The 57549-nt window shown below is 60.5% G+C and carries 51 protein-coding genes; 40 read left to right on the plus strand and 11 right to left on the minus strand.

Annotated elements, in window-relative coordinates:
• Nucleotides 1-204: 204 nt before the first annotated feature.
• The 8 genes from AC3ZVB_RS24865 (at nt 205) to AC3ZVB_RS24900 (ending at nt 12179) form a co-directional block, all read left to right on the plus strand.
• Nucleotides 205-1371: a CaiB/BaiF CoA transferase family protein gene (locus AC3ZVB_RS24865; protein WP_162440730.1), complete on the plus strand. Its 1167-nt coding sequence runs from the start codon at nt 205-207 to the stop codon at nt 1369-1371.
• On the plus strand, nt 1361-2503 hold the full coding sequence (locus AC3ZVB_RS24870; RefSeq protein WP_490147991.1) for an acyl-CoA dehydrogenase family protein: 1143 nt from the start codon (nt 1361-1363) through the stop codon (nt 2501-2503). The genes AC3ZVB_RS24865 and AC3ZVB_RS24870 overlap by 11 nt, the downstream gene beginning before the upstream one ends.
• Nucleotides 2504-2599: 96 nt before the next feature.
• Nucleotides 2600-4021, plus strand: coding sequence for a purine-cytosine permease family protein (locus AC3ZVB_RS24875; RefSeq protein WP_162440728.1), 1422 nt, complete (start codon nt 2600-2602; stop codon nt 4019-4021).
• A 78-nt stretch (nt 4022-4099) separates the two neighbouring features.
• A complete protein-coding gene (locus AC3ZVB_RS24880; RefSeq protein ID WP_162440727.1) occupies nt 4100-4708 on the plus strand; it encodes a TetR/AcrR family transcriptional regulator in 609 nt (202 codons plus the stop codon).
• A gap of 132 nt (nt 4709-4840) precedes the next feature.
• Nucleotides 4841-6586, plus strand: coding sequence for a caprolactamase subunit beta (gene capB, locus AC3ZVB_RS24885; RefSeq protein ID WP_162440726.1), 1746 nt, complete (start codon nt 4841-4843; stop codon nt 6584-6586).
• 37 nt (nt 6587-6623) lie between these two features.
• The gene (capA, locus tag AC3ZVB_RS24890) at nt 6624-8714 is read left to right on the plus strand and encodes a caprolactamase subunit alpha (RefSeq protein ID WP_490147992.1); all 2091 of its coding nucleotides are present in this window, start codon (nt 6624-6626) and stop codon (nt 8712-8714) included.
• Nucleotides 8715-8810: 96 nt separating this feature from the next.
• Nucleotides 8811-9767, plus strand: coding sequence for an AraC-like ligand-binding domain-containing protein (locus AC3ZVB_RS24895; protein ID WP_490147993.1), 957 nt, complete (start codon nt 8811-8813; stop codon nt 9765-9767).
• Between the two features lie 285 nt (nt 9768-10052).
• Nucleotides 10053-12179, plus strand: a complete 2127-nt coding sequence (locus AC3ZVB_RS24900) for a TonB-dependent receptor family protein (RefSeq protein ID WP_490147994.1) — start codon at nt 10053-10055, stop codon at nt 12177-12179.
• On the opposite strand, the gene AC3ZVB_RS24905 is transcribed toward AC3ZVB_RS24900, so the two are convergent.
• The 7 genes from AC3ZVB_RS24905 to ppk2 all read right to left on the minus strand — a co-directional run bounded on the left by AC3ZVB_RS24905 (nt 12176) and on the right by ppk2 (nt 19148).
• Nucleotides 12176-12442, minus strand: a complete 267-nt coding sequence (locus tag AC3ZVB_RS24905; protein WP_194691883.1) for a helix-hairpin-helix domain-containing protein — start codon at nt 12440-12442, stop codon at nt 12176-12178. The two genes, AC3ZVB_RS24900 and AC3ZVB_RS24905, sit on opposite strands and share 4 nt — an antisense overlap.
• Before the next feature lie 83 nt (nt 12443-12525).
• Nucleotides 12526-12687 (minus strand): DUF2986 domain-containing protein, encoded by a 162-nt coding sequence (locus AC3ZVB_RS24910; RefSeq protein ID WP_162440721.1) that lies wholly within the window; start codon nt 12685-12687, stop codon nt 12526-12528.
• A 52-nt stretch (nt 12688-12739) separates the two neighbouring features.
• Nucleotides 12740-12952 carry a hypothetical protein gene (locus AC3ZVB_RS24915; RefSeq protein ID WP_162440720.1) on the minus strand — a complete coding sequence of 71 codons (213 nt, stop codon included), beginning with the start codon at nt 12950-12952 and terminating at the stop codon, nt 12740-12742.
• A complete protein-coding gene (locus AC3ZVB_RS24920) occupies nt 12949-14100 on the minus strand; it encodes a PepSY-associated TM helix domain-containing protein (RefSeq protein ID WP_490147995.1) in 1152 nt (383 codons plus the stop codon). Before AC3ZVB_RS24920 ends, AC3ZVB_RS24915 begins: the two co-directional genes overlap by 4 nt.
• A gap of 69 nt (nt 14101-14169) precedes the next feature.
• The gene (locus AC3ZVB_RS24925) at nt 14170-16272 is read right to left on the minus strand and encodes a TonB-dependent siderophore receptor (RefSeq protein ID WP_490147996.1); all 2103 of its coding nucleotides are present in this window, start codon (nt 16270-16272) and stop codon (nt 14170-14172) included.
• A gap of 217 nt (nt 16273-16489) precedes the next feature.
• On the minus strand, nt 16490-18277 hold the full coding sequence (locus tag AC3ZVB_RS24930; protein ID WP_490147997.1) for a SulP family inorganic anion transporter: 1788 nt from the start codon (nt 18275-18277) through the stop codon (nt 16490-16492).
• Nucleotides 18278-18326: 49 nt separating this feature from the next.
• On the minus strand, nt 18327-19148 hold the full coding sequence (gene ppk2 / locus AC3ZVB_RS24935; protein ID WP_490148033.1) for a polyphosphate kinase 2: 822 nt from the start codon (nt 19146-19148) through the stop codon (nt 18327-18329).
• A gap of 225 nt (nt 19149-19373) precedes the next feature.
• Here ppk2 and AC3ZVB_RS24940 point away from each other — a divergent pair, with 225 nt between their 5' ends.
• The gene (locus tag AC3ZVB_RS24940; protein ID WP_490147998.1) at nt 19374-20648 is read left to right on the plus strand and encodes a peptidase MATCAP family protein; all 1275 of its coding nucleotides are present in this window, start codon (nt 19374-19376) and stop codon (nt 20646-20648) included.
• Nucleotides 20649-20830: 182 nt separating this feature from the next.
• On the opposite strand, the gene AC3ZVB_RS24945 is transcribed toward AC3ZVB_RS24940, so the two are convergent.
• Entirely contained in the window at nt 20831-21259 is a 429-nt protein-coding gene (locus AC3ZVB_RS24945; protein WP_490147999.1) for an Rrf2 family transcriptional regulator, read from the minus strand.
• A 141-nt stretch (nt 21260-21400) separates the two neighbouring features.
• On the opposite strand from AC3ZVB_RS24945, the gene AC3ZVB_RS24950 reads away from it, so the two are divergent.
• A complete protein-coding gene (locus AC3ZVB_RS24950) occupies nt 21401-22288 on the plus strand; it encodes an NAD(P)/FAD-dependent oxidoreductase (RefSeq protein ID WP_490148000.1) in 888 nt (295 codons plus the stop codon).
• Nucleotides 22289-22916: 628 nt separating this feature from the next.
• Here AC3ZVB_RS24950 and AC3ZVB_RS24955 read toward each other — a convergent pair.
• Nucleotides 22917-23153, minus strand: coding sequence for a hypothetical protein (locus tag AC3ZVB_RS24955; protein ID WP_490148001.1), 237 nt, complete (start codon nt 23151-23153; stop codon nt 22917-22919).
• A 212-nt stretch (nt 23154-23365) separates the two neighbouring features.
• On the opposite strand from AC3ZVB_RS24955, the gene AC3ZVB_RS24960 reads away from it, so the two are divergent.
• From AC3ZVB_RS24960 to AC3ZVB_RS25055, 20 genes are all read left to right on the plus strand, one after another.
• Nucleotides 23366-23926: a hypothetical protein gene (locus tag AC3ZVB_RS24960; protein ID WP_490148034.1), complete on the plus strand. Its 561-nt coding sequence runs from the start codon at nt 23366-23368 to the stop codon at nt 23924-23926.
• A gap of 324 nt (nt 23927-24250) precedes the next feature.
• Nucleotides 24251-25087 carry an ABC transporter ATP-binding protein gene (locus AC3ZVB_RS24965; protein WP_235992975.1) on the plus strand — a complete coding sequence of 279 codons (837 nt, stop codon included), beginning with the start codon at nt 24251-24253 and terminating at the stop codon, nt 25085-25087.
• A gap of 39 nt (nt 25088-25126) precedes the next feature.
• Nucleotides 25127-26128 carry an ABC transporter substrate-binding protein gene (locus tag AC3ZVB_RS24970; protein WP_162441115.1) on the plus strand — a complete coding sequence of 334 codons (1002 nt, stop codon included), beginning with the start codon at nt 25127-25129 and terminating at the stop codon, nt 26126-26128.
• Between the two features lie 28 nt (nt 26129-26156).
• Entirely contained in the window at nt 26157-26933 is a 777-nt protein-coding gene (locus AC3ZVB_RS24975) for an ABC transporter permease (protein ID WP_162441116.1), read from the plus strand.
• Nucleotides 26930-27697, plus strand: a complete 768-nt coding sequence (locus AC3ZVB_RS24980) for an SDR family oxidoreductase (RefSeq protein ID WP_490148002.1) — start codon at nt 26930-26932, stop codon at nt 27695-27697. Before AC3ZVB_RS24975 ends, AC3ZVB_RS24980 begins: the two co-directional genes overlap by 4 nt.
• 18 nt (nt 27698-27715) lie before the next feature.
• Nucleotides 27716-28258 (plus strand): cupin domain-containing protein, encoded by a 543-nt coding sequence (locus tag AC3ZVB_RS24985; RefSeq protein WP_490148003.1) that lies wholly within the window; start codon nt 27716-27718, stop codon nt 28256-28258.
• 4 nt (nt 28259-28262) lie between these two features.
• On the plus strand, nt 28263-29147 hold the full coding sequence (locus AC3ZVB_RS24990; RefSeq protein ID WP_490148004.1) for an alpha/beta fold hydrolase: 885 nt from the start codon (nt 28263-28265) through the stop codon (nt 29145-29147).
• Complete coding sequence (locus AC3ZVB_RS24995; protein WP_162441206.1) at nt 29144-29980, plus strand: IclR family transcriptional regulator; 837 nt, start codon at nt 29144-29146, stop codon at nt 29978-29980. The genes AC3ZVB_RS24990 and AC3ZVB_RS24995 overlap by 4 nt, the downstream gene beginning before the upstream one ends.
• Before the next feature lies 1 nt (nt 29981).
• Nucleotides 29982-30779 (plus strand): SDR family oxidoreductase, encoded by a 798-nt coding sequence (locus AC3ZVB_RS25000; RefSeq protein ID WP_490148005.1) that lies wholly within the window; start codon nt 29982-29984, stop codon nt 30777-30779.
• Nucleotides 30772-32454, plus strand: coding sequence for a thiamine pyrophosphate-binding protein (locus AC3ZVB_RS25005; RefSeq protein ID WP_194693559.1), 1683 nt, complete (start codon nt 30772-30774; stop codon nt 32452-32454). The genes AC3ZVB_RS25000 and AC3ZVB_RS25005 overlap by 8 nt, the downstream gene beginning before the upstream one ends.
• A 10-nt stretch (nt 32455-32464) precedes the next feature.
• Complete coding sequence (locus AC3ZVB_RS25010) at nt 32465-33268, plus strand: aspartate dehydrogenase (protein WP_194693560.1); 804 nt, start codon at nt 32465-32467, stop codon at nt 33266-33268.
• A gap of 9 nt (nt 33269-33277) precedes the next feature.
• A complete protein-coding gene (locus AC3ZVB_RS25015) occupies nt 33278-34774 on the plus strand; it encodes an aldehyde dehydrogenase (RefSeq protein ID WP_490148006.1) in 1497 nt (498 codons plus the stop codon).
• Nucleotides 34771-35736, plus strand: coding sequence for a VOC family protein (locus AC3ZVB_RS25020; protein WP_162438833.1), 966 nt, complete (start codon nt 34771-34773; stop codon nt 35734-35736). The genes AC3ZVB_RS25015 and AC3ZVB_RS25020 overlap by 4 nt, the downstream gene beginning before the upstream one ends.
• A 13-nt stretch (nt 35737-35749) precedes the next feature.
• Nucleotides 35750-36892: an FAD-dependent monooxygenase gene (locus AC3ZVB_RS25025; RefSeq protein WP_490148007.1), complete on the plus strand. Its 1143-nt coding sequence runs from the start codon at nt 35750-35752 to the stop codon at nt 36890-36892.
• A gap of 2 nt (nt 36893-36894) precedes the next feature.
• Nucleotides 36895-37212 carry a hypothetical protein gene (locus tag AC3ZVB_RS25030; RefSeq protein ID WP_162438831.1) on the plus strand — a complete coding sequence of 106 codons (318 nt, stop codon included), beginning with the start codon at nt 36895-36897 and terminating at the stop codon, nt 37210-37212.
• 1 nt (nt 37213) lies between these two features.
• On the plus strand, nt 37214-37441 hold the full coding sequence (locus AC3ZVB_RS25035) for a recombinase-like helix-turn-helix domain-containing protein (protein WP_162438830.1): 228 nt from the start codon (nt 37214-37216) through the stop codon (nt 37439-37441).
• A gap of 21 nt (nt 37442-37462) precedes the next feature.
• Nucleotides 37463-38497: a Rieske 2Fe-2S domain-containing protein gene (locus AC3ZVB_RS25040; RefSeq protein WP_490148008.1), complete on the plus strand. Its 1035-nt coding sequence runs from the start codon at nt 37463-37465 to the stop codon at nt 38495-38497.
• A complete protein-coding gene (locus AC3ZVB_RS25045; RefSeq protein WP_490148009.1) occupies nt 38494-38931 on the plus strand; it encodes a Rid family hydrolase in 438 nt (145 codons plus the stop codon). The genes AC3ZVB_RS25040 and AC3ZVB_RS25045 overlap by 4 nt, the downstream gene beginning before the upstream one ends.
• A gap of 3 nt (nt 38932-38934) precedes the next feature.
• The gene (locus tag AC3ZVB_RS25050; RefSeq protein WP_490148010.1) at nt 38935-39894 is read left to right on the plus strand and encodes a PDR/VanB family oxidoreductase; all 960 of its coding nucleotides are present in this window, start codon (nt 38935-38937) and stop codon (nt 39892-39894) included.
• Nucleotides 39895-40263: 369 nt separating this feature from the next.
• Complete coding sequence (locus AC3ZVB_RS25055; RefSeq protein ID WP_490148011.1) at nt 40264-41493, plus strand: hypothetical protein; 1230 nt, start codon at nt 40264-40266, stop codon at nt 41491-41493.
• A 241-nt stretch (nt 41494-41734) separates the two neighbouring features.
• Here AC3ZVB_RS25055 and AC3ZVB_RS25060 read toward each other — a convergent pair whose 3' ends face one another.
• The gene (locus tag AC3ZVB_RS25060; RefSeq protein ID WP_162438825.1) at nt 41735-42100 is read right to left on the minus strand and encodes a histone-like nucleoid-structuring protein, MvaT/MvaU family; all 366 of its coding nucleotides are present in this window, start codon (nt 42098-42100) and stop codon (nt 41735-41737) included.
• Nucleotides 42101-42376: 276 nt separating this feature from the next.
• Between AC3ZVB_RS25060 and AC3ZVB_RS25065 the strand changes: the two genes are divergently transcribed.
• The 3 genes from AC3ZVB_RS25065 to aac(6') all read left to right on the plus strand — a co-directional run bounded on the left by AC3ZVB_RS25065 (nt 42377) and on the right by aac(6') (nt 46890).
• Entirely contained in the window at nt 42377-43966 is a 1590-nt protein-coding gene (locus AC3ZVB_RS25065) for a sensor domain-containing diguanylate cyclase (protein ID WP_490148012.1), read from the plus strand.
• Nucleotides 43967-44054: 88 nt separating this feature from the next.
• Entirely contained in the window at nt 44055-46310 is a 2256-nt protein-coding gene (locus tag AC3ZVB_RS25070; protein WP_490148013.1) for a TonB-dependent siderophore receptor, read from the plus strand.
• Nucleotides 46311-46437: 127 nt separating this feature from the next.
• Nucleotides 46438-46890 carry an aminoglycoside 6'-N-acetyltransferase gene (gene aac(6') / locus AC3ZVB_RS25075; RefSeq protein WP_490148014.1) on the plus strand — a complete coding sequence of 151 codons (453 nt, stop codon included), beginning with the start codon at nt 46438-46440 and terminating at the stop codon, nt 46888-46890.
• Nucleotides 46891-46918: 28 nt separating this feature from the next.
• Here the strand turns inward: aac(6') and AC3ZVB_RS25080 are convergent, their stop codons facing one another.
• Nucleotides 46919-47407 carry an Lrp/AsnC family transcriptional regulator gene (locus tag AC3ZVB_RS25080; protein WP_162438821.1) on the minus strand — a complete coding sequence of 163 codons (489 nt, stop codon included), beginning with the start codon at nt 47405-47407 and terminating at the stop codon, nt 46919-46921.
• A 132-nt stretch (nt 47408-47539) separates the two neighbouring features.
• Between AC3ZVB_RS25080 and AC3ZVB_RS25085 the strand changes: the two genes are divergently transcribed.
• From AC3ZVB_RS25085 to AC3ZVB_RS25115, 7 genes are all read left to right on the plus strand, one after another.
• Nucleotides 47540-48979, plus strand: a complete 1440-nt coding sequence (locus AC3ZVB_RS25085) for an L-lactate permease (RefSeq protein ID WP_490148015.1) — start codon at nt 47540-47542, stop codon at nt 48977-48979.
• 226 nt (nt 48980-49205) lie between these two features.
• On the plus strand, nt 49206-49742 hold the full coding sequence (locus AC3ZVB_RS25090) for an AAA family ATPase (RefSeq protein WP_490148016.1): 537 nt from the start codon (nt 49206-49208) through the stop codon (nt 49740-49742).
• 271 nt (nt 49743-50013) lie between these two features.
• Nucleotides 50014-50574 (plus strand): lipid-binding SYLF domain-containing protein, encoded by a 561-nt coding sequence (locus AC3ZVB_RS25095; RefSeq protein WP_490148017.1) that lies wholly within the window; start codon nt 50014-50016, stop codon nt 50572-50574.
• Nucleotides 50575-50705: 131 nt separating this feature from the next.
• Nucleotides 50706-51482 (plus strand): nucleotidyltransferase domain-containing protein, encoded by a 777-nt coding sequence (locus AC3ZVB_RS25100; RefSeq protein WP_490148018.1) that lies wholly within the window; start codon nt 50706-50708, stop codon nt 51480-51482.
• Nucleotides 51483-51803: 321 nt separating this feature from the next.
• Nucleotides 51804-55655, plus strand: coding sequence for a bifunctional nitrate reductase/sulfite reductase flavoprotein subunit alpha (locus AC3ZVB_RS25105; protein ID WP_490148019.1), 3852 nt, complete (start codon nt 51804-51806; stop codon nt 55653-55655).
• Nucleotides 55656-55865: 210 nt separating this feature from the next.
• Nucleotides 55866-56669, plus strand: coding sequence for a glycosyltransferase (locus AC3ZVB_RS25110; RefSeq protein WP_490148020.1), 804 nt, complete (start codon nt 55866-55868; stop codon nt 56667-56669).
• Between the two features lie 200 nt (nt 56670-56869).
• The gene (locus tag AC3ZVB_RS25115; protein ID WP_162438814.1) at nt 56870-57541 is read left to right on the plus strand and encodes a DUF3313 domain-containing protein; all 672 of its coding nucleotides are present in this window, start codon (nt 56870-56872) and stop codon (nt 57539-57541) included.
• Nucleotides 57542-57549 lie beyond the last annotated feature (8 nt).

The raw sequence follows: 57549 nt of genomic DNA on the forward strand, positions 1-57549 counted from the left end.
GATCGACTGCGCCAAGGAACAAGGCCTGAACCTGCCGATGATCACCGGTAAATAACGCATTACCTGTAGGAGCGAGCTTGCTCGCGATGGAGTGTCAGTCGACACAGCGTTGATTGACACTCCATCGGGAGCAAGCTCGGCTCCTACAGAAAAGCAAACCTGAAAAAACAGAATCACCCGCCGCTTTTCCGAGGAGTCTGCAACATGACCAGCAGCCCGTTTACCCAACAGTTACAGGGCGTTCGCGTCCTGGACCTGAGCCGCGTGTTGGCCGGTCCGCATTGCACGGCAATGCTCGCGGACCTGGGTGCCGATGTCATCAAATTCGAAGTGCCGGGGCACGGTGACGACAGCCGTCACCTGGGCCCCTTCAAGGACGGCGAAAGTGTTTATTTCGGCCTGATCAATCGCGGCAAACGCAGTGTCGAAATGGACTTCAAGTCCACCGATGACCTGGCCCGGCTCTATGAACTGGTCCGTGATGCCGACGTTGTCGTGGAAAACTTTCGCCCCGGCGTGACCCAGCGCCTGGGCATCGACTTCGACACGCTCAAGCACTACAACCCCAAGCTGATCTACGCGAGCATTTCCGGCTTCGGCCAACACGGCCCACTGTCGGCCAACCCCGCCTACGACATCGTTGCCCAGGCGATGTCCGGGCTGATGAGCGTCACCGGTTTTGCCGAGACGGGACCGACACGCTGCGGCGAAGCCATCGGCGATCTATGCGCTGGCGTGTATGCGGCCTGGGCGATCAGCTCGGCGCTGTTTGCGCGCGAACGCCATGCACCGGGCGCGCAATACATCGACGTCGCCATGTTCGATGTGCTGTTCAGCCTGCAGATGACCGGCCTGTCCAACCTGTTCGCCAACGATGTCGCCCCCGGCCTGGTCGGCAACCGCCATCCGGTGTCGACGCCCTTCGACACCTACCGCGCAGCCGATGGCCAGGTGGTCATTGCCGTGGCCAGCAACAAATTGTTCCTGCGCCTTTGCCAGTGCCTGGGCAAACCCGAACTGGCGAGTGACCCGCGCTATGCCGACGACCCGCAAAGAACGCAGAACGAGCCTGCGCTGCGAGCTGAAATCGAAGCATGGACGCGCCAACTGAGCGTCGAACAGGTCTGCGACATCCTGCTGGATGCCGGCGTGCCCTCCTCTCCCGTGTGGAACCTCGCCCAGGCCGCCGACAGCGAACAGGCACAAGTCCGTCAACTGCTGGTTCGACCAGAAGGCGCAACGCAGCCGCTGGTGCCACAACCGGTTTTCTTCAATGGCCACAAACCCCATGCCCTCACCCTCGCCCCACGCCTGGGCGCAGACAACGCGGCATTCGGACTGCAAAAACAGGAGCTTTCCCATGAACTTTGAATTGGATCAGGTCGAACTGGCCGTCGTTGAAACCGTCGAAAAACTGGCCCGGGAGGTGATCCAGCCCCGTGCCCAGCATTACGACGAAACCGAAACCTTTTGCGCCGAAAGCCTGCAGGCACTGGCCGAGTTGGGCGGCCTGAGTATCAACCTGCCTGAGGCCTACGGCGGATTGGGCATCGGCAGCCTGGCCATGAGCCGCGTGGTGGAAGCCGTGGCCGGCGCGTGCGCCTCGACCGCCTCGGCACTCACCGCGCATTTTCTGGCCACCGATTCGATTCTGATCGGCGGCACCGAAGCGCAGAAACAGGAATGGCTACCCCGTGCCGCCAGCGGTGAATTGCTCGGCGCCTTTGCCCTGACCGAACCCGCCGCCGGCTCCAACCCCGCCGACATGCGTTGCCGTGCGCAACGCGAAGACGGCGGCTGGAGAATACGCGGCAGCAAGCATTACATCACCAACGCCCGCGAGGCCGGTTTCATCGTGTTGTACGCCAAGACCGACGCAGACGCTGGGCACAAGGGCATCAGCGCCTTCATGATTCCCCAGGGCACCACCGGCATCAGCTTCTCCAGCCCGGAGAAAACCATGGGGCTGCGCGGCAGTACGATCTATGAACTGGCCCTGGACTGCTGGTTGCCTGAGTCGGCCTTGCTCGGCAGCGAAGGCGCCGGTTTCAACACCGCGATGGCCGTGCTCGATCGCGGCCGGGTCGAAGTCGCCGCCATGTCCTTGGGTATCGCCAACGCCGCACTGCAAGCCAGTTTGAACTGGGTTCGCGAACGGCAGATAGGGCCCAAGCCGCTGGCCGCCTATCAGGGCACGCAATGGCGCCTGGCGGACATGTACGCGCAGCTGGAAGCCGCCCGCATGCTCACCTGGAAAGCCGCCGCGCGCCGCGACAGCGGTGAACGCTTCAGCCTGGATTCGGCGACCGCCAAACTGGTGGCCGCCGAGTGTGCCGGCTTCGTCACGGACGCCGCGCTCCAGCTGCATGGCGGCTATGGCTACATCCGCGATCTGCCGCTGGAGCGCTATGTGCGCGATGCGCGGATTCTGCGGATTTTCGAAGGGACCTCGGAAGTACAAAAAATCATCATTTCGCGAAGTCTGCTCGACGCCCAGCGCTAACCGAGCGAAAAACCGGGGCCTGTCCTACAGGCCCCCTCCTTAACGCCTCAATCACGAGAAGGCTGTCGTATCCGACGACGCCCGAGAGGAACCGCCATGTCCGCCTCCAAAGAAAGTGCGCAGCGCAAGACGTATATAGAACGGCGATCCATTGATTACATACCCGAATCCGAGCGTCATGGTCGACTGCTCAGTCAGTTCACACTGTGGTTCGGTGCCAACCTGCAGGTCACTGCTGTCGTCACCGGGGCGCTGGCCGTGGTGTTGGGCGGCGACGTGTTCTGGTCGCTGATCGGCCTGTTGATCGGGCAACTGCTGGGCGGCGCGATCATGGCGCTGCACGCCGCGCAGGGCCCTCAATTGGGCCTGCCACAGATGATCTCCAGTCGGGTGCAGTTCGGGGTCTATGGCGCGGTCATTCCCATCGTCCTCGCGTGCCTGATGTACGTGGGGTTTTCGGCCAGCGGTTCGGTGCTCGCGGGCCAGGCGATCAGCCAGCTGGCCGACGTCAGTGATGCCACCGGCATTCTGATTTTCGCGGCAATGATCGTTGTGCTGACCGTGCTCGGCTACCGGACCATCCATTTGATCGGACGGCTGTCGAGCCTGATTGGCGTGGTGTCTTTTCTCTATCTGTTCTACCGGTTGCTGTCGGTCCATGACATCGGCGAACTGCTGGGTAATCGGCATTTTTCGCTGAGCAGCTTTCTGCTGGCGATTTCGCTGTCGGCCTCCTGGCAGATCGCATTCGGCCCCTACGTGGCGGACTATTCGCGCTACCTGCCGAGGAAGACTTCAGCCCTGAAAACCTTTCTGGCCGTGGGACTGGGGTCCGTCATCGGCACACAAATCTCGATGGTTTTTGGCGTGTTCGTCGCGGCCCTGGCGGGTGATCAGTTTGCCGGGCATGAGGTCTCGTACATTGTCGGAATGGGAGCAAGTGGGGTGGTGGCTTCGCTGCTGTTCTGCAGCATTGTGCTCGGCAAGGTCACCATCACCACCCTCAACGCCTATGGCAGCTTCATGTCCCTTGCGACGATTGTCAGTGGTTTTCGCGGGAACCAGGAAATCTCCACCACCCTGCGAATGGTCTACATCCTGTTCATGGTCGGACTCGCGACCGCGCTGGCACTGCTGGGCAGGCATACGTTCCTGCATGATTTCTCCGCCTTCATCCTTTTCCTGCTGGCCTTTTTCACCCCGTGGAGCGCGATCAACCTGGTCGACTTCTACCTGGTAACCAAAGAACGCTACGACATCCCCGCGCTGTCCGACCCGAATGGCCGTTATGGGCGCTGGAACATGCCCGGTATTGCGGTCTACACCCTCGGGGTGCTGATTCAGATGCCGTTCATTGCAACCAGTTTCTACACCGGCCCCTTGGTCGAAACCCTCGGCGGCACCGATATTTCATGGGTCATCGGCCTGACTGTCCCCGCCCTGGTGTACTACTGGGTGGCACGCGGTTCGCGGCAACGGATTCCCGCTCGACTGATCCTTCCGCAGGAAACCCTCTGATCCTTTTCACCACAGGGCGGCTCCGCGCCGACCCTGTTCCTGCCACGCCTTGATCGCCTTTTACTTGACGGGTTCACCATGCTTGCAGTCAACGCCTCAGCCCATTCGCAACCCACGGCTCGTGACCGGCTCAATGAGGCCGCGATCGAGCTGTTCGCCACACGCGGTTTTCAGGCCATCGGCTTGCGCGATCTGGCTGGCCACATGGGGATGCAGGCCGGCTCTCTGTATCACCACATCGACAATAAGCAGGGCTTGTTGTTCGAGCTCATCGAGTCGGCCTTATCGGACTTGCTCGTCCTGACGAAGCGCCGCATGAAAGGCGCCAGGACGCCGTGCGAACGCCTGCGTCGTTTTGTTCAGGCGTTTGTCGCGTTCAACCTGAAGGAAAAGCACCGCCTGGTCCTGGTCACCCGTGAGTTCGTGAACCTCAACGACGAGCACAAACAGCAGGCTGACGCATTGAAACAGGCGTACCGCAGGCTGTTGAGCGACATCATCGCCGATGAATATGCGGTGACGGACACCCGCGACGGTGAGGTCTGCCTGATCACCCATGCAGTGATCGGCCTGCTGTACGGCCATTTGCAGTGGTACGAGGGGCAGGCGACCGAACGGCAACTGATGGAAGTCCTCGAAAACTGCGCCCTGTGCATCATTGCCAGCGGCAAGCAGACGACTCGCTAAGGGGTGCACTGAGAATCAACAATCAGTGCACTTTGCGCCAAGCCATTCACCCGTTCGAACGCGTAGTTTTGTGCCGTGGGTTAGACGTTCGTCCTGACCTTCACCTGATAACAACAAGATTTCTGGTGACCCATGAGCACAGTAGATCCGATCACCCTGGCCGTCGTGCGAGGCGCGCTCGAAACCGCGCAGCGCGAAATGACCATCACCCTTGAAAAAACCGGTCGTTCGAGCGTTTTCAATCTCGCTCACGACTATTCGAATGCGCTCTTCGACCACTTTCCGGAAATGATCCTGCAAGGTCAGGACATCCCTATTCATCTCGGATCACTGATTCCGGCGATGAAATGCGTCGCCGGTTTCTTCGGTGATGACGTCCAGGAAGGCGATGTGATTTATCACAATGACCCCGCCTACATGGGCAGCCATATCCTCGACTGCTGCATGTACAAACCGGTGTTCTACCAGGGTGAACTGGTGTTCTGGGCCGTCTGTAAAGGCCATCTGACGGACATCGGCGGCCCTGTGCCGGCGGGCTACAACCCCGACGCCAAGGAAATTTACGCGGAAGGTCTGCGCATTCCGCCTGTGAAGCTGTGGTCCCAGGGCAAGCGCCGTGAGGACGTGATCAATCTGCTGCTGACCAACATGCGCGCCCGCGCCTACCAGGAAGGCGACCTCAACGCTCAGTACGGCGCCTGCAACGTCGGTGAACGGCACTTGCTCGAGCTGCTTGATCGCTATGGCGTGGAACAGGTGCGCGCGTGCATCGCCGAGTTGAAAGACATGGCCGACCGTCACATGCGCGCCTTGTTGCGTGATGTCCCGGATGGCGTCTACACCGGCACTGCAGTGCTTGAAGACTCGGGCCACGGCCTGGGTGAATTATCGATCACGGCCCAGGTGGAAATCCGCGGTGACGAGGCGCACATCCTGATCGAAAGTCCGCCGCAGGTGCCCTACTTCATCAACTCGTACGCGGGCAATTCGGTGTCCGGGGTGTACCTGGGGTTGATGATGTTTGCCCAGGTGCCGCCGCCCTACAACGAAGGCCTGTACCGTTGCGTGTCGGTCGATCTCGGCCCGCCGGGCACGTTGTGCAATGCCCAGGAACCCGCGCCGCACGTCAACAGCACCACCACACCGATGGAAACCCTGGCCGATGCCGTGCGTCAGGCGCTGGAACAGGCGGCACCGGATCGCGTCACGGCCTCCTGGGGACACGCCAGCGGCATCAACATTGCCGGCCATGATCCGCGCAATGGCAACGACGAGTACGTGACCATGGTGCTCGCATCGATCATCTCCGGTGCCGGCGCGAACAAGGCCATGGACGGATGGCCGGCCTGCGGTCCGCTGTGTTGTTTCGGTGCGCTGATGTCTGGCGATATCGAGTTGCTGGAGTACGCCTATCCGATCCTCATTCACCGCTACAGCCTGATGACCGACAGCGGTGGCGCCGGTGAATTTCGCGGCGGTTCGGGGACTCGTCTCGAGATCGAACCCTTGAACCATCCGATGACCGTGGTGGGTTTTGGTGAGGGTCGGCAACTGCCGACGTCGGGGGCCGCGGGCGCGACCAATGTCATGCTCGAGCCCAAGCTGGGCCGGCTGATTCACCGCAAACACGACGGCGAAGAACAGCACTTTATCTACAACGCGCAACTCACGGCGCAACCGGGGGAACGGGTCATCAACGTCAACCCGGGGGGCGGGGGCTATGGCAACCCATTGCTGCGCCCGATTGCCAGTGTGCTGGACGACGTGCGCAACGGCCTGGTGTCCCTTGAAGGCGCCCGCCTGGAGTACGGCGTGGTGATCGACAGCAATGGCCAGGTCGACGACGTGGCGACGCGCGCCTGCCGTACCACGCACTGATCGACCCCGCCCCTTTGAGCCATTTGGAACCTTCATCATGACCAAGCAACAATATCGTCTGGGCATCGACGCCGGCGGCACCTTCACCGATTTCATCCTGGCGGATCGCAGCGGCAACGTGCAGCTATTCAAGGCGCCCTCGACACCTCAGGACGGCACGATCGCGATCCGTAACGGCCTGGCGCAAATCGCCGACGCCATCGGGCGCACGCCTGCCGAAATCATTGGCGACTGCGACCTGTGCATCAACGGCACCACCGTGGCCCTCAACGCGCTGATCGAAAAAACCGGTGTAAAGGTGGGCCTGCTGTGTACCGATGGGCACGAAGACAGCCTGGAAATCCGCCTGGGCCACAAGGAAGACGGGCATCGCTACGACGCCAGTTACCCACCCGCCTACATGCTGGTGCCGCGACACCTGCGACGGCCCATTCGCGGCCGGATCATCAGCGACGGCAGTGAATACTCGCCGCTCGATGAACGGGCTATTCGCGACGCGATCGAATATTTCCGCGAGCAGGACGTCAAGGCCGTGGCCATTTCGTTCGTGTGGTCGGTGCGCAACCCGAGTCACGAACAACGCGCCGCCGAGATGGTACGAGCGGCGCTGCCGGGTGTGTTCGTCTGTACCGGCAACGAAGTGTTCCCGCAAATCCGCGAGTACACCCGCACCTCGACCACTGTGGTCAACGCTTACCTGAGCCCGGTCATGGGCCGCTACATCGAACGGATCGACGCCTTGTTCGAAGAGCTCGGCGCGCAGCAACCGACCCGCTACTTTCAATCCAACGGAGGACTGGCTCCTGGCGTAGTGATGCGCGAACGGGCGGTCAATGCCATCAATTCCGGCCCGGCTTCCGCACCGCAAGCCGGGTTGTGTGTCGCGCAGCCGTTCGGCATCGACAACGTGATCACCGTGGACATGGGTGGCACCTCGTTCGACATCACCCTCAGCAAGTCGGGACGCACCAACTTCAGCAAGGACACTGACTTCCTGCGCTATCGCATCGGCGTGCCGATGATTCAGGTCGAAACCCTCGGTGCCGGCGGCGGCTCGATTGCCTTCATCGATGACTTCGGCATGCTCCAGGTCGGTCCGCGCAGTGCCGGTGCCAACCCCGGGCCGGTGTGCTACGGCAAGGGGGGCACCGAGCCCACCGTCACCGACGCCAACCTCGCCCTCGGCTACCTGGCCGACGGCGCGCTGCTGGGCGGGAGCATCCGGCTTGATCGCAAGGCGGCCATCGAGGCGATCCAGCGCAAAATCGCCGAGCCTTTGGGTATCAGCGTAGAGCGCGCAGCCATTGGCATCATCACCCTGGTGAACCTGAACATGGTCAGCGGTATCCGGCGGGTGTCTGTCGAACGCGGCTACGACCCTCGGGATTTCGCCCTGATCGGCGCGGGTGGCGCCGCGGGCATGCATGTCATGCGTCTGGCCGAGGAGATCGGCAGCCAGGTGGTGCTGATCCCGAAAGTGGCGTCGGGACTGTGCGCCTACGGGCAGATTCTGTCGGACATTCGTTACGACCAGTTGACCACCCTGCCGATGCGCCTTGACGACGAACTGGTCGACCTGCCCCTGCTCAATCAGACGTTGCATGACCTGCGCGAACGCGGCATGGGCAACTTGCGAGAAGACGGTTTCGGCGCTGAAAACAATGTCGAGTGCCTCTACAACCTTGAGATTCGCTACCTCGGCCAGATTCACGAATGCAGCGTCGAACTGACCTGCGCCCCACTGGATCAGGCCGGCCTGCTCACTCTGCGCGAGGCATTCCATACGCGGCACAAAGCGCTGTTTTCCTACAGTGAGCCCGACAGCCCGGTGGAACTGGTCAACCTCGAGTGTTCGGTGATTGCTCGCCTGCAACGCCCGCCCATGCCTGAACTGCCGCCACCTGACGAGGACGTTGTACCCCGCGCTAGCGGTTATCGGTCGATGCTGTTCAGCGCTCAATCGGACTGGCAGCAGACTCCGGTGTACGACGGTGATCGGTTGCAATCCGGGCAGACGGTCAAGGGCCCTTGCGTGATCGAAGAATCGACGACCAACATCGTCGTGCCACCCGGCTGGCAGGCAATGCTGGCGCCGTCGGCCACGTACCGGCTGACGCCTGGTGATTGACCGTCCGTAAGCATTGGCAAATGATGGCAACCCCACGGTGCCGACGGTGGTTTACGTCGGCACCGTCCTCATAATAAAAATCATACGAGGGCAGCCATGGCGTACAAACTTTCCACACGTTCCTGGTCCGACAGTCAACGCCAGCCCCTATGGGCAGACGCCATCGCCTGCGCCTATTTTCCGCTGTCCCTGGAATTCGCCCCCAGTGCCTCCTTCAGTGGCAGCCTGCAAATCTGGGAAACCGGCAGCACCCCGCTGACCCTGTCCCGCCTGCGCTCCAGTCAGCTCGGCTATTCGCGCAGCAAAGCGCAGGTCAGTGAAGATAACGAAGCCTGCTACCTCGTGACCGTGCCCCGTCGCAGTGAAGTGCATTTCGAACAGGATGGCCGGGCACTGCATTGTCAGCCCGGAGGCTTCATCGTCGAACGTGGCGATGCCCCATACCGCTTTCACTACGCCAGCGACAACGATCTGTGGGTCTTCAAACTCCCGGAGCGCGCGCTGCACGGGCAACTGCGCGGTGCCGAGCGCTATACCCGCTTCTGCTTCGATGCCAGGCGCGGGCTCGGTCGAATCTTCGTCGATCAGTTGGCCATGTGCGCCGCACGTTTCGATGAATGCAACGAAGCCGCCCGCCACATGCTGCTGGAGCAGGCACTTTCAACCTTATTGATGGCGCTGCGCGAAGATGAGCGCGTGCTCGGCAGCGAGAACTCGAACCTTGCCGCGCTGCATTTGCAACGCATCGAACACTACGTCGAGAAGCATTTGGGCAACCCCGACCTGGCGCCGCCATTGATCGCTGACGCGTGCGGCCTGTCGGTGCGCTACCTGCACAAACTCTTCAACAGCACGCCTTACAGCCTTGGGGAATGGATTCGCCTGAGACGTCTGGAGGCCGTCCATAGAGGCCTGCTCGACCCTAACTGTCATCTGTCGATCGGCGAATTAGCCATGCGCTGGGGATTCAGTGATCAAGCCCAATTCACCCGCAGCTTCCGCCAGCACTTCGGCTGCACCGCGACCGAAGTGCGCAACGGCGCGAAGGCATAGCGCGGCAAGCTTCCTGTGGCGAGGGAGTTTACTCCCGCTGGGGCGCGAAGCGGCCCCGCTCTTTTTCATCTGAATAGCAGAGGACTGCTGCGCAGCCCAGCGGGACGGTGCGACGATTCGATAAACTCCCTCGCCACAGGGTCGGTGTCGTGCTTGAGTGAATAGCAGGACCTGAAGGCTACCGCCGCGCCCGGCCTAAAAAAACAAAATTGCCATGTGTTTCCTTCGTCCTTCCCTACGTCGCAGTTCTTCACTGCCTGTTCCCATACGTCTGGAGTTCTCCCCATGCCCTCGCCAAAATCCCTGCCCGCTGCGCTGCTGGGCCTGGCCCTTGTCTGTCCGGCCATGGCTGGGGCTGAGGGCATGGAACTGGGCCAGGTGCTGATTGGCGCTGAGGATCGCAGCGGCGAAGACGCGTCGATCGAGGATGCCGAGGTCCGGCTTGAACAGGTGCCCGGCGGCACCAATGTGGTCGACATGCGCCGCAACCTGCAGGGCCGCGTGGCGAGCAATCAGGATGTGCTGGCTTATCAGCCGGGGATTTATGCGCAGTCTGCGGGCAATGAAGGGGTCAAGATTTCGATCCGTGGCTCAGGGATCAACCGTGCACCCGGCGCCCATGCCTCGGGGTTGTACGCCATGCTCGACGGTCTGCCGCTGACCGGCCCGGGCGGCACGCCCTATGAATTGCTGGAGCCCTTGTGGCTCGACCACGTGGAAGTGCTGCGCGGTGCCAACGGCTTCGACAGGGGCGCCCTCGCCCTGGGTGGGGCCATCGATTACATCAGCCACACCGGCTACAACGCGCCGAAACTGCAAGTACGCTACTCGATGGGCAGCCACGGTTACCTGCAGCGCCAGGTCAGTTCGGGTCAGGTGCTGGGTAACGCCGACTACTACGTGGCCCTGACCGACGCCCGCTCCGACGGTTATCAGGACCACACCGACAGCGAGAGCCAGGGCATCATCGCCAATGTCGGCTATCGCTTTAACCCGAACCTGGAAACACGCTTTTACCTGCGCTACCGCCAGACCGACAACGACCTCGCCGGACGGGTGACCAAGCACTCCATCGAGCACGACCCACGCGCGGCCAACCCCGCCTACGTCTCGCGGGACGACCGTCGCGAGCAGCCGGGCAGCACCTTTTTCGGCAACAAAACCACCTGGTACATCGATGACGATTCGAGCCTCCAGACGGGACTCGTCTACCACGACTATCCCATGGACCTGCGTGAAGGCCCCAACCGTTTGAAGGTGGCGTACACCGACGTCAGCGGCACGGTCGACTACAAGCGTCGCGACACGCTCTGGGGTCTGGAAAGCCAAAGCACGCTGGGCTTGCGCGTGACCAAACACCTGCCCAATGCCGGCGCCAGCGAGCTGGTGCGTATCCCCACCGGCAACACCGCCGGTTACGCGCCCGGCACGCACATGCGCAACTTCACCTACCAGGGTTCGGACAGCGTCTTGCACATCGGCAACGATCTGGAAATCGCCGACGACCTGTGGCTGACCACCGGCCTGGCCGCCATCTACACCCGCCGCGAAAGCGCCGTGACCTACCCGGAAGGTGGCGGCAAGACCAGTCTGAACGACTGGGACTACGCCCCCCGCCTCGGCTTGCGCTACCAGGTGACGCCTGACCTGCAACTGTTCGGCAACCTGAGCCGTTCGGTCGAAGCGCCGCACCCGTGGTCGCTGATCTACAGCTCGAATGTTCGATTCCCGGCAGGCAGCGGCGCCGCCACGGGTGCCCAGCGCGATCCGGTCAAGCTGCAAAACCAGACGGCGACCACGCTGGAAATCGGCGGCCGTGGCGACAGCACCATGGGGCAATGGAGCCTGGCCTGGTACTACGCGCAAGTGCACAACGAGTTGCTCTCGGTGCTGCCGGACGCCAACGCCACCACGCCCTACGAACTCAACGCCAGCCCCACCATCCACCAAGGCGTGGAAGCCAGCCTGCAAAGCAACCTGTGGTCGCCGCACGACGGTGGTCAACTGAGCCTGCGCCAGAGCTATACCTTCAGTGACTTCCATTACCAGGACGACGACCGCTTCGGCGACAATCGCCTGCCCGGCTTGCCGATGCACTACTACCAGGGCGAACTGCGCTACGACTGGCCCCTGGGTTTCTTCGCGGCCCTCAACACGCAGCTGGTTTCCAAAGTGGAGGTCGACTACGCCAACAGCTACGAAGCCGATCCCTACGCGCTGTTCGGCGCAACCCTGGGCTACAACGCGCCCAAGGGTGACTGGCAGACCTGGCTGGACATGCGCAACCTGACCAACAAGCACTACGCCGCCACCGTCACACCGGGCTACGACGACAAAGGTCTGGACGCCGCACGGTCTACGCCGGGTGAGGGTTTGGGGGTTTACGTCGGGGTGTCGTGGAGCTTGCTCTAAGCGCTGGGTGGACTTGCCTGTCTGTTCAACTGAGCATCTTTTGCAAGGCCGATGGCCGCGCTAATGGCGGCCCGAGCCTGGGGGCTGTTCTTCCAGCAAGTCGATCCCGTTGCGGCGGATGCCTGAGCCAGGATGTCTCCCACATTCGCTGTGCTGAGCTCAGCGAGGGAGTCGATGCCCATCTGCTCAAGACGAGCAATAACGGCGGGACCTACGCCCTTCAGGGCTAACAAGGCATTGTATTCCGTCAGTGGAAATGGCATCCGTAAACTCCTTTTATCGGCCAGTGAAGCGGCAGGAGTTTGCCCGACGGGTGAACGCATCTCAATAGACGCAGCTCAATGGATCAGCTCTCGGCGGAACTGATGGCCTCGCGCTCGGCTTCCTCAGCCAGCTTCGCCCGGTCCGCTTTGCTGATGTATTTATCCTTGCTGACCGGGGCCAGTTTGGCACTGGCTTTTTTGGCCTTCGCCTTGAATAACTGCTGTAATTTCTTCTGACGATTCATGGTGTCCACCCAGCGTGTAAGTTGCTGAATGATATCAGCTTCATTGCGGGGTTCACTTCCCTTCGGTTTCGCGAGTTGAGTTCAACCGGTTTGCACGCCGTAAACGTAGCCACACCACCCCGAGCAGCCCTAGCGGCACACCCAGGCCAAGCCACGACAACACGTCAAAGACGCCATCGCCGATCAGTGCCGACAGCAGGCCGAACAGGCTTACAACAGCGAGTACCACAGGCCAGCGAAAGATCATCCACAGTCCGCGTCTCATGCCCTGCCCTCCACGCTCGAACGGTTGGCGTTCAACTCAACCAGATGCTTGGGCATCGGCCGATTGCGTCGGCGGATCCAGAGGTACAAACCGCTGCCCAGGACGACGATGCTGATGACGTCGAGCAGCGTCCAGATAATCTTCAACGGCAAGCCACCGTAGTCTCCAAAGTGGAGCGGCTGAGAGATCAGCAACGTCTTCACGTACAACGGCATCTCCCGTATATCGGTCAGCTCGCCCGTCACCGCATCCACGAGTGCCGGTTTCAGCAGTCGTGCGGTGAGGGGCGTGGTTCCGCGCATGAACACCGCGTAGTGATGCTGGCTGCTGAACTGAGTACCGGGAAAGGCGACGAAACTCGGCTCCATGTCTGGCGCGGCCTGGCGGGCGGCTTCCAGCGCTTTGTGCAATGACCCGAGGCGCTCAAGCGGCGGCGCATCCTTGTAAGGTGCCGTCATGTCTGCCAACTGATCACTCTGCCACAGGCCAAAGATGGGCAGCGCGAGGGTATTGATCACCCCTGTCACGCCAACGACCAGCACCCAGGTCAGGGTGACCATGCCGAGCACGTTATGCAGGTCCAGCCATTTCAAGCGTGCGCTACGCCCTGTTCGCACGGTGGCGAAGTCCAGCTTGCGCATGAACGGGGTGTACACCACGACGCCGGACACCAGCGAAGCCACCAGCAGTAACCCCATGAAACCGAGGAACAGATAGCCCGGCAGCCCCATGAACAGATCAGTGTGCAGACGCAACATCAGGTTCATGAACCCATCGTCCGGCTCCGCCGGCGGGAACAGCTCGCCGGTGCGGGTATCGAACGGCTGAGAGTGACCTTCGATCGGCGGTGGCGTCAGGCTGGTTGCCGTGAACACCACACCGAGCGGGCTATCCGGGTCGAATCCGACGAAACGCACGACCTCACCCGGCCAGGTCGCCAATACACCGGCGACGACCTTGTCGTAATCGATTCGCGGCGAATCAGCGGTCAGCGCACGCAGCTCCGGGTGAGGTTCGAAGTAGTGTTCGATCTCTTCATGAAAAATCAGTGGCAACCCCGTCAGGCACAGCAACAACAGAAAGACGGTAGAGACCAGGCTGGTCCATTTGTGAACCAGGTACCAGATACGCAGTTTTCGGGCAGTCATGCTGGATTGATTCCGCGACGGGTGCTTGAAAGGTGCGAGGGCTCAGTCACACCGAGCCCTCAGAAGACATCAGTATTTCCAGGTCACGGAAGCCACCACGTTGCGAGGTGCACCGTAGCTGGCGGTCGTGGCGCTGTTGTAAAGCGAGAGCAGGTATTTGCGATCGGTGACGTTGTTCAGGTTCACCGACGTGCTCCAGTTGCTGTCGATGTCATAGCTGGCCATGAAGTCGAGCAAGGCGTAGGCGTTTTGGCGGATAGCGCTGTTGGTGTCGTTTTCCACTGCGCTCTGCCAGCTGACCCGCGTACCGATCTTCGCTTGCGGCAAGCTTGGCAGGCGATAGGTGAGCATGCCGCGCACGCTATGGGTCGGCACATATTTACGCGCCTTGTCGCCGTCATCGTTGTCGATGGTGACGTAGGTGTAACCGCCGAGCAGGTCCAGGCCAGGCAGTGCTTCGCCGGAGGCTTGCAGTTCGACGCCGTGGCTCTTGTAGTCCATGGGGTCGTAGACAAATCGGCCATCGACGAAGCCGGCGGACTCTGCCACGTTTTGCTGTTCGGTCTTGAAGGCAGCGGCCGTCACGTTGAGGCGGTGATCCAGCAAACTGCCCTTCACACCGGCTTCCATGCTCTTGCCTTCGAGGGGTGCGAGCAATTTGCCGTCGGTGCCCAGGTTGTACTGCGCACTGTAGATTTTGGTCCAGCTGCCATACACGCTCCACTGCTCGTCCAGGTCGTAAACCAGGCCTGTGTAAGGCGTGACCTTGCCGTGTGCGCGCGTGTAGTAATCGGACCCATAGTTATCGCCGGAACCGTCCAGGCTGATCATCCGCGCACCGGCGATCCAGTGCAGGTCATCCGCCAGGCTGAATCGGGCACCTGCGTAAAGGCTCTTCTGGGTGTCGCTGAAATTCTGGGTGTTGGTGTCGCTGGTAAACAGGAACGACGGACGCGGCAGGTTCCCCGCCAGCACGTCCGAGAATGACGCGTCGTAGTAGCCCCCTTCAACCGCATCGTATTCCCGGGCTTTCTGATGGGTACGACCATAAGCAGCACCCAACGTCAGCTCATGCTCGCGGCCAAACAGGCTGAACGGACCGGAGACCTTGGCATCACCCAGCAACTGATGAGCTTCGCTTTTGGTGTTGGCAGCAAAAACCGACGTGTCATCACCGGAGACCCCGGCGACATACAGCATGTTGGTGTCTTGCTTCTCGATAATGCCCGTCGCAGTGACCGTAGCGTTCCAGCCATTGCCAAAGTCATGTTTGAGTTCGGTGAAGGCGCGCTGGGTGTGCAGGTTCCAGTAGGTCCAGTCCTGACCGATGCTGGAACTGCGGCTGCCGTAGTGGATGGCGTTGCCGTCGTTATCCACCAGCGGCAGGTTGCCCCAGGTGCTGCCGTTGGAATCGCTGTTGTGCTGAGAGAAACCCACCGTCACGGTGTCGGCATCCGACAGATCAAAGGCCAACAGTCCGGCGGCGACGTTGCGCTCATGGCTGTAGCGATCCATCCAGGAATTGCCTTTGTCGTGGGAGTAGATGAAACGGCCACGGACATTGCCCGTGGGGGTCATCGGGCCCGCAACGTCCACGTCCACCCGACGCCCGTCCCAGGAACTGACGCTGGTGTCGACTTGCGCCTGGAAAGTCTCGGTCGGACGTTTGCGCACGAAATTGACCGTGGCTGACGGATTGCCCGCACCACTCATCAAGCCGTTGGCGCCATGCAAGACATCGATCTGTTCGAACTCCGCCAGATCCTGGTCGCCCACCAGCACCGTGCCCACGAACGGCATGCCCACACCGTCGTATTGAAACGTATTGATGTCAAAACCGCGCGAGGTGAATTCGGTCCGGTCGGTTTCGGTTTGCTCCACGGTCACCGACGGCGCTGAACGCAGGGCGTCCTTGATCCCGGTGATCTTGAAATCATCAAGCGCCTGCCGGGTAATCGTCGTCACCGCCTGCGGCGTTTCCCTGTCTGTCAGCCCCAACCGGGTCGTGCTCGAAGCCGGATTGCTCTGATAACCCACGCTCGGAGCGTCGACAAGATCAGTGCTGCCGTCGATCTGCGTAGCCGGCAACGTCAAATCATCAGCGGCATGAACGAAGGACACGGCGCTGCAAGCACCGGCGAGTAGAAGACTGGCGGAGAAGCGAAGTTTCAAGGAGCAAATTCCTACGGCAAGGGGGTCAAGCGCGACCACTTTTGAGAACGCTAATAGGAATCTAACTCAATCACTCTCTTCATTTCGACATTTTTTTCACATTTTGAAACATTCAGTCGTGCGCGGATGGCTTGAGCTAGAGCCCCCGCCGTCGATCAAGGCGATACCGCCCTCTGAGAATGCTGAGAACGACCGCCACTGAGGGACTTCAGTACACTCAGCGAACCTCGTCCAGCCGACTTGCCCCCTCCACGGGGTGAGTCAGCAGATAGCTGCTGACGGCATCATCTATGGTGGGAAAAAACGACGTTTCGCCAAGCCTTGCGAAAAGCCCGAATCGCTTCAGTTTGTCCTTGACCGGGTCCTTCATCTCGGCCACGCACAATTTGATTCCCGCTGCGTGCAGGGTTTCGTCCAGTTCATCCAGCATGTCGGCCGAGGTCACGTCCACACTGGTGACGGGTTCTGCCGCAACAACTAACCAGCGCACCGGCGTAGGTGATGCAGCCACTGCGTCGAGCACTCGCTCATTGAACAGTTCGGCGTTGGCGAAGAACAAGGGTGCATCCCAGCGAAACAGGACCAGGCCAGGTATAAGGCTCGCGTCGGGATAACGCTGGATGTCGTGGTAACCCTTGACGCCCTTGGCTTGCCCCAGCACTGCGGAATACGGCCGCCAGGCATCCCACAGAAATTCGATGACGGCGATCAGGATGGCCAGGCCGATGCCCTCGATCGCGCCAAACACAGCCACGCCGACGGTGCAAACGATCGACAGCCAGAACTCCCAGCGCTGGATGCGATAAATTCGCCGCAGGTCGGCCACTTCAATCAAGCCAATGGCTGACGCAATCACCACGGCTGCTAATGCACTGCCGGGCAAATTCTCCAACAGGTTCGGCGCCACCATCAGCAGGAGGGCCACGGTCAACGCACCCACCACGCCGGTCAACTGACTTTTGGCGCCCGCGGCTTCAGCCACGGGGGTACGCGACGAACTGCTACTGATTGGAAACCCCTGAAAAAATCCAGCCGCCAGATTGGCAAGACCGAGCCCCGTCATTTCCCGATTCGGGTCCACGTAGGTGCGGGTCCGCGCCGCATAGACACGAGAAAGTACGCTGGTGTCGGCGAACGACACCAGGGCGACGGCGCAACCGCCAATGAGCACGGGAACAATATCGGCACGGGTGATCCAGGGGATGGCAAACGCAGGCAAACCTTGTGGAAGAGCACCGAGCACCGACACCCCGGCACGCGTGCCAAGGTCCAGCACCCCGACGGTGATCGTCGCACCGACCACTGCAATCAGGATACCTGGCACCCGTTTGTAGGGCTTGAGCAGAAGGATCACGACCAGGGTGGCTGCGCCGATCATAAACGCGGTCCAGTTGGTCTTGCCTTCCAGCACTCCCGTGGCGATGGCCCACAGGTTTCTCCCCGGGCCGTCGGACTGTATTGAAAAACCGAATACCTTGGGTAACTGGCTGATCAATACGGTCAGGGCGATGCCGTTCATGTACCCGTAACGGATAGGTTTGGACAGCAACTCCGTGATGAAGCCCAGCCGCATGATGCCTGCCAGTATGCACACGGCCCCTGACACGATCGCCATCATGCCCGCCAGGGCGACTGCGCGATGCGGGTCGCCACCGGACAGGGGCAAAATCACCGCCAGGATCACGGCGGCCAATGACGAATCCGGGCCGAGCACCAGAATCCGGCTAGGCCCGAACAAGGCGTACGCGAGCAGCGGAACGATGGTTGCGTAGAGGCCATAGATGCCGGGTACGCCCGATGCAACGGCGTAGGCGATGCCAACGGGCACCAACATCGTGGTGAGCACCAGGCCGGCAACGATGTCGTGACGCAACCAGGCAAGCTGGTACCCGCGCAACGTTTGAAGCCCCGGAAACCAACGGCCCCAGCCGGTCGCACCGCTGGCATCGCGACGTAATATTCGGCCCGGTTCCGGAACGGGAGACGAAGAATCCGGCTGGCTCATAGGACGTTGCCCTTTTTGTGTACAGCGCCGATTCGCTTGAACGTGTCCGTCAGAACTTTTCGGGAACTCGCCGGTGCGGATAATCCGGATCGCGATAGCCGCCTGGTTTCTGCCGCTTGGGCAATATCACCTCCTCGCGCGGTACATCCTTGTACGGAATGCGGCTGAGCAAATCGGTGATGATGTTAAGGCGCGCCCGGCGCTTGTCGTTCGAGTTGGCCACCAGCCATGGGGCATGGTCGGTGTCAGTGGCCTTGAACATCTCGTCACGTGCGCGTGAATAGTCGTACCAACGGCTGTATGACTTGAGATCCATCGGGGTCAGCTTCCAGATTTTGCGTCCGTCCTTGATGCGAGCCTGGAGCCGGCGGGTCTGCTCGTCTTCGCTGACTTCCAGCCAGTACTTGAGCAAGATCACGCCTGAGTCGACGATTGCACGCTCCACGAGAGGCGTTGTCTTCAGGAAACTGACAACCTGCTCTTTGGTGCAGAATCCCATCACCCGCTCGACGCCCGCCCGGTTGTACCAACTGCGATCGAAAATCACCACTTCGCCAGCCGCAGGAAGGTACGGCAGGTAACGCTGGACGTACATCTGGCTTTTTTCGCGCTCACTCGGCGCCGTCAGCGCCACCACCCGAAAGACACGGGGGCTCACGCGTTCGGTGAGCGCTTTTATCGTCCCTCCTTTGCCCGCGCCATCTCGACCTTCGAAGACGATACAGATCTTGATGCCCTTGGCTTTTACCCACTCCTGCAATTTGACCAGTTCGACATGCAGGCTGCGCAGCTGCTCAAGATAATCCTTGTTCTTCAGTTTCAGGTTTTCAGCAGCGTGACGCTTGGGGGCTTTTTTCTTGTCTTTTGCCATGCTCGAGACCTCACCAATATAAAAAGCACGGTTCTTTTCCAGGGCGTTCTCAACCCAGTTGAGTGTAGGTTGAAAAGATTTTTTCGCTCCTGTGATCACATGGATCAATCCAGGTGCCTCGTTCCTCTGGTCTTTCAACGTCTGCGCAGCCTTGCCTGTCACAACGCAATGCATCGACAACGACTAAGCTTTTTCGGTTGAACCTTGTTTCCCAGGGAGATCTCTATGAGCGCCGCGCCCCTGTCCGAACTCGATGCCGCCCTGCCCGGTCTGGCCCGCAAGATCCGTGTGCTGGATGCCCTGGCCTGGCCTCAAGGGGTTGAGGAAGTCTTCCTGGCGCGTTGGCGCGCCGGGCAGGCAGAACTGCCCAGGGTTGAGCTGCGCGCCCGCGACCACAACGCCGACATCGCCGCCCTCGAAGCGTTTATCGGCCGCTGCGATGAGGGCCATCCGGCCGGGCGTCACCTCGCCATGACGGCGCGCAGCTATGCCACCGCCGGGCGCATGCTCGGTGCCATCGGCACTCCCGCCTTTACTCAGTATTCGTCAGCGCTGTACCGGCGCCCGGACTTCTACTATTCGAGCCAGAATTTAAGCATGCTGGACGCGGCCCGATTCTTCCTCAAAACCACCGACGCCCTTCTGGGCAGCGCCCGGATTCCACCGAGCCCGGCCGACATCCCGGCCGAAGTCTTCGCCGGGTGGATGCAGCCGGAACTCGACCGTTTCTTCGGACCGGGACGGATCACAGTCGTGCTCGACCCGACCCTGGCCGCCAAAGCCATCGCCGGGGCGAGTCGCATCCGGCTGCGGGCCAGCGCCCTGTTCTCCGAGCTGGACAAGAATCAGCTATTGCAGCACGAAGCTTTCGTGCATGTGGCCACGGCACAAAACGGTGCGCTGCAACCTAACCTGAAGAGCCTGGGGCTGGGGGCGCCACGCACGACCCAGACCCAGGAAGGCATCGCCACGCTGGCCGAGCTGTTCACCGGCAGCATGGACATCAATCGCTTGCGCCGCCTCGCTCTGCGCGTGCTCGCGGTCCAGCAGGCGCTGGATGGCGCCGATTTCATCCAGGTGTTCGAAAGCTTTCTCGCGGCCGGTCAGTCGCAAGAGGAATCCTTCCGCTCGACCCAACGGGTTTTCCGTGGCGCCGACCTGCGCGGCGGTTCGGCGTTCACCAAGGATGCCGCCTACCTGACGGGTTTGCTCGGCGTCCACACCCTGCTGCGTATCGCGATCCGCGACAACCGGCCGGAACTGGTAGGCCATTTGTTCGCCGGGCGCCTCAATCTGGGGGATACCGTACGCCTGGCCCCGCTCTTCGAGTCCGGCTGGCTCCAGGGACCGGTCCATGTCCCGGCCTGGGCGTCCGATCTGCGTCTGCTCGCCGCCAACCTGGCGTTCTCCGCTTTTATTTCCCGGATCAAACTGGAGGTACTCGATCTGGAGGTGCTCATGGCGTTTGCAGACGAGCATGAAACTGACGCTAGCGCCTAGCCTGCCTGGATCACAAGGACTCGGTGTTCAACTCAAAGTTGAACGCTCTACAGCACTTCCCCGGCTGGGGAGACCAGGTCAGCACGTTGGGGCTTGATGCTGAGGTAGCGATCCTTGTCCTCATGTTCGACGCTTTTCAGGTAGCCATGGATGACCACGCGGATTACGGTGCGAACAGTGACTCACACACTCCGATACCGGCGCTCGAAATCACTGGCCAGCTCTTCAAGGGTCACGCTCCCCAAGCGATCGATCAGCAACGCCTGCGCCGCATCAAATGCCTCGGTCAGCGCAGCATTCACTGCCTGTTCAACCAGGCATTCCGGGTGATCAGTCGACAAGCCGATGGCAAAGAGCGAGGACGAGCCCAAGGCCTGATGGATGTCCAGCAACGTCATTTCCGCCAGCGGTTTCGCCAGCGTCCACCCGCCGCGGTGGCCCTTTTCTGAACGCACGTATCCCTGCTCCTTGAGCAATGCCATGGTCCGCCGGACCACTACCGGATTGGTTCCGAGCATCTGCGCGATGGTATCGGACGTGGCGGGTTGTTCGTGACGAGCCATGTGGATCAGTACGTGCAGCATGCGGGACAGGCGAGTGTCGTTTCTCACGGTTGGCGGCTTCCTGAAGGGCGTGGCGTGAGTATCCCTCGATACAGCAAAAGTTACGAGACCATTGACACTCCGACATCATGTAACTTACGTTGTTTCTAGAGTTCTTCGAGCAGGTCGGAGATCCGGGGAGACTTGACCATGATTTATGACGTGATCATCGTTGGCGGCAGCTATTCAGGCATTTCCGCAGGTTTGCAATTGGCACGAGCACGCCGAAAGGTGTTGGTGATCGACGCAGGCCAGCGCCGAAATCGGTTTGCTCAAAGCTCACATGGCTTTTTAGGACAGGACGGCCGCGATCCCGGCAAGATTGCCAGCGAGGCACGCGCTCAGCTGCTGTGTTACCCAACCGTGGAATGGCTGTCGCAACCCGCCGTCCAGGCCACGACGGACAATGATGGATTTGTCATATCCACTGCGAACGGGGAACACTTCACGGCACGGCGCTTGATCCTGGCCACAGGGGTGGTGGATGAGTTGCCTGATGTTCCCGGACTGTCAGAACGCTGGGGGCAGCGCGTTTTTCATTGCCCGTATTGTCACGGATATGAACTCGACGGCGGGCCGATTGGCGTATTGGCGGCATCGCCGATGGCCATCCACCAGGCGTCAATGCTGCCCGACTGGGGACCTACAACCCTCTTCCTCAACCAGTTACTTGAGCCTGATGTCGACCAGTTGGCCATGCTGACCAGGCGTGGAGTGGTAGTGGAGCACGAGCCCGTCTTGGCGATCAGCGGGGAGCACGCCGATGTGAGGCTCGCCAGCGGCCGCGTGATCACACTTACAGGACTGTTCACTCAGCCACGCACGCGCATGGGCAGCCCGTTGGCAGCGCAATTGGGTTGCGAATTCGAAGCCGGTCCAACGGGTGAGTTCATCAAGGTCGATTCGATGCGGGAAACCAATGTATCTGGCGTATTCGCTTGCGGGGATGCGGCAGTAGCCGCTGGCAATGTGGCCATTGCAGTGGGCGACGGCGCACGCACGGGCGGCGCGGCCCATCAATCGCTGATGTTTCGTTGAGCATCGTTCCCATGATGCCCGCGGCGGGATCTGCCGCTTTCCGGCATCAGTCGCATCAAGCGAAGGCTCACAAGGGATGGGCAGTTAGCAGCTGCCCCGATACCCGCTTCAAATCACGGCTTGAGCTTCAAATGCGCGTTGACTCTTGCGCTTTTAGGGTCAACCAGCCAGAACTCATTGTTAGCCACTTTCACCTGGCTGCACTCCGTTGGATAGCCCTTCGGGATGACGCAAACAACGCCCTCTTTTCAGGGTCCAGCTTTCTTTCTCGGGCGGGTTGGGCGCCATTTGGAGAAAGCCATGTCGCACCTTCCTTGTAGTTGCCGGACAAATTTCCGGTAAATCAAAGCGTAGACAAGCCAGATTGACAGCTCCTGTGCAGGCGCCCAACGGACGAGCAAAAAAACCGTGGCGAGGGGATTTATCCCCGTTCGGCTGCGCAGCAGTCGTAAAACCAGAGAACGCGATTTGCCTGATTCGCCTCGGTTGTAGCATCTGGGGCTGCTTCGCAGCCCAACGGGGATAAATCCCCTCGCCACAGGAATCCCCTCACTACAGCAATCCCCTCACCACAGAATCCCTTTCCCACACCTTTATGTGTATCGATTAGTGGCCAATACTGCCGGTATTAACCCGCCCGACCGCCAACCTTTATCTGCGTCAGCCCAACCAACCCAGCCTGCTTCAGAATCTCCTCCGGCGTCGCATCCGCCGTGGGCATGATCAGGCTGTTTTCGCCATCCCCAAAGTGCAGTTGAAGCAGGTGCATCGCCGCTTCATGGGCCTGCAGTTCTGACTGCTTGAGTTCGAACACGTGGGTGCGGGACTCGCCGTTGAACAGGTAACTCACGGTGTAGTTGTGCATGGAAGGATCCTCGTCATGGAAGTAGTGCAACTGATTATCCTGACTGAACAGTCAGTTTTTAGTTCAACTGCACCGCTTTGCGCTGTTCATTGAGGATCGATAGCAGCCTTTCACGGCAGGCTACAATCGGTCGAAGCGGATTGATTTTTTGTCGTTGACGCGCTTGTCAGCAATTAAGCGCTCGTAAAGCAGCCGATGTGCAGGAGGCGTTTCTGACTAACTTCCCTATCGTTGCCACGGTCCTTTCAATAATATTGGGGCTTTCCGTCACCCGCCTACTTCTCGGTGCGTTGACGGTGTTCCGCATTCGAAGATCGGTTGCGCCCGACTGGGTCGCTCTTGTCTGGGCCGTTACGCTTTTTACGACACAGCTGCAATTCTGGTGGGCGGTCAATTCACTGCCTGCGGTGAAGGTGGTGTACTCATTTCCGGAATTTTTACTGCTCGTGCTATTGGCGTTATCGCTATTCGTATCTGCCGCCCTGTTGCTACCCAGTCGTAGTGAGGACGAGCAAAACGGACTTCGCCTCTACTTTGAACAAGATGGTCGTTACGCACTGCTATTCCTGTCCACGTATCTGGTTCTAGGCCTCATCGTGAACGTGTTCTTTTTCCAGGCTTCCCCGCTAGCGCTGTGGGGCGTCTTGGACGTCATCATGATCCTGCTGCCACTGTGCACATTCGTGGCCAAATCCCGCAAAGCGTATTCAATACTGACGTTGATGTATGTGCCGGTTAACGTTATCGACACTGTGATTTCTCTGACGAATTAGGCGCAGTGCCTGCCGTTACTTCCCCGCCCAAACCCCCCCTTGTTTCACATGTAAAACAAACGAGTCTCTTGGCGTTACCTAAAAAAGCACCGTCCTCTCGCACTTCCCTGAACTTCGCACAAGCAATGTGCAATTTCGTGCCATATAAGAAACCTCGTTTCGTATATGAAACACACAAGTATTTATAAAAAACGCCTAACTGTTTATTTATAAACGACTTTTAAACAAAAAAGCGACTTGGCAACGCTCTGGCATTGTTCATGCACTAAACACCGTATCACCTATAAAACAGACCAGAGACCCTTCCCAATGGCTGTGAATGAGATGTACGCCGTCGCCCCGCAATGGATTAAGCCCGCTCCCAAGGAAGACCAGGAGCCCACCGAAATCGAATTCCGCAACGTCGGTAAATGTTTCCCGGCCAAAGGTAAATCCGAAGCGCCGTTCGCCATTCGCGAAGTGAACTTCAAGATTCGTCGCGGTGAAGTGGTGTCGATCATCGGCCCTTCCGGTTGCGGCAAAAGCACCATCCTGAACATGGGCTCAGGCCTTTATCGACCTTCCGAAGGCGAGGTGTTCGTCGGCGGTGAAGCCGTGACCGGACCGGTTCGCCAGGTCGCGTTCATGCTGCAGAAAGATCTGTTGATGCCGTGGCGCAGCATTCGTCGCAACGTCGAACTGGGCCTGGAGATTCAAGGTGTCGCAGCCGCCAAGCGTCAGGCCGTTGCCAAAGATCTGCTCGATCGTTGCCACCTGCAAGGCTTTGCCGACCACTACCCCTTCCAGCTGTCGGGCGGCATGCGTCAGCGCGCGGCACTGGCTCGCACCCTGGCCATTGACCCGCAAGTGCTGTTCCTCGACGAGCCGTTCTCGGCACTGGATGCGCAAACCAAGATGATCCTGCAACAGGACATGGCGCGGATGCTGTTCGATGAAAAGAAAACCGCGCTGTTCATTACCCATGACCTGATTGAAGCCATCGCCATGTCCGACCGGCTGCTGGTCATGAGCGCCCGCCCCGGCACCATCATCGAAGAAATCAGCATTGACCTGCCGTTTCGCGACAACCCGCTGGAGCGCCGCAAGCTGCCGGAAATCGGCCCGCTGGTCGGTCGCCTGATGGAGTTGCTGCAGGTCGGTGAAGACACCGAACTGCATTGATCAACGCCCGTGTGGCCATCACCTGACTCAGGAGTACGCATGTTCAAGTCTCTGTTTCAACGCTTCAACCAGCTCTCCGGCCTCGCCCTCGGCCTGGGCCTGGCGTTCGCCGCCCAGGCACAGTCGACCGACGTGACTTACCTGTTGCCGGCACCGCCGAACTCGCCGGCCTTCGCGCCGTGGATCATCGCCCAGCAGAAGGGTTACTACGCCGCGCAGAACCTGAACATGACGTTCATTGCAGCCAAGGGTGGCGTGGACGTGGCGAAGCAGATCGGTGCCGGTAACGCGATGCTCGGCGGCGCCATCGGCGACACCCCTATCGTGGTGCGCGCCAACGGTATTCCGGTGCGCGCCGTAGCGGTGCTGGGTGCAGGCGGGGTCACCATGATCGCCACCAATGCCGCCGAAAACATCAACTCGATCACCGACCTCAAGGGCAAGACCATGACGGTGATGTCCTACTCGGACACCACCTACTACGCCCTGCTCGCTTCATTGCGCAAAGCCGGTCTCGGCAAAACCGACGTGAACATCCAGGCCGCCGGCCCATCGGGCGTATGGCAGTTGTTCTCGGCGGACAAGGCCCAGGCGATGGCGGGCGTGCCGGACTGGGTGGTGAATGCCGAAGACGCGGGAGTCAAGATCAAGCTGATCCCGCAAGAGCAGATTTTCGAGAGCATGGCCCAAGCCATTCTCGCCTCCGATGACGCCATCAAGAACCATCCGCAAATTGTTCGCGGTGTTGTCCAGGCCACCCTGCAAGGCATGCGCGACATCATTCAGGACCCCAAGGCCGCCGCCGCCACGTTCGCCCAGGCCGTCCCCGCCTATGCCGGCAAGGAAGCCTCGCTGGAGAAGGTCTTCAAGCTCTACGTCGAACACGTCTACGCCAACCAGACAGTGCCGGGACGCATCGATCCGGCGCGGCTTGAAGCGGTCCGCCAGTTCTATGTCAGCGAAGGCATCGTCACCCAGGAGCCCAAGCTCGACGACCTCTACACCAACCAGTTCATCGACACCCAAACAGCCGCGCAATAACGGCGAGTGACGACAAGGTAAAGACACGATGAAAAACCTCAATAACTCCATGCTCGGCAGCGTCGCCCTGCTGATCCTGTTCCTGGTGCTTTGGCAGTGGGGGCCGGGACTGCTCGGCATGCCCGAATTCGTCATGCCGCAACTGAGCCGCGTGGCTCAGGAAAGCGTGGTGATGTGGCAGACCGGAGGGCTGTTGCAACACACCCTGATCACTGCGTTCGAGATCATTGTCGGCTTCGGCCTGGGTGCCCTGCTCGGTGTGGCCATCGGCGTTTCGCTGGGCCTCTCGCCTGCTGCAGAAGCCATGCTGTCGCCGTACATCCTGGCCCTGCAGATCGCCCCGAAAGTCGCGTTCGCGCCGCTGTTCGTGATGTGGCTGGGCTACACCATTTACCCGAAGATTCTGATCGCCATCCTGATCGTGTTCTTCCCGGTGATGATCAACGTGCTGTCGGCGATTCGCACCGTCGACCCGGACATGATCAACCTCGTGCGGACCATGAACGCCAGCCGCTGGCAGATCTTCCGCCTGGTGGAGTTCCCGTCGGCCATGGCCGCGCTGTTCTCCGGCCTGCGCATTGCCTCGACCCTGGCCGTGATCGGCGTCACCGTCGGTGAACTGGTCGGCGGTAATCAGGGCCTGGGCTTCCTGCTGGTCGATGCCGAAGGTCAGGGCAATACCGCTGGCGTGTTCGTCGCCATCGTGATGCTCACGGTCATCGGTGTCCTCGCCTACGGCGCCGTGGTCTGGAGCGAGAAACGCGTCCTGCACTACATGCCCAAAGCCATGTTGAGCACCCAATGATGACGACCCTCAATCGCTTGCTTGAAGGCCGCCGCGTGCTGGTTACCGGTGGCGCCCGTGGCTTGGGTTACGCCTTTGCCCAGGCCATTGGCCGGGCCGGTGCCCACGTGGTGATCGCCGATATTCTCGCTGAACGGGTGCAGCAATCCGCCACCGAACTGGTTGCCGAAGGCCTGGTCGTGCATGGCGTGACGGTTGATCTGGCACAACCGGATTCGATCGATGCCTGCATCGCTGAAACCGTTCGTTTGCTCGGTGGCCTCGACGGCCTGGTGAACAACGCATCGATCACCAATTCCGGCGGCAAGACCTGCGAAGAGCTGACCCTCGACACCTGGGATCAGGTCATGCAAGTCAACGTGCGCGGCACCTGGCTGATGACCAAGGCAAGCCTGCCAGCCCTGCGCGCCAGCGGTCATGGCGCCATCGTCAACCTGGCGTCCGACACACCGTTGTGGGGCGCGCCGAACCTGTTGGCGTATGTCGCGAGCAAAGGCGCAATCATCGCCATGACCCGCAGCCTGGCCCGCGAACTGGGCGCTGACAACATTACCGTCAACGCTATCGCGCCGGGCCTGGTGCTGGTCGAAGCCACCGCCTACGTGCCCGAAGCCCGCCACCGTTTGTACAACGATCAACGGGCCATCCAGCGCCCACAACTTCCCGAAGACGTCAGCGGCGCCGTGCTGTTCGCGCTGTCCGACCTCGCCCGTTTCATCACAGGACAAACCTTGCCGGTCAACGGCGGGTTCGTCATGCCTTGACTTGATCTGGAGACAGCCATGACCGATTTATCCGCACACGCACAAGACACCCCAAAAAGCTGGGAACAACCGGCCGGCAGCGACCTTGAAAGCTGGATGAACACCCGCATCGCCCGCTACGAAACCCGCAAGTACGACTGGAACGCGCTGAAATTCCAGGCCGACTACGACCCGAAATTCCGTCGTGCGCAAATGCGCTACATCGGCACCGGCGGCACGGGCGTCAGCACCGACATGAACACCATCCCGTCGGAGAACTTCACGTTTTCCACCATGGTGATTCCCGCCGGTCACGAAGGCCCGCCGCACCTGCACACCGACGTCGAAGAAGTGTTCTTCGTGCTGCGCGGCAAACTCAAGGTGGTGATCGAAAAGGACGGTGAGCGTTTCGAAACCATCCTCACTGACCGCGACGTGATTTCCGTGCCGCCGGGTGTGTACCGCGAAGAGATCAACATCGGCGATGAAGACGCGTTGATGTGCGTGATGCTCGGCGCGAAAAAACCCGTCACCCCGACCTACCCGCCAGAACACCCTCTGGCCTCGATCAAGCGCGGATAAGCCCATGTTGCACGCCATCGACAATCACGCCCCGTCGCTGACCGACGATCTCCACGCCCAACTGGCCCTGCACTTTCCCCTGCGCCTGCTGGAGATTGCCGGTGGACGCCAGGGCATCCGCGAATGCGGGGCCGGGCCGGCGATTGTGTTGCTGCACGGGATCGGTTCGGGCTCGGCGTCGTGGTTGCAGGTGGCCCGCGTACTTGGCCAGAGCGCCCGGGTGATTGCCTGGGACGCGCCCGGCTACGGTGAATCCACACCGCTGCGGGCACTGGCGCCCGATGCGTCGGACTATGCCGAGCGACTGCTGCAGATGCTCGACGCACTGGGTATCCAGCGCTGCGTGCTGGTGGGGCATTCCCTCGGCGCGATCACCGCCACCGCGTTTTCCAGCGGTGTGCAGCAACAGCGCATCAGTCGGCTGGTGTTGATCAGCCCGGCGCAGGGTTACGGCCATCCATCCCGTGCCTTGCAGCGCCAGGAAGTGCGCAGCAAACGCCTGCGCGCGCTGGAGCAACTGGGCATTCAAGGCATGGCCGAACAACGCAGTGCACACATGCTGTCGCCCAACGCCAGCCCGAAGGCGAAAGCTTGGGTGCAATGGAACATGGCGCGGCTCAAGCCCGACGGGTATCGCCAGGCCATCGAACTGCTGTGCGGTGAAGACCTGCTGCGGCACGCACCGTTGTCGATGCCGTGCGAAGTGCATTGCGGGGAAGCCGACGGCATCACCCCGCCCGAAAGCTGCCTGCCCCTCGCCAAGGCGTTGGGTGGCACGTTCAACCTGATTGCCGATGCCGGGCACGCCAGCCCCATCGAACAACCGTGTGTCGTCGCGGGCCGTCTGGCCTGCGCCCTCAAAGAATCCCTGACAGGTGCATCGCTATGAACGATTCAGATCTGCTGAAGGACGCTCAGGACAAATACATCGTGCCGGGACTGGAGCGCGGCCTGCTGCTGCTCTGCGAGTTCAGCCGGCGCAATCGCACGCTGACCGCGCCGGAACTCGCCCGCCGTCTGGCCTTGCCGCGCTCGACGATCTTTCGCCTGCTGACGACGCTGGAAACCATGGGCTTCGTCACCCGCAGCGGCAACGAATACCGCCTCGGCATGTCGGTGCTGCGCCTGGGCTTCGAATACCTCGCCTCCCTGGAACTCACCGAACTCGGCCAACCGTTGCTGGCGCGGTTGTGCGACCGCCTCAACTACCCGAGCAACCTGGTGGTGCGCGACGGTCGCTCGATCGTCTACGTGGCCAAGGTCTCGCCACCGTCGGTATTTTCCAGCGCGGTCAACGTCGGCACTCGCCTGCCCGCCCACGCCACCGTGCTGGGGCGCATTTTGCTCGAAGACCTGTCGCTCGCCGAGTTGCGTGAGCTGTACCCGGAAGATCATCTGGAACAGTTCTCGCCCTGCACGCCGAAAACCGTGATGGAGCTGTTCGACATGGTTCAGGCCGACCGTCAGCGCGGGTTTGTCAGCGGTGAAGGTTTCTTCGAGTCGGCCATTTCAACCGTTGCCGCACCGGTGCGCGATCAGTCCGGGCAGATTGTCGCGGCGTTGGGCGTGACGATTCCGACCACGCAAATTGCCCACGTCAACTTCAACGAATTGCTCCTGCAAGTGCGGCGCAGCGCCGACGAGTTGTCGCGTCTGCTCGATTACAACAGCGGCGCCGGCCACGACGGTCAGAACCGCGTGACGGCCTTGATGAGGGATTGAGATGAGCCTTTATCAACTGCAAGGCCACACGGCAATCGTCACCGGTGGCTCTTCGGGCATTGGCCTGGCGTGCGTCGAGTTGCTGCTCGAAGCTGGCGCGGCCGTGGCCTTCTGCGGTCGCGACGAAGATCGCCTGCGCAACGCCGAAACCGCCTTGCGCCAACGCTTTCCTGAGGCACGGTCGCTGGCCCGGGTCTGCAACGTGCTCGACGCCGATTCGGTCAACGCCTTCGCCGCCGCCAGCCTGGCCGCATTGGGACCGGCCAGCGTGCTGGTCAACAACGCCGGGCAAGGCCGCGTGTCGACCTTCGCCGACACCACCGACAGCGCCTGGACCGAAGAGCTGAACCTGAAGTTCTTCTCGGTGATCAACCCGGTCCGTGCGTTCAAGACACAGCTTCAAGGTCAAGCGGACGCCGCCATCGTCTGCGTCAATTCGCTGCTGGCCAGCCAGCCCGAACCGCACATGGTCGCCACCTCCGCCGCCCGTGCCGGGGTAATGAACCTGGTGCGCTCGATGGCCACCGAGTTTGCCCCCGACGGCATTCGGGTCAACGGCATCCTGATTGGCCTGGTGGAATCCGGGCAATGGCGCCGACGTTTCGAAGCCCGCGAAGAGCGGGATCTGGACTGGACCCAATGGACCGCCCAACTCGCACAACGCAAACACATTCCCTTGGGGCGCCTGGGCCTGCCGATTGAAGCGGCCCGCGCGATCCTGTTTCTGGCTTCGCCCCTGTCGGCTTACACCACAGGCAGCCATATCGATGTTTCTGGAGGCCTGTCCCGCCATGCGTAATGAAAATACTGTGACCGTTGGCGCTGCCATCACCGCGTTCCTCGAACAGTGCGACGTCAAGGCCGCGTTCGGCGTGATCTCGATCCACAACATGCCGATCCTCGATGCCTTCGCTGTACGCGGCAACATCCGCTTTGTCATGGCCCGGGGCGAAGCCGGCGCCACCAACATGGCCGATGCCTATGCCCGCACCACCGGGGGTCTGGGCGTGTGCCTGACGTCCACCGGCACCGCCGCCGGCAACGCGGCCGGGGCGATGGTCGAAGCGCTGACCGCTGGCACGCCGCTGCTGCACATCACTGGGCAGATCGAAACGCCGTACCTGGACCAGGAATTCGCCTACATCCACGAAGCCCGCGATCAACTGACCATGCTCAAGGCCGTGTCGAAAGCCGCGTTCCGTGTGCGCAGCGTCGAAACGGCGTTGAGCACCATGAAGCTTGCGGTGCAGACCGCCCTGACCGCGCCGACCGGTCCGGTCAGCGTCGAAATCCCGATCGACATCCAGTCCACCTTCATCACGATGCCGACCGACCTGTCCCCGCTGCCGGTCCCGGTGGCCGTGCCGTCGCCCGAAGCGCTGGACCTGGTGGCCGAGCGCCTGGCCAGTGCCACCCGGCCGCTGTTGTGGCTCGGCGGCGGCGCGCGGCATGCCGGCCCGCAGGTCAAACGCCTGCTGGACATGGGCGTCGGCGTGATCACCTCGACCCAGGGTCGCGGCGTGGTCAACGAAGACGATGAGCGCTGCCTGGGCGCGTTCTCGCAAAACAAGCGCGTCGAGCAATTCCTGCAAAGCTGCGATGCCCTGCTGATCGCCGGCTCACGCCTGCGCAGCAACGAGACCTTCAAGTACGCGTTGAAATTGCCGCGCAACACCCTGCGCATCGACGCCAACCCGGCCATCGAAGGTCGCAGCTACAACAGCGAATTGTTCATCTGCGGTGACGCGGCACTGGCCCTCGAAGGCCTGGCTGATCGTCTGGAAGGTCGTCTGCAGATCGACCCGACGTTCCTCGCGGAGCTCAAGGACGTTCGCGAAAAATCCCGCACACAATTGATCGCCGACCTGGGCCCGTACTCGGCCATGGTCGAACAGCTGCAAGCCATCACCGGGCGCAATTTCTCCTGGGTGCGCGACGTCACGCTGTCCAACAGCATCTGGGGCAATCGCCTGCTGACGCTGTACCACCCGCGTGCCGGCGTGCATGCGCTGGGCGGCGGCATTGGTCAGGGCCTGTCGATGGGCATCGGCGCGGCGGTTGCAGCGGCGGAAACGGCGCCTGAACGCAAGGTCTTCGCGCTGGCCGGTGACGGCGGTTTCATTCTGAATCTCGGTGAGCTGGCGACCCTGGTGCAAGAGAACGCCAACGTGGTGATCCTGCTGATGAACGACCAGCGCTACGGCGTGATCCGCAATATTCAGGACGCGGTCTACGGCAGCCGTCACTGCTACGTCGACTTGCACACGCCGGACTATTCCAAGCTGGCCGAGTCGCTGAACCTGCGCCACGGCCTGGTCACCGACCTGAAGGATTTCGGTCGCGTCGTCGACGGTGCGCTGGCACAACCGGGGCCGTTCCTGCTGGAAGTCGACATGCTCGCCGTCGGCAGCTTCGCCACCCAGTTCGCCGGTCCGCCCAACAGCGAAACCAAAGCGCAAAAAGCCACGGCCTGAGGACTTCGTCATGTTGCACATCACCATGATCGGCTGCGGCGCCATTGGCGTCGGCGTGCTCGAACTGCTGGAGAAAGACCCGCAGCTGTGCGTCGACTACGTGATCGCCTCCGCCGGTTCCGAAGCGTTGGTACGCCAGCGCCTGGCCTGCTTCAAACAACCGCCGCAGGTGCTGACGGCATTGCCGGCTGACGCCCGCCCTGACCTGCTGGTCGAGTGCGCCGGCCACCGCGCCATCGAAGAACATGTGCTGCCGGCGCTGGAACGTGGCATCGCCTGCCTGATCGTCTCGGTCGGTGCGCTGTCCGAAGTCGGCCTGGTCGAGCGCCTGGAAGCCGCCGCCGAACGGGGGCAGACCCGCATCGAATTGCTGCCCGGTGCCATCGGCGGCATCGACGCGCTGTCGGCGGCCAAGGTCGGCGGCCTGGACGCGGTCAACTACACCGGCCGCAAACCGGCCCGGGCCTGGAAAAACACACCGGCGGAAACAGTGTGCGACCTGGACAGCATCACCGAAGCCACGGTGATTTTTCAGGGCAGCGCCCGTGAAGCGGCGCACCTTTACCCGAAAAACGCCAACGTGGCCGCGACCCTGTCGCTGGCCGGGCTTGGCCTGGACCGCACCCACGTGACGCTGATCGCCGACCCGCAGAGCGAGGAAAACGTGCATCACTTCGAAGCCCGCGGCGCCTTTGGCGGTTTCGAATTGAGCCTGCGTGGCAAGCCGCTGCTGGCCAATCCGAAGACTTCGGCCTTGACCGTTTACAGCGTCGTCCGCGCCTTGGGCAACCACGCTCACGCGATTTCGATTTAGGGGACAGCGATGACTTTTGAACAGACGTTACCCATCTGCATCGCCGGCGAATGGCGACTGGGGCGCGGCGAACGTTACGCCACGTGCTACCCGGCGACCGGCGAGGCCGTTGCCTGGCTGAACGCCGCCAGTGTCGAAGACGTGGAAGACGCCGTGCAAGGTGCGCATCAGGCGTTTTTGCACAGCGGCTGGGCGCAGCGCAAACCCCATGAGCGGGCGAGCGTGCTGTACCGCATTGCCGAGCTGATCCGTGAGCGCAGCGAAGAACTGGCGCAACTGCAGCGTCAGGACAATGGCAAACCGATCAACGAAACCCGGGCGTTGGTGGCCAGCGCTGCCGGCACGTTCCAGTTCTTCGCCTCGGCGTGCGAAACCCTCGAAGAAACCATCACGCCGTCCCGTGGTGATTTCGTCAGCATGAGCGTGTACGAGCCGATGGGCGTGATCGCCGCGATCACCCCGTGGAACTCACCGATTGCCAGCGAAGCGCAGAAGGTGGCGCCGGCACTCGCAGCGGGCAACGCCGTGGTGATCAAACCGGCGGAAATCACGCCGCTGATGGCCTTGCAACTGGCGCGCATCTGCGAAGACGCCGGGTTGCCCAGAGGCCTGCTCAGCGTACTGCCGGGCAAAGGTTCGCTGCTCGGCGATGCTCTGACGCGTCACCCGCTGATCAAGCGTGTGTCGTTCACCGGCGGCACCAAAACCGGCAAGCACATTGCCCACATCGCTGCCGACAAGATGATGCCGGTGTCCCTGGAGCTGGGCGGCAAATCACCGACCATCGTTCTCGAGGACGCCGACCTTGATCATGCGGTGGCCGGGGTGTTGTATGGCATTTTCAGCTCCTCGGGCGAAGCCTGTATCGCCGGTTCGCGGTTGTTCATTGCACGAGCCCTGTATGAGCCATTCATGGCGCGTCTGGTGGCGGCGGCGGCTGAACTGCGCGTCGGTGATCCGGCGGATGAGCGCACGCAAATGGGGCCGCTGATCAGCGCCAGTCACCGTGAATCGGTCGAGCGTTATGTCGCGCTGGGACTGGCCGAAGGCGGTCGGTTGCTGCTCGGCGGCCAGCGTCCGAAAGGCGGAATCTACGACCAGGGTTACTACTACCCGCCGACCATCCTCGAAGGCTTGAACAACACCCAGCAAGTCTGCCAGGAGGAAATCTTCGGCCCGGTGCTGGTGGCCATGCCGTTCGATGACGAGGCGCAATTGCTTGAGCAGGCCAACGACAGCCTGTACGCCCTCGCCGCCGGCATCTGGACCCGCGATTACAAGCGTGCCTGGGCGCTGGGACGAAAAATCCAGGCCGGTACGGTGTGGATCAACACCTACAAACAGTTCTCGATCTCCACCCCGTTCGGTGGCTGGCGCGACAGCGGTCTGGGCCGGGAAAAAGGTCGCCTCGGCATCCTGCAGTACATGGAACAGAAGAGCCTTTATTGGGGCATGAATGAACAGCCACTGGCCTGGGCCGGTGTGCAACGCGAGGTAGGGTTATGAGCGTTTTAGGCATTGATGAAGTTACCTACGGCGTCGAAGACCTCGACACCAGCGCACGATTTTTCAGCGACTGGGGCCTGAGCAAAGTCAGCGAGCAACCTGACGAGGTGATCTTCGAAACCCTCAATGGCTGCCGCGTGGTGCTCGCCGACATCAACAAGGCCGGCTTGCCGCCCGCCATCGAAGCCGGTTCGACCGTGCGCGAAGTGGTCTGGGGCGTGGCCAGCGAGGCTGACCTGAAGCTGTACAGCGAGCGCATCGCCAACGATCCGGGCTTTATCGAAGCCAACGGCCGCATCGGTTGCACCGACCCCAATGGCCTGGCAATCCGCCTGCAAGTCACCCGCAAGCGTGAGCTGAACATCGAGTGCAGCGGCCATAACACCTGGCAGACCAAAGGCCGGATCAACAAAGCGGCACCGATCTATGACCGAGCGACGCCGATCGAAGTCGGCCACGTGGTGTTTTTCGTCAAGGACGTCAACGCGTGCGAAGCCTTCTATCACGAGCGCTTCGGCTTCCAGGCCTCGGACCGTTATCCGGACCGCGGCGCGTTCTTGCGCACTGCCGAAGAAGGCGGTCACCACGACCTGTTCATGCTGCAACTGCCCGCCCCTCGCGCCGGCCTGAACCACGTCGCGTTCACCGTGCGCGATGTGCACGAAGTGTTCGGTGGCGGCATGCACATCTCCCGCAGCGGCTGGGCCACGGAAATCGGCCCGGGACGCCACCCGGTGTCGTCGGCGTTCTTCTGGTACTTCAAGAACCCGGCCGGCGCACTGGTCGAGTACTACGCCGATGAAGATCAACTGACCGGCGAATGGGAGCCACGCACCTTCGAACCGGGCCCCACGGTCTTCGCCGAATGGGCGATTGCCGGCGGCATCGATGGCAACACGCGACGCCAGCACAACGTGGAAGCGCCCCAAGGCAAATTCCTCACCGACAAGCCAAAACCCTGAGCAGGAGTCGTCCATGTCTTCGTTGAATATCGCCATTGCCGGCGCCGGCATCGGTGGCCTGACCGCCGCCATTGCCCTGCACCGTGCCGGCCATCACGTCACCGTGTTCGAACAGTCGAAAGCCTTTCTGCGGGTCGGTGCCGACATCAACCTGACCCCGAACGCCGTGCGTGCCCTGGACGGTTTGGGTGTGGGTGCTGCGGTGCGCATTCCCGCTGCTCGCCCGACCCATCGCATCAGCCGGATGTGGGACAGCGGCGAGGAAACTTCGCGCCTGGAAATGTCCGATGCCGCCGAACAAAAATACGGCGCGCCGCAACTGACCATTCACCGTGCCGACCTGCTGGCAGCGTTGGCGGACGTGTTCCCGCAAACCCAGGTGCAGTTTGGCAAGCGCGCGGAACAGGTGACGCAAACCGCCGACGGTATCGAACTGCGCTTCAAGGATGGCAGCCGCCACGTGACCGACCTGCTGATCGGCGCCGACGGCATCCACTCGGTGGTGCGCAACGCGCTGTTCGGCGATGAGCAGCCGCGCTTTACCGGCGTGGTCGCCTACCGCGCGGTGGTGCCGACCGAGCGCGTGGCGCACGTGCCGAACATCCAGGCATTCACCAAATGGTGGGGGCCGACGCCGCAAAGCCAGATCGTCACTTTCCCGCTGAATCAGGGCCGGGACATCTTCATCTTCGCCACCACCGCCCAGGACAGCTGGCATGAAGAATCCTGGACCAGCGCTGGCGATGCCGATGAATTGCGCAGTCACTATCAGGAGTTTCACGGGGACGCCCGGGCACTGCTCGATGCCTGCAGCGAGGTGCTCAAGACGGCGCTGTACGAACGCGATCCGCTGCCGTTCTGGTCCAAGGGTGCCATGACGCTGCTGGGCGACGCCTGCCACCCGATGATGCCGTTCATGGCGCAGGGCGCTGGCCAGGCCATCGAGGACGCGGTGGTGCTCGCCCGTCATCTGCAAGACCTGACCGGCACGGCCGGGATCGCCGATGCCCTGCAGGCTTATGAGCAGTCGCGGTTGCAGCGCACCAGTCAGATCCAGATCGGTTCACGTGGCAATCAATGGCTCAAGGACGGCGGCAACGCCGACTGGGTCTACGGCTATGACGCCTGGGCCGTGCCCATGCCCAACGTGGCTTGAACATGAGCGAATCGCTGCGGGTGACCGTGCTGCTCAAGCACGACCAATCGAAGAACCTGGAAGACATTCAGCGGCACATGAAGCAGCAGGACTGGTGGGAGCGGTTTCCCCCGCAAGGTGTCGAGGTGGTGTCCTGGACCGTGGCCATGGGCCTGGGCCAGATCGTCACCTTGCGCTTGCCGCCCAGCCTGCTGCCGACCCTCAACGTCGAGCTCGAACGCTCGGCCTGGGGGGTGTTCAGCACTGAAGTGTTCCCGACGTACGACTTTATTCCCGTGCGAGAAATGATCCGCGAACGGGTACGCAATGGAGGTCAATGAGATGAGCAATACCGAACCCTACCTGGAGCCCCATCAGGCCCGCAAACGGCCCAACACGCAGTTCGAAGAGTTGCTTGGCGACTCCATCGAGCGCGCGTTCGGCAATGGCGTGACCGAGCTGCCAGACCTGCTCGCGCACCTGAACCGGGCCGGGCCGCCCTGCCCGCTCACCACCGGAGAGTGGACCCCGGACGCCTACACAACCCTGATGGCTCGGCTGGGCGAATGACCCGCCGGAGGTAAATAAGAAATGAACATGAATACAACCGTCGATCCTGTAGAAAACCACTTGGCAAACGGCCTGAAGAACATTTGGTTCCCGGTCTTGCCGTCCGACCAGCTGGGCGAGAAACCGGTGTCGATCCGTCGACTGGGCTACAAGATCGCCTTGTGGCGCGACAATGACGGCCACGTGCACGCCCTCGAAGATCATTGCCCGCATCGCGGTGCACCGCTGTCCCAGGGACCGATTCTCGGCGACCGTCTGCAATGCCCGTATCACGGCGTTGAAGTGCGCTGCGACGGCACCGTCACCAAAGTCCCCGGCAGCCCCGGTTGCAAACTCGAAGGCAGCCGCCCGACGCGGATGTTCCACACCCGTGAAGCCGCTGGCGCGATCTTTCTCTATAACGCTGCCGAGCCGCACGTGGACACCCCGCCCGAACTGGTCCTGCCCGAGCAACTGACCTCCCCCGAGTGGAGCAGCTTCATCTGCTACGCCGAGTGGAAAGGCGATTACCGTTACGTCATCGACAACGTCATGGACCCGATGCACGGCACCTACCTGCACAAGATGTCGCACTCCATGAGTGAAGGCGAAGCCACGGCCAAATTCGTCACCCGTGACACCGACACCGGGTTCTTCTTCGAGAAGGAAGGCCAGCGTGGCGTGAACTTCGACTGGACCGAATTCATGGACAACAGCTGCCACTGGCTGCGTCTGGAAATTCCCTACCCGAAAACCGGCGGCCCCGGCGGAAACTTCACCATCATCGGCAGCTACACCCCAAGCAGCCGCTCGCTGTCGGCGGTGTTCCACTGGCGTTGCCGTCCACTCACCGGCTGGCAGCGCGACACCTGGCGCTTCCTCTACAAGAACCGACTGGAAGCGCGGCACTGGGCGGTGCTGGAACAGGACCGGGTGTTGCTCGAGTTCATGGAGCCGGACGCCAACCAGCGGGAAAACCTCTACCAGCATGACCTCGGTGTGGTGCGTCTGCGTCGCTACCTGAAAAACGCGGCCAAGGCTCAACTGGAGTTGATCGACGCGAAGCAGTTGTCATGAGTGCAGCCGTGCAGCGTGTTCAAGCCGGCTCGTTGAGCGAGCCGGCCGACAGCACCTGGTCGAATGCCTTGCTGATCGGCAACGACGTGGTGATGTCCGGCATGACCGGGCATCCCGCCACGCGCCAGGCCCTCGAGGCTGGCGCGCCGCTGGACGCCTACGCACAGACGCTGGTGGTGTTGAACAAAATCCGCGCACTGGTTGAAGCGGCAGGCGGGCATGTCGGCAACCTCTACCGGCTGACGGTGTATGTGACCGACATCGCCGACAAAGAGGACGTGGGTCGCGCGCGGCGTGATTTCTTTGCAGGTCATGCGGTGTTCCCGACCTCGACGCTGGTCGAAGTGAGCGCGCTGGTGTTTCCCGAACTGCGGGTGGAGATCGAGGCCGGCGCGCGTCTCGATCTCGATTTGCGAACTGTCGAAAAGAGGTGACCGATGTCCCATTCCTCCCCCCTCACCGCGCTCGTGCACACCCTGCGCTACGAAGCTGACGGCATCATCAGTGTCGAGTTGCGGCCCTATGGCGACACGGTATTCGCGCCGTTCGAAGCCGGGTCGCACATCGACCTGCACTTGCCCAACGGGCTGGTGCGCAGCTACTCGCTGCTCAACTCCCCGAGCGATCAAGGCCGCTATGTGGTCGGCATCCTGCGCGATCGCAACAGCCGTGGCGGTTCGGAATATGTGCACGGACAACTGCGGGTCGGCATGAAGCTGCCGATCTCGTCGCCGCGCAATAACTTCCAGCTCGACCTCAGCGCCAGACACAGCGTCCTGGTGGCCGGCGGTATCGGCATCACACCGATCTACTGCATGTTCCGCCAACTGCTGGCGCTGGGAAAATCCGCCGAGCTGATCTACTGCGCCCGTTCGCGGCAGGAAGCGGCCCTGGTGCAAGAGCTCAGCGGCCTGGGCGCGAAAGTGCACTACCACTTCAACGACGAAAAAGGCGTGCCGCCGGACCTGGGCGCTTACCTGGCGAATCAACCTGCCGATACGCATTTCTACTGCTGCGGCCCGACGCCCATGCTCGATGCCTTCGAAAGCACCTGCGAAGGCCTGGGCTATCCCCATGCGCACATCGAGCGCTTCGTCGCGGCTGAACTGCCGCCCTCCGAAGATGCGCAAAGCAGTTACAGCGTCGAACTGAAGAAATCCGGCAAAACCCTGTCGATCGAGCCGGGTTTGAGTTTGCTCGACGTGTTGCTGGAGGCGGGTTGCGACATCGACTACAGCTGTCGCGAAGGGGTGTGCGGGTCGTGCGAGACGCGGGTGCTGGAGGGTGATATCGACCACCGTGACGGCGTGCTGACCAAAGCCGAACGTGCGGCCAATAAATCCATGATGGTGTGTGTGTCAGGGTGCAAGAGTCGTCGTTTGGTGCTCGATCTATAACGCTGTTAGTTAGTTCACCCGTTAAACAGGCCGACAGTGTTGTCGGCCTTTTTTTATGCGCGTGAAGTAAAGACGCACAGATAACGTGCAATTTCGTTACCCCGCCAGCGCCCTGTTTCACGGGCAACACAAGAAAATGCGTTTCCCATATAAACCATTGTTTTTACTAGACAAAAGACAACCCGGTAGAGTTGGCATAGTTTCTGCTCTATTCACATCAAGTTCATAGGCCAGACGCCGTATTACCTGTGAAACAGTCAATACCGACACGCAACTGATAAGAGCAACACTTTCTGGTTATTCATCCCTGCCTTTTTCAAGGCGGCGGAAAAGTGTTGCCAGTCACTTAACACTACAGGGGAGGTCAACATGAAGAATAACGTTCTATGCCTGGGATTGATGTTGTGCAGTTGCGTCAGTTTCGCGGGCGAGCCCGGCCCTGCTGCGCCCGAAGCATCAACGACCGGCAAAAAGCCTTTCCCGCATATCGCCTGGCGCAGTGACGATGGCGACAGCAGTCTGGACATCGGTGGTGCGTTGCGCACCAACTACCGCGACGAACATTGGGACACCACTGAAAACAATGGTCGGTTTCTCTTCGACACTTTCCGCATCGACGTACAGGCCACTTACAAGAACCTCTACAGCGATGTTGGCTATTGGTTTCAAGATGACGGAAAGCGCTCCATTGATCGCGGTTTTGTCGGTTATCGCTTGAACAGCAATTCGAACCTGCAACTGGGCGCACCCTTCAAGCCATTCGGTCTCGAACCGTATCCGCAGTTCGGCTGGAGTTATCACCTGCCCTTCTTCATGGGTTATGGCGTCAGCGCCGGCACGGGTTTGAAATACAGTTACAAGGATAAGGAGTGGGATGTGCAACTGGGCTTCTTCCCGCGCATGTTGCCGTCGGACATTCGCTACTCGCCGGAAGTCGGGCGCTACGCTGATCTTAAAGACAATGCGATCCCGTTCACCCAGTCACGCCAGGACAACGAGAAACACAACCAGATCAACGCCCGCGTCGCGCGGACCTTTACCAACGATGGCTGGAAAACCGAGATCGGCGCATCGGTCGCCGCCGCCCAGCTGTACAACGACACCACCAAGGGTGACGGCGACTATTGGGCCGGTGGCATCCACGCCATCATCAACAAAGGCCCGTGGACCGTAACCACCCAAGGTATTCGCTATGAATACGACCCGAAAAACCCGGCAGGCGTCAGCGACGATTCCGTGCTGATGGGTGGCAACGGCCTCACGCCCGCCTACTTGATCGCCTCTAAAGCTACTTTGGTTTCACTGAACGTCGGTTACGACATTCCAACGCCGAAACTCGGGCAATTGAAGAAGATCAAGCTCTACAACGACTACAGTCGCATGATGAAAGACAAAAGCGGTTGGGACGACTCCCAGATGTATACCGTCGGCGCGCAATTCCTGGCCATGCCGATCATCGCGTGGCTCGACCTGACCTGGGCAAGGAACGCCAACCCGTACGGCGGCGCGGAGAATGGAACGGGCTTTACCAACACCCAGTCGGTGGGGAGTAATGAGTGGTATTACCGGACGAATATCAATATCGGGTATTACTTCTAACGCCAGTGAAATCACAGGCAAACACGATGTTCTGTAGCAGCTGGCGAAGCCTGCGTTAAGCGCGACGCTATACGTGTGGCGAGGGGATTTAGCGAAACGTCGCAGCGGCCCCAAAATCTTTACGACTGCTGCGCAGCCGGACGGGGATGAATCCCCTCGCCACAGGTTCGCCAGCTGCTACAGTTATTGATGTTCGTTTAAACAAAAGGCCCCTGAAGGGCCTTTTTCTGCATTGAAATTATTACGCGCTACGCCACGACTCAACGGTGTCGGAGCCATGTTCGGCCTTCCACTCTTTAAGCGTTTTGTGATTACCGCCTTTGGTTTCTACGACTTCGCCCGTTTTCGGGTTTTTATAAACCTTCACTTGGCGCGCTTTGCGAGTGCCTGACTTCGGCTGGGCTGCGGGCGTGCGGCTACCTGCTTTTGGATCGAGCAGGTTGACGATGTCTTTCAGGCTGTAGCCGTACTTGGCAAGCAACGCGCGAAGTTTGGTTTCGAATTCAATTTCCTGTTTGAGGCCTGCATCCCCTTTTAAGGTTTCAAGCGCTTTGAGCTGCTCGGCGAGGTGTTTTTCAAGTTGGCGGAACTCTGCAAGTTTGGACATGGAAACCTCTATCTGATTTGTTTTCTAACGTTACACCAAAAATAAGCGTTCGCTAGAAAGATTGTTTTTATGTGACTCATTTGGCTAATAGATTGAATCAAGTAGCAGGCGCATGGTCTTGTCAGGGCAGTAGATCAAGGCCCTTCCGAGCACTCAGAGGTAACGTCAGCCTGGACACCGCACGAAGGCGCACTATGGTTTTTCAGAGATGAAACCAATGGACTAACCTGCCTGCATTGATAGTTGAATGCACAGATCAGTCGTAAAGGACGTGCAATGCTCCCCAGTGAAGAGCCAGGATTCAAGGTAGAAAGCGCCCCCGAGGCTGCCGCTGCAAAAGCGGTGCGTGCGCGAACCATCTTCCGACTCACCGTGAGCTTCATGCTGCTGGTCGTCTTTGCATTCATGGCGGTTGAAGGCTGGCGGGAATGGCGTGACTATCGCGCCGCGTTTGCATCGGCCCACGACTCGGTAACGAATCTGGCGCGCGCAACGGCTCAGCATGCGGAAGATGCCATCCGGCAAGTCGACGTGCTGACCACTGCGCTCAGCGAACGGGTGGAAGGCGACGGATTAGAGAACATCGACGTCCCGCGCATTCATAAATTGCTGATAGAGCAATCCAAAATAATGCCCCAACTGCATGGGTTGTTTATTTATGGCGCCGACGGGCATTGGATTGTCACGGACAAGGAAATAACCCCCGATACCGCGAACAATGCCGACCGCGATTACTTCAAATACCACCGTACTCAAGAAGATCGAAACGTGCGTATCGGCGACGTCGTCAAAAGCAGATCCACCGATGATCTGATCATTCCCATCTCCCGCCGCTTGAACAACAAGGATGGCTCCTTCGCCGGTGTACTGCTGGGAACCCTCAAGGTCAGTTACTTCATGGACTATTACGGCGATTTCAAAATCGATGACAAAGGCGCTCTGGTGCTGGCCTTGCGCAACGGAACCATCCTGGTTCGACGCCCTTTCATGGCATCCGTCGTCGGTAAAAGCCTGGCCAATAGCGAGATCTTCCAGCGCTACTTGCCACACGCCAACGAAGGCGTCGCAGAAGTCAGAGCGGTCATCGACGACACCGATCGCCTGTACGGTTACAGAGCTTTGACGACCTACCCCCTAGTCGTGCAAGCCGGGCTTTCGCGCGAGTCCATCACGGCACCCTGGCGCCGTGATCTTCTGAAAACCGGCTTCGTGCTGATTTTTTTGATCGCCGTACTCGCGGTCTTCGGCCTGATCGTCTTGAGTCAGTTGCGCCAAAGAATGGTGATGGAACGGCAACTGCGTCGCGTGCACCAGGCGATGCGGGACATGGCGCTGACGGACAGCCTGACCGGGCTGGGCAACCGTCGGCGTCTGGATACAGCGCTGGTCGATGAAATACGCCTGGCCAGGCGCCAAGGCTCATCGCTCGCCGTGGTCATGCTCGATGTCGACTACTTCAAACGCTACAACGACCGGTATGGCCATGCCGCGGGCGATGACTGCCTGAGCGCCGTGGGCGGCGCGATTCAGCGGGCGGTCAAAAGACCTGGTGACCTGGCCGTCAGGTACGGTGGAGAAGAATTTACCGTGCTGCTTCCCAACACGAACACCGCAGGCGCCAAACAGGTTGTCGAGGACATCCTGGACGCCATACGAGCCCTGAACATCGAACACGCCGAGTCTGCGCTGGGCAAAGTGACCGCAAGCGCCGGGATAGCGGTAAGCCGGCCGAGCATCGAAGACGTCACGCCGGCTGCCCTGCTGAAGTTGGCAGACGCGCAGCTCTACCTGGCAAAACAACAAGGGCGCAATCGCTGGTGCTGCGCCGACGGGCCCACTCATCAAGCGATTATTCCGCCGTTATGAGAAACATTCGCAAATAAGTGTTTGGCAATATTTCGTAACTGCGTATGATATTGATTCCCAATAACATCAAAATCATACGTGAGCTCGCATGCCCTCTCCCATCGCCCTGTGTTCACCCCATACCGTTACGCCGCGCGCGCCTTTGGCACTGCGCCCTCTGGCTCTGGCCGTGCACATGCTTGCGGCCGGCATCGCCTTCGCGGCGCCCTCGGTGCAGGCGGCGGAACACACTGAGCAGACAGAGACGGGAAGCTCTGTGATCTTGGCACCGATCGCTATCACGGAAACTGACAATCGCAAGCCCAGCGCGGTGACCGAAGACACCCATTCGTACACGACCGAGGCTGCACGCACGGCCACGCCGCTGAGCATGTCGCTGCGCGAAACACCGCAGTCGGTCAGCGTCGTGACCCAACAGCGCATACAGGACCAGGACCTGAAGACGATCCTCGACGTGGTCAATAACGCCACCGGTGTGTCGGTCAACCGCTACGAGACCAGCCGGGCACAGTTCAACGCTCGCGGCTTTGAGCTCAACTCGCTGATGATCGATGGCGTGCCCACCATCTATGAGCAGCCATGGAGTTCGGGGGAGATTTTCAGCAGCCTGGCCATGTATGACCGCGTTGAAATAGTGCGTGGCGCGAACGGTTTGATGACCGGTGCCGGCGACCCTTCCGCGTCCATCAATATGGTGCGCAAGCGCGCCAGCAGTACGGACCTGAAAGGTTCGGTCGAATTGAGCGGCGGAACATGGGACACCTATGGCGTCGAGGCCGATGTGGCCACTGCGTTGAATTCGGAAGGTACGATCCGCGCACGACTGGTCGGGGAGACCAACGAGGGCGACACGTGGATCGATATGAACTCGAACAAGCGCCAGACCCTCTACGGCACGATGGACATCGACCTGACGCCCGACACCACGCTCTGGTTCGGTTTGAGCCATCAGGAAAGCAACGCCGACTCGCCGATGTGGGGCGGTCTGCCCGTCTGGTACGCCGACGGCAGCCGCACCCACTGGAGCCGCTCCAAGACGACTTCTGCCGACTGGAGCAAGTGGGACACCACCTACAAGACCTACTTCGTCAACCTTGATCACACCTTTGCCAACGACTGGACAGTCAACCTCAGCTACAACCGTGGTGAGCGAACCAGTGACTCTTCCCTGCTCTACCTTTCCGGCAATCCGGGGCAGAACGGCAGCGCCGGCATGGCTTCGTTCCCGGCGACCTACAAGACCGAAACCACCCAGGATGACTACGGCATCCGCTTCAACGGCCCGTTCTCGATGCTGGGTCGTGAGCACGAACTGGCCTTTGGTTATGTGGACAGTAAACAGAAGTTCGACGCCGATTCACTCGACGCGCAGACGGGGTTCGGCGGGGTAGCCGACTTCGATGCCTACAACGGTAAGTTCCCCGAGCCGGTGTGGGGCCCGAAGACAGACTACGGCTACAGCGAGACCCGACAAAAAGGGCTCTACGCCGCCACCCGCCTGAACGTGACCGACGATTTCAAAGTGATTCTGGGCGCGCGTGAGAGCTGGTACGAGCAGACCAGTGATGACGTCTTTTCCGAAGTGAGCAAGACCGATGTCGATCATGAGCTGACCCCATATGCAGGCGTCGTCTACGACCTCAACGACAACCTCTCGGCCTATGCCAGCTACACGGAAATCTTCCTGCCGCAGTCGGTCCGCGACCGCAATGGCCAGACGCTGGAACCGATCGTTGGTGAAAGCACCGAGCTGGGGCTCAAGGGTGAGTACTTCGATGGCCGCCTGAACGCCTCCGCCGCGATTTTCCAGATCAAGCAGGACAATCTGGGCCAGAACACCGGCGCGCTGATCGACCCTGCGAACCCTGTCGGCGGCTTTGCCTACGAGGCCAGTGAAGGCGCGACCAGCAAGGGTTTCGAGCTGGAAGTTTCCGGCGAGCTGGCAACCGACTGGAATGCCTCGGTGGGCTACACCCAGTTCAAGGCTGACGATGCCAACGGCGACGACGTCAACACGCTGTACCCGACCAAATTGCTGCGCACCTTTACCACCTACCGTCTGCCCGGTGCTTTCAACAAGCTGACCATTGGCGGCGGGGTCAACTGGCAGGACTCGATCTACACCTATGCCATCAACCCGGCAGGCAACTCCGAAAAAATCCAGCAGGATGCCTATGCACTGGTCAACCTGATGGCGCGCTACGAGATCACCGAAAACCTCTCGGCGCAGGTGAATGCCGACAACATCACCGACGAAAAGTACTTCGACATCTTCGACGCCTACGGCGCCCTGACATACGGTGCACCGCGCAGCTTTACGGCTTCGGCGAAGTATCGTTTCTAAGGCAAGCACTCGGCACCGGCGTTGGGCCGGTGCTGATCGGACCCGCTTGCGAGCGCAGCAAGTCCGTCCGGCCGATATCACCGGGAATGATCTATGATCGGCGGCCATTCCTTCGAGTGTTCCCCCCATGATCAAACGTTGCACGTTGCTCGACCACGACGGCTGGCTGCCGCTGCGTGTTGCCCTGTGGCCTGATTCCGCCGCAAACAATGACGATGACAAACAGACGATGCTGAGCGCGCCGGAGCGTTATCTGGTGCTGATCTTCGTCAGTGAGAACGGCACCGCGCAAGGATTTGCCGAGGCATCGATTCGGTCTGACTACGTCAACGGTACTCACTCCTCGCCTGTGGCCTTTCTCGAAGGCCTGTACGTTCAAACTGACAGTCGCCGCCAAGGCATAGCGCGGCAACTCGTGGCGGGCATCCAACAGTGGGCCGAAGAAACAGGCTGCACCGAACTGGCTTCGGATGCACTGCTGGATAACCAGGCAAGCCATGCCATGCATGAGTCATTGGGCTTCGCGGAGACCGAGCGGGTGGTTTACTTTTTGAAGCCTTTGGGGACTTTCAAGGCGTAGGGGCGACGCAAGACCGTTCAGTCCAGGCTCACCCAGGCACGCTTGGCACCTCAAGCCCGACCTTCACGCGGTCCAGCGCCACGATGGTCTTGAACCAGGTCACGTTGGCGTTTTCGGCAAACAACCGCCGCGCCAATGCCTGGTATTCCTGCATGCTGGCGACGGTCAGCACCAGGACGAAATCCACTTCGCCCGTGACGTAATAACACTGCTGAACTTCGGGCACGGCAAAGTGTGCCTTCATCGCTTCCAGTGCCTCGATACTGGTGCGCTCGGCCATGACTTCCACGATGATCGTGATCGGCCGGCCTACGGCGGTGGGGTCGACGATGGCGACATTGCCCGTGATGACACCCCGCTCTTGCATCCGCTTGATACGGCGCTGGACTGCGGCCGTGGAGAGGTTGACCTGTTCGGCCATCAGCCGCAGCGGTGTGGTGTTGTCACGCTGGACGAGGTCCAGGATGGCACGGTCGAATTTATCCAGGGATTCGGATGCAGCGTCGGTTTTGGCCATGGTCGTTCCGCGAGAAATTTTCTCGAAAACTAGCAGAAAACTGCGACCCTTTATCTAGCCGCGAGAAATATTATCTTGCCGACAGCCTGCAGGTGCAGCGTTGGTCGGGAACTCACACAGGATATTATCGGCATGCTCGCACTGTTCCATCTCTCCCCCGTCCTGTTGGTGACCGCCATGCTCGTGGTGCTGCGCCGGCCACCCGTTCACGCCGCCATCGCCGGCACGCTATTGGTCGTGGTGCTTTGGCTCGCCGGCGCGGCCGATGCCTGGCACCTGGGCAGTCTGATAGCTGCCGCTCAGGACACCGCCGTGCTGTTTGCAAGCACAGCCTTCGTGATCGTGCCGGGGCTGGCGTTCGTGATTTTTATCGAGCGTCTGGGCGTCAACCAGGCATTCAGTCAGTGGGTGCGTTCGTTGGGTCTGGGGCGCGGCGATCAGCTGGTGTTCATCGTCCTCGGGCTCGCACCGCTGCTGGAGGCAATGACAGGGTTTGGCGTGTCGTTGATCGCAACCGTACCTTTACTGCTCAGCCTCTTTGAACGTCGCGTTGCGCTGCGAATTGCCCTGGCTGGCATGGCAATCATGCCGTGGGGCACGCTGGGCCTGGCGTCGGTCATTGGTGCCTCGCTGGCTCATCTGGACGCCCCTGCCCTGGCGTCGACTTCGGCGTTGACCAGCGCGCCGGTGTTCCTGGCCCTCAGTGCGATGGCGCTGTACCTGGCCGGTGTTCGCGAGTCGCGGGAATGGCGGTCGCTGGGGGGGTTCTGGCTGCTGTTCGTGGGTGTGCTGTACTGCGCCAGTCGATGGCTGGGGCCGGAAGTGGCTGGCGTTGCTGCGGGTCTGGTGACGGCAGTAGCCGTGCTGTCCGCCGGGCTGCGTCGCCGTGATGGCGAGCGCGGTGCGGTGCAATGGCCGCGTCAGGCATGGCCGTATCTGGCGCTGATCGTTCTGATTGTTGCGTTGAAGACCGTGTGGGCGATCACTGCCTGGCAGGATCACTGGGTCGTACAGGGCGCGCAGGTCAGCTGGAAACCCCTCGCCTCGCCTGGCGTGGCGTTGATTCTGGTGCTGATCGGGCTCTGGTTTCACACGCGCACTACACAACGCCAGCCAGGGTCTGACGTCAGCCTGCCGGCTGCGTTGGTCGCTCGGGCAAAGCGGCCGCTGTTGACGATTTTCTTCTTTCTCGCGATGTCGCAAATGATGGTGAAAGCCGGCTTTCTGGCGGGCTTGATGCAATTGCTCGCAGGCCTGTCGCCGACCGCCGCGACGTCACTGGTGGCGATGCTTGGCGCGCTGTCTGGCTACATGACCGGGTCGAATGTGGGTGGCAACGCGATCTTCATGCCGGCTATCGCCCTGTTGCCCGAAGGCTCCCGCCTGTTGCTGGCCGCCGTGCAGAACAGCGCGGCGGGTCATGCCGCACTGGGTTCGCTGTCGATCGTCATGCTGATCCTGGGACTGGCTAAAACTCAGGCGCAGGAAGAAAGCGATCTGGTCAGGTTCGGTTTTGCGCTGGTTTGTCTCAACACGGTGTTAGTCGCGTTGGGCGCGGTGTTGCTCACTTAGATGATCTCCAAACGAGCAAAATTCTGTGGTGAGGGGATTTATCCCCGTTGGGCTGCGAAGCAGCCCCCAACCCTGCAACCTAGGTCTATCAGGTTCACCGATAGTGATGGTTTTGGGGCTGCTGCGCAGTCCAACGGGGATAAATCCCCTCACCACAAATGTATCCGTACCGCTCAAGTGAACAGCACTCTACAATTGTCGGCTTTTTTCGCGACAGGAAGTCACCATGCAACGCGTCGTCATTCTGGGCAATGCCGGTAGCGGCAAATCCACCCTCGCCCGCGCACTTGGCGAGCGCCTGGGTATCCCCGTGGTGCACCTGGACAAGCTGTTCTGGGAACCCGGCTGGGTAGAACCCGACGCCGAGCAATTCCGCGCACGGGTCCGCGAAGCCATTGAACCGGACGCGTGGATTTGTGAAGGCAACTATGCGCGTCGCACCTTTGAACTGCGCCTGCCTCGAACCGACCTGATCATCTGGCTCGACACGCCGCGCCTCACCTGCTTGACCCGGGTGATCCTGCGCAGCGTCATGAACCGCCCTCGCCCAGACCTTCCAGCCGGCTGTACCGAGAAGATCGACCGGGCGTTCCTGACCTTTTTGAACTTCGTGTGGACTTTCGACCGAGGCTACCGTCCAGGTATCGAGTCAGTGCGCCTGGCCGTTGGCCCGCATGTTCCAACCCTGCACCTGCGTGGCACCCGGCAAATTGCCGCGTTTCTCGATAGCCTGCCCGCGACTTCTGAAGGTTGCCTTGAATAAAGCGAGGGTGGCCAAGCACTGACTTGGAGAACCGCTCGGCTCTTGTTTCAACAGAACACCCAAGACAACGAACCCGGCGATTACACAGTGGTCAAACCATGTGATGGCATCGCCCCTGAGCAAAGGCCTCAAGCCAGTTTCATTCACGTGCGACGCTTGCGATTCACACACTTCAGGGTGCACCGGATAACCTTCAGTCGCCTCGCTCCTGCCTGACGCAGACGTCGAATGCCACTGCTGCCATCCACTGCTCCCTTATCGGAGTACGGACATGACTCATTCGATGCGCTTCTTCCTCTCGATCTTCCTCGCGACCGCCTCATTGGCCTCGGCGAGCTTCCTCAACACAGCAGGGGCCGCCACCGCCGAGGACCTGGATGCCGATTCTCGACAGGCGTTGCAAACGCTCTACAAAGCTACGCCCTTTGCCGAAACCATCGCGCACAAAGCCAAAGCCGTGCTCGTCTTCCCGAAAATCATCAAGGCCGGCCTGGTGTTCGGCGGCAGCTATGGCGAAGGCACCTTGATGAAAGGCACGAAAGTGGAGAACTATTACAACTCCGTCACCGGGTCATGGGGGCTGCAGGCAGGTGCCCAGTCGTATGGGTATGCAGTGTTTCTGATGACCGACAAAGCGGTGAAATACGTGAGTGAAACCAAGGGCTGGGAAATTGGTGTCGGCCCAACCGTTGTAGTGGTCGATGAGGGGGCTGCGAAAAACCTGTCCAGCTCGACGCTCAAAGACGACGCGTATGCGTTTATTTTCGACCAGCAAGGCTTAATGGCCGGGGTCAGTATCGAAGGGACGAAGATTTCTTTGATCAAGCGTTAAGGCGGGCAGGAAAAGATAACTGTGGCGAAGGGGTTTAATCCTTCGCCACAGCTTCGTTACACGCTCTACTGGCATGTACTCGTCGAGCTTCGGTTACAGTGCCTCACTGAACCCCACTCACGGACAGCTTCATGGAGCGACTCCCTCCTCGTGGCATTGATGCAAGCGGCTACATCCTGACCTTATCCGACGTCGACATTCAGCCGGAGTTTGAGGGCCTGATCGCGGATGTGTGCGCAACGCTCACTCCGTCGGCACCACTGCTGGACGGAATTTATCTTTACGGCAGTGTCGCAAGAGGTGATGCCACGCCCGGCGCTTCCGACCTCGACCTGACCCTCGTACTTCGTACCCCTGCGACCCTTCACGATAGGGAAGCCCTGAAGCGCAAAAAAAGTGCGCTGGAAAGGCGGCACAAGGAGGTCACGAAAATCGATTTCGACATCGGCAGTCGCTCTGAAGCGCTCGCAGTGGAAAATCGATTGAGCTGGGGCTACTGGCTCAAGCATCACTGCCGTTGCTTGTGGGGGAATGATCTGGCTGAGCGCTTTGAAAAATTCAAGCCGTCTCGTGATATTGCCATTGCCGTGAATGGTGATTTTGAAAGCGTACTCACCCGGTACGCCCGTCAGGTAGAGCAGGCGCCAACGTTCAAGGAGTTGCAACGACTGCAACGGGAAGCGTCCCGAAAACTCGTCAGGGCGACTCACATACTTCGCTCGGATCAACAACCGATGTGGCCGCAAACACTGGATGAGCATGTTGAACTGTTTCTCCAGCAGTACCCATCGATGAGCACTCAGATCTCCTATTTTCTGTCTCAGGCAAAACGTCCCTGCGCAGAATCGAATGAGTTTTCGACTCGGCTGCGGCAGTTCCTTACCTGGATGGCTGCCGAAATAACTTAAACAGAACCGGGCTTCCCCGTGGTGCACGAGCCCGGTCAACCGCTATAAAAAAGTGCACATAACCAGCGCCCCATTCCCGCTCACCGTGCGCAAAAAGATCGCAGCCTCGTTGCACTCGACAGCTCCTACAGGGGATCACGTGTTTACAGCCGGGGCAGTAGCGTTCTGGCTCGCCATTTGCAATCACCTGTCTCGCAGTCAACGCTGATTGCACATACATACGACAAAGGCGCCGTGTAGCTCCCCGTTTTGACGGAGGGGTTACATGGCGCCTTTTTTGTTTCCGGCGGGCAGGTGTTGGCAGAGTGTCGAGGGGCGAGGATGGCTAGCAAAACCGTACGCAGCGTGTGTCCCTATTGCGGAGTGGGCTGCGGCATCGTCATGCAGGTCGAAGCGAATTCGGTGGTCAAGGTTGTGGGAGACAAGACCCACCCGACCAACTTCGGGCGACTCTGCACCAAAGGCAATACCTGTGGCCAGGCGATCGAACAGTCGGGCCGGATGGAAAACGCCTACTTGCGCCAGGAACGCAATCGAGACCCGGTGCGTCTCGCGATGGACACGGCGATCAGTGAAACGGCCAGGCGGTTGCGCGAGGTCCTTGATGCGCACGGCCCCGACGCGCTGTCGTTTTATGTCTCCGGGCAGATGTCGCTGGAAGCCCAGTACCTGGTCAACAAGTTGGCCAAAGGCTTTGTCCGCACGAACAATATCGAGTCCAACTCACGCCTGTGCATGGCCAGCGCCAGCAGCGGTTACAAGCTCTCCCTGGGGTCGGACGGACCACCCGGATCCTATGAGGATTTCGATCACGCCGACCTGTTCTTCGTGATCGGCGCCAACATGGCTGACTGTCACCCGATTTTATTCCTGCGCATGATGGATCGGGTCAAGGCAGGCGCCAAGCTGATCGTGGTCGACCCTCGCCGCAGTGCCACGGCGGACAAGGCCAGCCTGTTTCTGCAAATAAAACCCGGCACCGACCTCGCCCTGCTCAATGGCTTACTGCACCTGCTGGTGAAAAACGGCCACACCGACCCGGACTTCATCGCCTCCTTCACCGAAGGGTGGGACGTCATGCCCGGGTTCCTGGAGGACTACGCTCCCGATACTGTCGCCGCAATCACCGGGATTCCCGAGGCTGACATTCGCCAGACGGCCGAGTGGATCGGCCAGGCCGCCGAGTGGATGAGCTGCTGGACGATGGGCCTGAATCAAAGCACCCATGGCACCTGGAACACCAATGCCCTGTGCAACCTGCACCTGGCCACCGGAGCCATTTGCCGGCCGGGCAGCGGACCTTTTTCCCTGACCGGGCAACCGAACGCCATGGGCGGTCGAGAGATGGGTTACATGGGACCCGGTCTGCCTGGCCAGCGCTCGGTGCTCGTCGAGGCGGACCGGGCGTTCATCGAAGACCTGTGGGACATTGCGCAAGATAGCCTGCCCCGAACTGTTGGCGGCGGCACCGTGGCGATGTTCGAGCAGATGCGCTCAGGGCACATCAAAGCTTGCTGGATCATCTGCACCAACCCCGTCGCCTCCGCCCCCAACCGGCAGACCGTCATCGAAGGCTTGCAGACTGCCGAACTGGTCATCACCCAGGACGCCTTTCTCGACACCGAGACCAACCGCTACGCCGACATCCTGCTGCCCGGCGCGCTGTGGGCCGAGGCCGAAGGCGTGATGATCAACTCCGAGCGCAACCTGACGCTGATGCAAAAAGCCGTGGAGCCACCCGGCGAGACGCTGCCGGACTGGCAGATCATCGCCCGGGTCGCCTGCGAAATGGGCTTCGCCCAGGCCTTCAGCTACGCCTCTGCTTCCGAGGTGTTCGATGAGATAAAACGCGCCTGGAACCCCAAGACCGGCTATGACATTCGGGGCGCGAGTTATGCGCGCCTGCGCGAAAAACCGCTGCAATGGCCCTGCGCATTGGATGACACGCCGGACCGAAATCCGATTCGCTACCTCAACAACGGCGCCAGCCAGACGCTCAAGGTCGAAGCCGATGGCAGCCAACCCGCCATCGTGTTTCCCACTGACAACGGCAAGGCGACGTTCCTGGCGCGTCCGCACCTGTCACCGGCGGAAATGCCGGGGCAGGATTTCGCCTTCGTGCTCAACACCGGTCGCCTGCAGCATCAGTGGCACACGATGACCAAGACCGGCAAAGTCGCGACGCTGAACAAGCTCAATCCCGGGCCCTTCGTCGAGATACACCCGCAAGACGCCGCCAGCCTGGGCATTAAGGACAAGGACCCGGTCGAAGTCCGTTCGCTACGGGGCCGGGCGGTGTTACCCGCCGTGGTCACCGACCGCGTGCGGCCAGGCAATTGCTTTGCGCCCTTCCACTGGAACGATGTGTTTGGCGAAAACCTGGCGATCAACGCAGTGACCCATGACGCGGTCGATCCGATTTCCCTGCAGCCCGAATTCAAATTCTGCGCGGTCGCTTTGCAACGGATCGAGCTGATCGAGCATGCGTTCCTGGACATCCCGACCCGTATCGATTCAAGCACGCCATCCGTGAGCAGCAACCCTGCGACCGCGCCCTCTTCCACAACGGACAACACCCCCTCGGTGACGCTGCTGTGGGCGTCGCAAACAGGTAACGCCGAAGCCCTGGCCGAGCGTTTTTCCTCGCGTTTGCGCGACGCCGGCCTGGCGGTGGAGCTGAGTGCAATGGCCGACTTTCCGGCGAGCAAACTGGCCAGCACCCAGACACTGGCGTTGATCAGCAGCACCTTCGGTGACGGCGATCCTCCTGACAACGGCGAAGGTTTCTGGCACACCTTGAACACTGCCGAGACACGCCTGGAATCGCTGCGTTTTGCGGTACTGGCGTTGGGTGACCCCAATTACGACCAGTTCTGCCAGCACGGCAAAAGACTCGATCAGCGTCTGCAGGAACTGGGCGCGACACGGCTGATGGAACGCGTCGATTGCGATACCGAGTTCGAGGCTCGCGCAGACACCTGGCTGGCGCAGTTGCACAACACGTTGATGCCCGCGCAGTCGGTGAGGGTCGCGCCCACACAAAACGTGGTGGTTCACGCCATCGAGACGCCCAGCAAGGCCAATCCCTACTCGTCAAGGTTGTTGGTCAATCGGCACCTGAACCACCAGAGTGAAAACAAGGAAACCCGAATGTTTTCACTGGCCCTGAATGACTCCGGGCTCACCTATGAGGCCGGCGATGCCTTGGGTGTCTGGCCGCGCAACTGCCCGGAACTGGTCGGCGAGTTGCTCGAACGAACCCGACTGGGCACTGACACCACCGTCAACGTCGATAAGCTGGGTGATATCCCGTTGCACCAGGCCCTGACCGAGCATTTCGAAATCGCCCGGCCGAACAGCGACACCCTCGCATTCATCGCCGAGCGCAGCCCCAACCCGGCGCTGAAACAACTGCTGGGCAGTGAGCGCAAGGCGCAACTGAAAGACTGGCTGTGGGGTCGGCAACTGGCGGACGTGTTGCAGGAGTTCCCGATCGACTGCTCGGCCAGCGAATTGTTGGGCACGCTCAAGCGCCTGCAACCGCGCCTGTATTCAATCGCCTCGAGCGCCAAGGCACATCCCCACGAAGTCCATCTCACCGTGGCAGCCGTCCGTTATGGCAAGCGTAAAGGCACCTGCTCGACCTTCCTCGCCGATCGCGCAGAACGCGGTGAGGTCCCGGTATTCGTTCAACCGTCGAAGCACTTTCGCCCACCGGTCGATGGCGACCTGCCGATCATCATGATTGGTCCTGGCACGGGCGTGGCACCGTTTCGAGGGTTCCTGCAAGAACGACGTGCGCGGGGTGACGAAGGTCGCAACTGGCTGTTCTTTGGCGAGCAGCACGCCGCGACCGATTTCTACTATCGAGAAGAACTGGAAGGTATGCAGCGTGATGGTCTGCTGACTCGACTCAGCCTGGCGTTTTCCCGTGATCAGTCAGAGAAAATCTACGTGCAGGATCGCATCCGCGAACACGGCGCCGAGCTTTGGCGGTGGCTACAGGAAGGGGCGCAACTGTACATCTGCGGGGATGCCAGTCGCATGGCCAAGGATGTCGACCTGGCCCTGCGCGAGGTCGCGCAACGCCAGGGTGGACTTGACCCGCAGGGCGCCACTGAATACTGGCGTCACCTGAGCGAGCAGAAGCGCTATCTGCGAGACGTTTACTGACTAGACACAGCATCAGCCCAGGCGGGCGCAGCGATTTTTGCCCCGCCTGACGCGGTCGATTGCGATATTCGGTTACATATTACCGCTGCGTTAAACGCTTCGAATCTCCCCGAACCTGGCGATATTAAGTTTCGTTTAAGGTCGTCTCCCTACTCTCGCGCCCAGGCACATCGCTGCACAAACACGTGCAAACAACTGGGCATTCAGGTTATGAACCACCTTTCAAACAATACGAATCCACCGTTCAGCATTGTTCTGGTCAATTACAAAACACTCGACATCACCAAAGCCTGCCTCGAGCTTTTACACAAACACGTCGGTCACAGAAACATCCCGGTCTGGGTCGTTGATAACGACTCTGCGGATGAGAGCGTTGAATACCTGCGCTCGCTGGACTGGATCAACCTGATCGAACGCAAGCCAGCCGGCAAGGAAGCGGGTCACATGGCGCACGGCAGAGCGCTCGACATGGCGCTGGCGCGCGTCTCGACCGACTACCTGTTCCTGCTGCACACCGACACCTTCATCTACGATGAATCGGTGTTCGACATGATGTTGAGCAAATGCATCAACGATCCGCAGGTAGCGGCCGTAGGCTGTGTCGAGCAACTGGATCGCGGGATGATCAGGTCTTCCTGGCGTTATGCCTCGCGGCTATTCAAGCACCATTTCCGACGCCTGAAACAAACCTTGGGGATGCGCTCCAAAGACCCGAAGCCCTGGCGTGAAGTCCACCTGAAGAGTTTTTGCACCCTGTGGAACAGCGGGCTCATGAAGCAGCATGAACTGCATTTCCAGCTCGATGATCGTGTGCCCGGTTACACGCTGCAAGATCGCATGGTCGAGATGGGATACCGCGTCGAATTCCTCTCGCCCGGAACGATATTTAAGTACCTGGACCACATCCAGGCCGGCACAGTCGCTGCCGCCGGTGGCTACAACACCACCCACCGCCGCAGCAAGATGTACAACGACATGCTCAAGCGCATCGGCAAAACCGGCTTTGCACAATGAACGTCCTGCTATTGGCTTGACCGATAGCAGCGTCGGCGCCTGCGATGCTCCAAGCGATTTCTGCACTTTTTCTGCAGGTGATCACTGGATTTTCCGCCGTTCATACCTACGCTCTTTTGCGGGGGACTCTAGTTCACCGGTGGTCCGGGGCTGGGCCTGTCCCGAACGAAATGACGGCTTAAACCCTTGGAGCAAACACCATGACCTTGTCACGAAAACTGTTCATCGGCGTCGCCCTGACCAGCCTCCTGCTCAGCGGTTGCACCTCGAAAGTCACGGAGCGTCAGCAGTACTCCGGCTTCCTGCCCAACTACAACAACCTTGAAGAAGTGACCACCACCAGCGGCGAAAAAGCCATGCGCTGGGTGAGCCCTTCGTGGAATCCGAACGCGTATGACACGGTGGTTTTCAACAAGCTGGAACTGTACCCGGCGCCGCAGCCGAATGAGCGCGTCAACCGTCAGACGCTGGATGATTTGCAGAATTACATGACCAGTCAGGCCAAGGGCGTGCTCGGGCAGAAGTATCGCGTGGTGACGAATCCTGCCTCCGCCACCGCGTCGAAGACCTTGATTCTGCGAGCAGCAATTACCGGGGTAAACGCCGAGAACGAGGGCATGAAGTGGTATGAAGTGGTTCCGGTGGCGGCCGTGGTGGGCGGTGTGACCGCCATTACGGGACATCGTGATCAGGACACCACGCTGTTCATTGAGGCCGAGCTCATCGACGCAAGCAACAACCAGACGGTGGCAAAAGTGGTACGCAAAGTCTTCGGTACCACCTTGGAAAACGACAGCCAGAAAATCACCGCCAATGACTTCAAGGTAGCGATCGGTAAGCTGACCAGTGATTTGAGGGCGTTCATCAAGTAGTACACCTA

The sequence above is a fragment of the Pseudomonas sp. MDV22-iso1 genome, assembly GCF_058145095.1.

What these genes read in the sequence shown, in the direction of transcription:
- AC3ZVB_RS24865 (WP_162440730.1), top strand. Translation starts at nt 205, where the DNA reads ATGACCAGCAGCCCGTTTACCCAACAGTTACAGGGCGTTCGCGTCCTG.
- AC3ZVB_RS24870 (WP_490147991.1), top strand. Translation starts at nt 1,361, where the DNA reads ATGAACTTTGAATTGGATCAGGTCGAACTGGCCGTCGTTGAAACCGTC.
- AC3ZVB_RS24875 (WP_162440728.1), top strand. Translation starts at nt 2,600, where the DNA reads ATGTCCGCCTCCAAAGAAAGTGCGCAGCGCAAGACGTATATAGAACGG.
- AC3ZVB_RS24880 (WP_162440727.1), top strand. Translation starts at nt 4,100, where the DNA reads ATGCTTGCAGTCAACGCCTCAGCCCATTCGCAACCCACGGCTCGTGAC.
- capB (WP_162440726.1), top strand. Translation starts at nt 4,841, where the DNA reads ATGAGCACAGTAGATCCGATCACCCTGGCCGTCGTGCGAGGCGCGCTC.
- capA (WP_490147992.1), top strand. Translation starts at nt 6,624, where the DNA reads ATGACCAAGCAACAATATCGTCTGGGCATCGACGCCGGCGGCACCTTC.
- AC3ZVB_RS24895 (WP_490147993.1), top strand. Translation starts at nt 8,811, where the DNA reads ATGGCGTACAAACTTTCCACACGTTCCTGGTCCGACAGTCAACGCCAG.
- AC3ZVB_RS24900 (WP_490147994.1), top strand. Translation starts at nt 10,053, where the DNA reads ATGCCCTCGCCAAAATCCCTGCCCGCTGCGCTGCTGGGCCTGGCCCTT.
- AC3ZVB_RS24905 (WP_194691883.1), bottom strand. Translation starts at nt 12,442, where the DNA reads ATGCCATTTCCACTGACGGAATACAATGCCTTGTTAGCCCTGAAGGGC.
- AC3ZVB_RS24910 (WP_162440721.1), bottom strand. Translation starts at nt 12,687, where the DNA reads ATGAATCGTCAGAAGAAATTACAGCAGTTATTCAAGGCGAAGGCCAAA.
- AC3ZVB_RS24915 (WP_162440720.1), bottom strand. Translation starts at nt 12,952, where the DNA reads ATGAGACGCGGACTGTGGATGATCTTTCGCTGGCCTGTGGTACTCGCT.
- AC3ZVB_RS24920 (WP_490147995.1), bottom strand. Translation starts at nt 14,100, where the DNA reads ATGACTGCCCGAAAACTGCGTATCTGGTACCTGGTTCACAAATGGACC.
- AC3ZVB_RS24930 (WP_490147997.1), bottom strand. Translation starts at nt 18,277, where the DNA reads ATGAGCCAGCCGGATTCTTCGTCTCCCGTTCCGGAACCGGGCCGAATA.
- ppk2 (WP_490148033.1), bottom strand. Translation starts at nt 19,148, where the DNA reads ATGGCAAAAGACAAGAAAAAAGCCCCCAAGCGTCACGCTGCTGAAAAC.
- AC3ZVB_RS24940 (WP_490147998.1), top strand. Translation starts at nt 19,374, where the DNA reads ATGAGCGCCGCGCCCCTGTCCGAACTCGATGCCGCCCTGCCCGGTCTG.
- AC3ZVB_RS24950 (WP_490148000.1), top strand. Translation starts at nt 21,401, where the DNA reads ATGATTTATGACGTGATCATCGTTGGCGGCAGCTATTCAGGCATTTCC.
- AC3ZVB_RS24955 (WP_490148001.1), bottom strand. Translation starts at nt 23,153, where the DNA reads ATGCACAACTACACCGTGAGTTACCTGTTCAACGGCGAGTCCCGCACC.
- AC3ZVB_RS24965 (WP_235992975.1), top strand. Translation starts at nt 24,251, where the DNA reads ATGTACGCCGTCGCCCCGCAATGGATTAAGCCCGCTCCCAAGGAAGAC.
- AC3ZVB_RS24970 (WP_162441115.1), top strand. Translation starts at nt 25,127, where the DNA reads ATGTTCAAGTCTCTGTTTCAACGCTTCAACCAGCTCTCCGGCCTCGCC.
- AC3ZVB_RS24975 (WP_162441116.1), top strand. Translation starts at nt 26,157, where the DNA reads ATGAAAAACCTCAATAACTCCATGCTCGGCAGCGTCGCCCTGCTGATC.
- AC3ZVB_RS24980 (WP_490148002.1), top strand. Translation starts at nt 26,930, where the DNA reads ATGATGACGACCCTCAATCGCTTGCTTGAAGGCCGCCGCGTGCTGGTT.
- AC3ZVB_RS24985 (WP_490148003.1), top strand. Translation starts at nt 27,716, where the DNA reads ATGACCGATTTATCCGCACACGCACAAGACACCCCAAAAAGCTGGGAA.
- AC3ZVB_RS24990 (WP_490148004.1), top strand. Translation starts at nt 28,263, where the DNA reads ATGTTGCACGCCATCGACAATCACGCCCCGTCGCTGACCGACGATCTC.
- AC3ZVB_RS24995 (WP_162441206.1), top strand. Translation starts at nt 29,144, where the DNA reads ATGAACGATTCAGATCTGCTGAAGGACGCTCAGGACAAATACATCGTG.
- AC3ZVB_RS25000 (WP_490148005.1), top strand. Translation starts at nt 29,982, where the DNA reads ATGAGCCTTTATCAACTGCAAGGCCACACGGCAATCGTCACCGGTGGC.
- AC3ZVB_RS25005 (WP_194693559.1), top strand. Translation starts at nt 30,772, where the DNA reads ATGCGTAATGAAAATACTGTGACCGTTGGCGCTGCCATCACCGCGTTC.
- AC3ZVB_RS25010 (WP_194693560.1), top strand. Translation starts at nt 32,465, where the DNA reads ATGTTGCACATCACCATGATCGGCTGCGGCGCCATTGGCGTCGGCGTG.
- AC3ZVB_RS25015 (WP_490148006.1), top strand. Translation starts at nt 33,278, where the DNA reads ATGACTTTTGAACAGACGTTACCCATCTGCATCGCCGGCGAATGGCGA.
- AC3ZVB_RS25020 (WP_162438833.1), top strand. Translation starts at nt 34,771, where the DNA reads ATGAGCGTTTTAGGCATTGATGAAGTTACCTACGGCGTCGAAGACCTC.
- AC3ZVB_RS25025 (WP_490148007.1), top strand. Translation starts at nt 35,750, where the DNA reads ATGTCTTCGTTGAATATCGCCATTGCCGGCGCCGGCATCGGTGGCCTG.
- AC3ZVB_RS25030 (WP_162438831.1), top strand. Translation starts at nt 36,895, where the DNA reads ATGAGCGAATCGCTGCGGGTGACCGTGCTGCTCAAGCACGACCAATCG.
- AC3ZVB_RS25035 (WP_162438830.1), top strand. Translation starts at nt 37,214, where the DNA reads ATGAGCAATACCGAACCCTACCTGGAGCCCCATCAGGCCCGCAAACGG.
- AC3ZVB_RS25040 (WP_490148008.1), top strand. Translation starts at nt 37,463, where the DNA reads ATGAACATGAATACAACCGTCGATCCTGTAGAAAACCACTTGGCAAAC.
- AC3ZVB_RS25045 (WP_490148009.1), top strand. Translation starts at nt 38,494, where the DNA reads ATGAGTGCAGCCGTGCAGCGTGTTCAAGCCGGCTCGTTGAGCGAGCCG.
- AC3ZVB_RS25050 (WP_490148010.1), top strand. Translation starts at nt 38,935, where the DNA reads ATGTCCCATTCCTCCCCCCTCACCGCGCTCGTGCACACCCTGCGCTAC.
- AC3ZVB_RS25055 (WP_490148011.1), top strand. Translation starts at nt 40,264, where the DNA reads ATGAAGAATAACGTTCTATGCCTGGGATTGATGTTGTGCAGTTGCGTC.
- AC3ZVB_RS25060 (WP_162438825.1), bottom strand. Translation starts at nt 42,100, where the DNA reads ATGTCCAAACTTGCAGAGTTCCGCCAACTTGAAAAACACCTCGCCGAG.
- AC3ZVB_RS25065 (WP_490148012.1), top strand. Translation starts at nt 42,377, where the DNA reads ATGCTCCCCAGTGAAGAGCCAGGATTCAAGGTAGAAAGCGCCCCCGAG.
- AC3ZVB_RS25070 (WP_490148013.1), top strand. Translation starts at nt 44,055, where the DNA reads ATGCCCTCTCCCATCGCCCTGTGTTCACCCCATACCGTTACGCCGCGC.
- AC3ZVB_RS25080 (WP_162438821.1), bottom strand. Translation starts at nt 47,407, where the DNA reads ATGGCCAAAACCGACGCTGCATCCGAATCCCTGGATAAATTCGACCGT.
- AC3ZVB_RS25085 (WP_490148015.1), top strand. Translation starts at nt 47,540, where the DNA reads ATGCTCGCACTGTTCCATCTCTCCCCCGTCCTGTTGGTGACCGCCATG.
- AC3ZVB_RS25090 (WP_490148016.1), top strand. Translation starts at nt 49,206, where the DNA reads ATGCAACGCGTCGTCATTCTGGGCAATGCCGGTAGCGGCAAATCCACC.
- AC3ZVB_RS25095 (WP_490148017.1), top strand. Translation starts at nt 50,014, where the DNA reads ATGACTCATTCGATGCGCTTCTTCCTCTCGATCTTCCTCGCGACCGCC.
- AC3ZVB_RS25100 (WP_490148018.1), top strand. Translation starts at nt 50,706, where the DNA reads ATGGAGCGACTCCCTCCTCGTGGCATTGATGCAAGCGGCTACATCCTG.
- AC3ZVB_RS25105 (WP_490148019.1), top strand. Translation starts at nt 51,804, where the DNA reads ATGGCTAGCAAAACCGTACGCAGCGTGTGTCCCTATTGCGGAGTGGGC.
- AC3ZVB_RS25110 (WP_490148020.1), top strand. Translation starts at nt 55,866, where the DNA reads ATGAACCACCTTTCAAACAATACGAATCCACCGTTCAGCATTGTTCTG.
- AC3ZVB_RS25115 (WP_162438814.1), top strand. Translation starts at nt 56,870, where the DNA reads ATGACCTTGTCACGAAAACTGTTCATCGGCGTCGCCCTGACCAGCCTC.